This window comes from Acidovorax facilis (assembly GCF_050626955.1).
Taxonomy (GTDB): Bacteria; Pseudomonadota; Gammaproteobacteria; order Burkholderiales; family Burkholderiaceae_C; genus Acidovorax; species Acidovorax facilis.
This window is the reverse complement of record NZ_CP192460.1, coordinates 1,692,922-1,750,592: the sequence shown is the minus strand read 5'-3', so window position 1 is coordinate 1,750,592 and position 57,671 is coordinate 1,692,922. Positions and strand designations below refer to the sequence as shown.

Sequence of the window (57,671 nt, the reverse complement as noted above, 5' to 3'; positions counted from 1 at the left end):
AGTTTCCGCAGTTCACCATCGCCATCAACGGCGGCATCACCACCGATGCGGTGGTGCAAGAGCAGCTCACGCACCTGGACGGCGTGATGATCGGTCGCGAGGCCTACCACAACCCCTGGTGGCTGGCCCGCTGGGACCAGCTCTACTACGGCGAACAAGGTGGTATGCCCTGCCCCCTGACGCGCGAAGAGGTCGAAATCAAGATGGTCGAGTACATGGAGCGCGAGGCTGCCCAGTACGGCACCCCCTGGCCCCACATCGCCCGCCACATGCTGGGCCTGCGCCACAGCCTGCCCGGTGCCCGCATCTGGCGCCAGGTGTGGAGCAACCATCTGCTCAAGGACCGCCCTGCGCGCGAGGTGCATGCGCTGGCGATGCAGGCGTATGCCAACGCGCCTGAATCTTCTGCAGACCCAGCAGCCCAGGCCCTGGCTGCCTGACGCCGCACAGCGGGGTGATGGCTTGCGGGCAGAACCAAAGCGTGTGCAAGTGCGCGTAAAAACCCAAGCCACCGCGTCCGTCGCCTTGCGCGCACCCGTGGCAGCGGATGCAGAGCGCTTTGTCACTTTGGCCCAGCACAGCCAAGCTCTGCATACACCCTGGACCTCGGCGCCATCGACCCCCGAGTCGTTTGCAGCCTATCTGGCGCAGCTGGACACGCCTGCGAACCAGGGTTTTCTGGTGTGCCGGCCGCCCAAAGCGGGCGAAGGCGAACAGATCGCGGGCGTCTTCAATCTCTCACAGATCGTGATGGGCAACTTTCGCAGCGCTTACCTGGGCTACTACGTCTTCGCCGGTTACGAGCGCCAGGGCCTGATGCGTGCGGGCATGCAACAGCTGCTGCGCCACGCCTTTGGGCCACTGAAGCTGCACCGGCTGGAGGCGAACATCCAGCCCGGCAACGCAGCGTCCATTGCGCTGGTGCGGGCCTGTGGCTTCCGGCAAGAAGGCTTTTCGCCCCGCTACCTCAAGATCAATGGCCGCTGGCGGGACCATGAACGCTGGGCGTTCGTGGCCCATTGAGCCACCTTCGGCTCCTGATCGGGCTGCGCAGCACTTTCCCCAAGCGCGCAGCGCATCATTGCGTTGAAGTCAGCCTACCCAGCCACGCCGCCAGCGGCTCCGGCCGCCCGAACAGGTAGCCCTGCAGGCAGTCACACTGGCTCGCCACCAGAAAATCTGCTTGTGCACGGGTTTCCACACCCTCGGCCACCACGCGCAGGTTCAGGTGGCTGGCGACCGAGATGATGGACTGCACGATGGCGGTGTCGCTGGGGTCGTCAGGGGTGTCGTCCACAAAACTTTTGTCGATCTTGAGCTCATACAGCGGCAGCCGCTTGAGGTAGGCCAGGCTCGAATATCCGGTGCCGAAGTCGTCGATGGAAAAGCGCACGCCCAGGCCCACGATTTCGGTCATGCGGGCGATGGTGTCGTCCAGGTCTTCGATGAGCAGGCTCTCGGTCACTTCGAGGATCAGGTTGGCTGGATGGGCGCCGGTGTGGGCCAGCATGTGGCGCACGCGCTCGACAAAATCGTCCTGGCGAAACTGCCGCTCGCTCACGTTGACCGACAGCGACAGCTCGTGCCCCGTAGCCTGCAGGCGCGCCAGGGTTTCGCAGGCCTGCTGGATCATCCAGTCGCCCATGCGCAGGATCAGGCCCGAGGCTTCGGCGATGGGGATGAAGCGGCCGGGCGGCACATTGCCGCGCACGGGGTGGTCCCAGCGCATCAGCAACTCGCCGCCCACCACAGTGCCGGATGCGTCCACCTGGCTCTGCACGAATGCAGCCAACTGGCCCAGGGCGTGGGCTTTCTTCAGGTCCTGCTCCAGCGCCAGGCGTTCCTGCACATCGGCCTGCATGGCCGCCTCATAAAAGCGGATGCGGTTGCGGCCCAGGTCCTTGGCGCGGTACATGGCGGTGTCGGCCTCGCGCAGCAGATCTTCCACGCCTTCGCCGCGCTTGGGGAACAGCGTAATGCCGATGCTGCCCGTGGTGCTGTAGAGGTGCGTGTCGATGGTGTATGGCGCTTCCAGCGCAGTGCGAATTTCTTCGGCCACCAGCAGGGCCTGGCGCCCGGCGGCCTCCATGTCGGTCGCCACGTTGTGCGCCAGCACCACAAACTCGTCCCCGCCCAGGCGGGCCACGGTGTCGCCGGGGCGCAGCTGCTGCGTGAGGCGCTGCGCTACCTGCATGAGCAGCGTGTCGCCCAGCGTGTGCCCCCGCGCGTCGTTGATCTGCTTGAAGTTGTCGAGGTCGATGTACAGCACGGCGCCCACCTGCGCCGTTTGCTGGGCGCTGCGCAAGGCGTGCTCCATGCGGTCCAGGAGCATGCGCCGGTTGGGCAGGCCGGTGAGCGCGTCGAAATAGGCCAGCTGGTGCGTGCGCGCCTCGGCCTGCTTGCGCTCGGTGATGTCGCGCGAGAGCGCGATGAACCGGGGTTCATCGCCCGAAGTGGCGCTTTCCTTGCGGGCAATGGACAGCTCAAACCAGTGCGTAGCGCCCTGGAGTTCCAGGCGGTACTGGTGGCCCGCCGAATAGCCCGTGCGGTGCGCGGCCTCCAGCGCTGCATGGCAGCCTGCGGCGGCCTCGGGCGGGACCACGTCGCGCAGCAAGCGACCCAGAAACATCTCGGGCGGCACGGCCAGTGCTTCGGACCGCGCCGACCGGTAGTGGTAGATGCAGCCATCCAGCCCCACCTCGAACAACAGGTCGGGGATGGCGTTGAGCGTGCTCTCCAGGTCATCGCGCGTGGCGCGCAGCTCCGCCGTCATGTCGCGTGCCAGTGCCACGGCCCGCTCGCGCCCCGTAGCCAAGAGCCAGGTGAACCAGGCGAGCAACAGGCTCAGCACCGTACCCATCAGGGCCACAGGGTGGTGCCCCTCATCCTGAAAACGCGCCGCAAACGCAGGCAGTGGCGACATTTGCAACACCCAGCGGCGGCCACCCAGTTCCAGCACACGCCGTGCCTGCAGACCCGAGGGGGCATCCCCCTGCACAGCGGCCTGGTGCACAACGTTGCTAAATAGCAGGGTTTGAGCGCCTGCTTGGGTGTCGTCGGTGATCCGAAAGCCGATGTCGGCATCAAACTCGCGCGACATGCCTTGGACGACGTCTTCCAGGCGAAACGGCGCGGACACCCAGCCGGCAAGGCCCGCGCGCCGACCATGCACCGCGCGCGTATCGACGCCCGCGCCATACAGCGGCATGTACATGACCAGCCCCGGGCTGCTGTTTTGCAGCAGCGTCAACTGGCCGGACAAGGCGAGCTCTCCGGTGTCACGGGCCCGGTCCAGTGCTTCCTTTGCTGGGGGAAGTGTCAGCACATCGAATCCCAGCGCCTTGAGGTTGTTGCCCTCCAAGGGCTCGATGTGGGTGATGGGCGCCAGCACCTCGCGCGCACCTTCGGGGCGCACGGTGTATTGGGCAAAACCGCGCTGGCGCATGTCATCCAGGTGTGCCGCCAGTGCCGAAGCAGGTAGCTGCATGACGAGCGAAACCCCCTGCAAGCCAGGGCGCGTTTCACGCAGCTGGAGCGCCCCCACATAGGCCTGAAACTCGGCCCGATCGATGCGCTCGGACCCTTCAAAATACCCCTTGACTCCGCGAAGCACCACCTCGTAGGTGGCCATCCGGTCCTTGAGGTTGTAGGCGATCTGGTCGGCCGCGACCTGAAAGTTCTGCTCCTGCTTGGCGCGGGCACCGCTCTCGGCGCTCTGCCAGTACAAGAACGTCAGCCCCAGGGTCAGCAGCCCCACCAGAGGTGGCAGCACGACGGGAACCCACCGGTGGCTGGTGGTCCCCTTCCCTCCTCCAGAGGAAGGCGCCAAGGGTGTGGACCCAGCGGCTGCATCGACGATCCCTGCCGGAGAATGTTGGGTCATGGCGTTCTGGGTGATTTACCCGCCACGGTCGGCAAAAGCCACCGCCGTGGCGATCTGCACCATTATGGGCATCTGTCCGGCACAAGAAAGCTGTATTTGCGCAAACACTTTGCACACAGGGCAACGCCGGGCGGGCATTGTTGGATATGCTCCCTGCGCGCCATCCTCAACACCGCACCAGGGGCTTGAGCACGCCCCCACCCACCACCCTCGCACACCAAAGAACCAGCATGCCATCGCTTGATTTCGACCTGGAGGAATCCCATTTCCGCGCGTTCTACGCAGAGCAATCCGCTGCGCTGGAAACCGCCTGCGCCGCCTTCACCGCCATGGTGGCCGCTGTGGTCACGCAGTCGGGTGGGGTAGAGATCGCCAAGGTGGAGGGCCGCGTCAAGGATGTGGATGAATGCATCCGCAAGTTCGTGCGCAAATACCGCCCAGCGCTGGAGGAAAACAACACGCCCTATGAGATCCAGCACTACATCACCGACCTGGTCGGCGTGCGTGTGGTGTGCCTGTACGAGGACGAGCTGGAGAAAATCGCGGCCATCGTGCGCGGGCACTTTGCCGTGATCGATGTCACCGACAAGGTGACGGCGGTGGAAAGCACCGAGGCCTCATTTGGCTACAAAGGCCTGCATCTGGACCTCAAGCTCAGTCATGCCGAACGCACGCAGCCTGAGCATGCAGCCTATGCCCACCTGCCGTTCGAGCTGCAGGTGCGCACCATCATCCAGGACTCCTGGAGCGTGCTGGACCACCGGATCAAGTACAAGAAATCGATCCCAGGCGAACTCAAGCGCCGCATCAATGTGCTGTCAGCCCTGTTCGAGCTGGCCGACCGCGAGTTCCGCCAGATCCGCGACGCCACGGCCGCCGAACTGCTGCAAGCCCCCGACGAAACCGCCGAGCCGCTGCCCGACCCTGCCACCGCCGACAACCCGCAGGCCCCCAGCAAGGCCCAAGCCCCCAGCAGCGAGCTCAACGCGTTCACCTTCCTCAAGATTGCAACGCACTTCTTCAAGGACTTCGAGTTCGAGCCTTCCAAGGTAGACGGTTTTGTGGACGACATTCAGGCGTGGTCCCGGGGCATGACGCGGGCCCGCTTCAATGCGCTGATGCGCGAGACCGTGGGCGTGGTCAAGCGCTACAAGCAGCACTTCGAAGAACAAAACCCCCAGGCCAGCTTCAATCCGTATACCGTGATCCGGCATTGCCTGTACTTGAGTAACAAGACCGCGTTCCGCCCCGCCCTGCGCAACTCGGCCCGGGAGTCGTTCGAGGCGTGGTTGCAGGAGCAGGCTGAGCCAAAGCCGCAATAATTTGAGAAAAATTGGGCCCTACCGCTCGTCCAGATTAAATTTACAGCTATCTATTCAATAGCAATTTGACTGGCATCGGCTTATTGGACAAGCTCTAAGTGAGACGCCCTGATCTGTCGCATAGGTGACTTGGCATTGGTGGTTTTCCTCCATGCGCTTGTTACGAAGTGCTGTTATATTGCACTGCAACATAACGGAGTTTCGCCCATGCTGTATCACATCTACGAAACCCAGCGCTCCCTGATGGAGCCCTTTACCGATTTCGCGCAGGCTGCTGCCAAGCTGTTCAGCAACCCCATGTCCCCCTTCAGCGAAAGCCCGCTGGCGCAGCGCATGTCTGCGGGCTACGAACTGCTGTATCGCCTGGGCAAGGACTACGAAAAGCCCGCTTTCGAGATCCATTCGGTGGATGTGGACGGCGTCGGTGTAGCGGTGCACGAACGCATCGAGATGGACAAGCCGTTCTGCGAACTGCGCCGCTTCAAGCGTTTCTCGGACGACACCGCCACCTTGACCAAGCTCAAGGCCCAGCCTGTGGTGCTGATCGTGGCGCCCTTGTCGGGGCACTACGCCACTTTGCTGCGCGACACCGTGCGCACCATGCTCAAGGACCACAAGGTCTACATCACCGACTGGAAGAATGCCCGGCTGGTCCCCCTGGCCGAGGGTGAGTTCCACCTCGACGACTACGTGAATTACGTGCAGGAGTTCATCCGCCACCTGCAGGGCATCTATGGCAACTGCCATGTCATCAGCGTGTGCCAGCCCACCGTGCCCGTGCTGGCAGCCGTGTCCCTGATGGCCAGCCGTGGCGAAACCACGCCGCTGACGATGACCATGATGGGCGGCCCCATCGACGCCCGCAAATCCCCGACTTCGGTGAACAACCTGGCGACGAACCGTAGCTTTGAGTGGTTCGAGAACAACGTGATCTACCGCGTGCCCGAGAACTTCCCCGGCGCAGGGCGGCGCGTGTACCCTGGTTTTCTGCAGTACACCGGCTTCGTGGCCATGAACCCGGACCGCCACGCCAGCAGCCACTATGACTACTTCAAGGACCTGATCAAGGGCGACGACGCCAGCGCCGAGGCCCACCGCAAGTTCTACGACGAGTACAACGCCGTGCTCGACATGGACGCCGACTACTACCTGGAAACCATCCAGACCGTTTTCCAGGACTACAAACTGGTGCACGGCACCTGGGATGTGCGCTCCCCCGACGGCAAGATCGAGCGCGTGCGCCCGCAGGACATCACCACCACCGCCCTGTTCACGGTGGAAGGCGAGCTTGACGACATCTCCGGCTCGGGCCAGACCGAAGCCGCGCACGATTTGTGCAGCGGCATCGTGCGCAAGGAACAACGCCATCTGGAGGCCAAGGGCGCGGGCCACTATGGCATCTTCAGCGGCCGGCGCTGGCGCGAAGTGGTCTACCCCCAGGTGCACGCTTTCATCCTGGAGCACGAAAAGCCCCAGGCGAAAATCGCAGCACCCGTCACGGAAACGCCGGACGACAACCCCCCCCCACCGCGCAGCAGCAACAACAAAAGCCGCAGCGCCCGCCCCCAAGGCAGCCGCCAAGCCACCCGTCAAACCCGTCGCCACAGCGGCTGTAAAAACGCCCGTCAAAGCAGCCGCCAAAACGCCAACCAAGCCCACGGCCAAGGCGCCTGCGGCGGTGGCCACCCGCTGGGTGGCACCAGCACCCGCAGCCACCACCAGCAAGCCCACCGGCGCTGCCGCACCCGCTGATGTGGGCGTTGCCACGCCAGCGAAGACTACGGTGACCGCCGCGGCATCTGCCCGCACCCGCCGCAATGCGGCACGCAAGGCTTGAGCCCCCCCCGGCCAGCTTCTGCATCAACTGCCGCCGCCCTCACGCTTGCGGCGCGGATCGACGCGGCCTTGCCCCAGACACAGTGCACACGCTGCGGCTATCCCGACTGCGCCACATACGCCCGGGCCATTGCCGAAGAGGGCGTGCCCATCAACCTGTGCCCCCCTGGGGGCGCTGAGGGCATCGCCCGCCTCGCAGCCATCACGGGGCAAGCACCGCTGCCGCTGAGTGCGGAGCATGGTGTGGAAGCCCCACGCACCGTGGCGTACATCGACGAAGCCTGGTGTATCGGCTGCACGCTGTGCATCAAGGCCTGCCCCACCGATGCCATCGTGGGCTCCCACAAGAAAATGCACACCGTTGTCGAGCCCTATTGCACCGGGTGCGAGCTGTGCATTCCGGTGTGCCCCGTGGATTGCATCCAGCTCGAAAACGCCAGCGGGAATGCCACCGGCTGGGCCGCATGGTCGGGTCCTTTGGCGCAACAGGCGCGCCTGCGCTACCAGGCACACCGTGAACGCCTGCCCTTGGAAGCAGTACCGGACGCGGATGATGAAACCCCTCCGTCCTCCGTTGACAACGGCCCTGTCCCTGCCTCCCTCGCAGATACCGCCACGGCGCAGGTTGCCCGCCAGGCCACCATTGCAGCAGCCCTGGAGCGAGCCCGCCAGCGGCGGTCACAAGCTCCGCGCTAGGTTGGGGGCTCTGAGCAAGAGCCCTCTTCATCCGCCCAGGTCGACAAGGACCGGGAAATCTTCAGGCCCAGCCCTCCGTGGCACTTTGAGGGAAGACAAAACCCGCAAAATCGAGCACATTGGAGCAAATTTCACGTTCAGACGGCGCATCGAACAGCCCCCCCCCGCTGCAGGGCAACCTTCAATGATTCAATAAGAGCGTCCCCACCCGCCCGCCTAGCACAGATCTTCTCGACAATGCACATCGCGCAATATTAGGCTGGGATTAATGACTATACCAACCAAATCAATACAGCCGCGATTTCAAATGGAATGTGCAATCCATGCAATCTAGCCTTCCCACCACATTGTGGCGGCACCGCAGTTTGGTCCTTGAACTCGTCAAGCGTGAATTTTCCAGCCAATATCGCGGCTCCTTTGGCGGAATATTTTGGTCGCTGGTGCAACCCCTCTTTTTACTGACCATTTACATTATCGCATTTGGAGTAATTCTCAAATCTCGCTGGAACAATGCAGGCAGCGCGGCTGACTATGCATTCATGTTATTCGCCGGGTTGATTATTTTCAATGCATTTTCAGAAGTCCTGAATAAATCACCTCTTCTGATAGCAAGGAACCCCAACTTCGTGAAGAAGGTGGTTTTCCCACTAGAGCTATTGCCCGTCGTTACAGTAGGAGTAGCCTACCTTCAGGCATTACTGGGTACAGCGATTTTACTGGCGGGATATATAGTTTTCATGGGGAAGCCTTCACCCACGGTGCTTCTTTTTCCCTTTATCCTGCTGTGCTTTTCACCCATGCTGCTGGGGTTGGCATGGCTTCTCTCCGCTGTGGGCGTTGCGGTGAAGGACATCGGCCAGCTGACAGGCATGCTCAGCCACTGCCTTCTCTTCCTAACCCCGATTTTCTACAGCATGGATTCTGCCCCTGAATTGCTGAAGAATTTGCTGATGCTCAATCCTCTGACCTTTATCGTCGAGCAGTTTCGCCTCGTGCTTCTGACAGGGGGACTGCCCTCCTTCTTGGGGCTTGCGGTCTATACCGGCCTTGCCAGTGCTTTTTCGTGGGCCTCGTTGATACTGTTCAGACGGCTGCGCACAACGTTTGCGGACATGGTTTGAGCGATGTCGGACATTGTCATTTCCGTACAGGATGTCAGCAAGTGCTATCGGGTATTCGACAATCAGCGCTCACGCCTTCTGCATGCATTGTCTCCTAGGCACACAGAAGGAATGCAGGAAATATGGGCACTGAAAGACATCAACCTCGAGGTCAGGCGGGGTGAATCGCTGGGGGTCATCGGCCGCAACGGCAGTGGCAAAAGTACCTTGCTGGAAATAGTGACCCAGACCCTGACTCCAACGACCGGCAAGGTACAGGTGAATGGGCGAGTTGCCGCATTGCTGGAATTGGGCAGCGGGTTCAACCCGGAATACACAGGCCGGGAAAACGTCCTGCTGAATGGCTTGTTGATGGGATTGACGCGATCAGATGTGGAGCGCCAATTCGACGACATCGCCGCATTTGCTGATATTGGCGATGTGCTGGACCGACAGGTCAAAACCTATTCGAGCGGCATGCTTGTTCGCCTGGCTTTTGCCGTACAGGTAGCATTGACGCCAGATATATTGATTGTTGATGAAGCACTGAGCGTAGGAGATTATTTTTTCCAGCAGAAATGTTTTGGACGCCTTCGAAAAATGCGGGAAGACGGTTTGACCCTGCTTTTCGTCTCACACGACATGGGGACGGTACGTGATCTTTGCAAAACAGCCCTCTATTTGCGCCATGGCATGGCTCAATTCATGGGCGACAGCGGATCCGCGATACGGCACTATTTCAATGAGGATGCGCCGATACTGCCTGCACACACCACGAAAACACCCACCTCACACCTTGTTGCAGTCACTGCGGATGCTCAAAACCCCATGATTTTCAACAATGCGTTCTGGACCAAACCTCAAAACCTTCGCAACAGGTTGATGGCAGTTAGCATCCAGGATCACAATGAGAACGAAATTGGGCATGCCAGGATGGGTTCTGATGTATATATAAAGGTACATTACCAAAGCCATCTGGATGATGTCGGCACGACAGTGGCATTGGCAATAAAAAACCGCTTTGATCAGGTTATTTTTGTCACCAATGCCCGGCGCTTGGGCGTGGAAGACTGCGAAACAGAAACAGGGAGCAGCGCAGTTTTTGTGTTCAAGGTGACGCTGGCCATGGAAGCGGGACTTTATTCCTTGAAAATTGGTATTCACCAACCAACCGGCATCAACAAGGGCAGAGAAATCGACAGTACTGGCTGGTTTGGGCCATTCAGGATTGACTGGGACTACGAGACAGAATCAGCACCATTTCTTGGGATGTTTGGACTCCCGGCAAGCGGAGAATTTATGGCAATAACCTCTGTGCAAAATTGACACTCAAAAATTTCCCACTAATGTACAAATTTTGCCATAGCGTCTCGCCGTGCAGCTTCAATGGAGATTGAATTGCAGGAATATAAAAAAATTCCAAAAAAATGGCTTGCAAAGTTCTTTGCGATCATCAATAGACCGTACCAACTACTTGGTACTTTTAGAATAATTTTGCATATCGCTTTTTCAGCATTTCGCCCATTGTGTCCTATTTTCCGACATGTTGCAGCCCCCTTCAAGCCGCGGCTAGGCAATCTCAATCAGTATGCGCCAAGGCCCATGGTGCCGCCTAGAGTGATACCAAAGACGCAATCATCTACAATTTTCCCCAAAATTTCACTGATCACACCTTCATTTAAGCAGGGTAATTTCATTGAAAATACAATAACAAGCGTTCTGGACCAAGAATATCCCAATCTGGAATATTTCATTCAGGATGGCGGCTCCCAGGACGAAACTATCTCCATTCTGAAAAAATTCGAAGCAAAATTAACCGGATGGGTATCCGAAAAGGATACGGGGCAATCGCAAGCGATCAACCGGGGTTTCGCACGAACGACGGGTGAAATCATGGCGTGGCTCAATTCAGACGACCTGCTCTTGCCGGGCGCCTTGAGCACCGTCGCAGACTACTTTGCCCGCCATCCCGATGTTGACGTGGTCTATGGAGACCGCTTGCTCATCGATCGAAATGGAATGGAGATTGGTCGCTGGATCATGCCAGGGCATGACAACACCGTATTGTCTTGGGCAGACTATATTCCGCAGGAAACACTCTTCTGGCGGCGACGCATCTGGGACAAGACCGGTGCCCAAGTCGACGAATCATTCAGGTTTGCCATGGACTGGGATTTGCTGATCCGTTTCCGGGACGCCGGTGCAAATTTTTCCCACATCCCCCGCTTCCTGGGCGCATTCCGGGTTCATGAACACCAAAAGACTTCTGCCAATATCAATGGCATTGGCCAGCAGGAAATGAGCCGGATACGCGAGAAAATCCTCGGCAGAGTCCCTGACTATAAAGAGATACGGAATGCCGTGCTTCCCTATCTCTCAAGGCACATGCTTCGCGATTTGGCATTCCGGATGCGGCAACCACTCAAGCGTGCACATTGAGCTGGGTGGAGCGTGCTCTTCAAGCTGGCTGCAGCCACTATATCGACCAATACGCCGCCAAAAGCAAACTGGCTGGATTCGAGACAAAGGAATTGGAAATGAGAAGAGCAGAAAATGGGAAGGCCGCCCGGTGGTACCGGCCTGGCGACGAGGTGTGGGGGCCGCGCCCATGACCGCGACCAATAACGGCTCAGCAGTCCGGGCACCGAGGGTTTATGTGGCCGGCCACAGCGGCATGGTCGGTTCGGCCATCGTGCGTGTGCTTGAGCAACAAGGTGGTGTCCAGATCATTGCACGCACCCACGCCGAACTCGATCTGACCTGCCAGGCGGATGTGCGTTCGTTTTTCAAGGATGAAGCTCCAACCCACGTCTACCTAGCCGCAGCCATGGTGGGGGGTATACACGCCAACAATACGTATCCCGCAGAGTTCATTTACCAAAACCTGATGATCGAGGCGAATGTCGTGCATGAAGCCTGGCGAGCCGGTGTTCAGCGCCTGATGTTCCTGGGTTCCAGCTGCATCTACCCCAGACTCGCGCCACAGCCCATGGGTGAAGACGCACTGCTGACCGGCACCTTGGAGCCCACCAACGAGCCCTATGCCGTTGCCAAAATTGCGGGCATCAAGCTGTGCGAGTCTTACAACCGGCAATATGGCACCGACTATCGCAGCGTGATGCCCACCAACCTGTATGGCCCGGGCGACAACTATCACCCAGAAAACAGCCATGTCATTCCGGCACTGATACGGCGTTTCCACGAGGCAAAGCTCGCCCATGCGCCCAATGTCGTGATCTGGGGAACCGGTGCACCGCGCCGCGAATTTCTATATGTCGATGACATGGCGGCAGCCTGCGTCCATGTCATGAATCTCGAAAAATCAATTTACAACGCCTGCACGCAGCCTCGGTTATCACATATCAATCTGGGGACTGGCGAAGACCTGTCCATTCGGGAGCTCGCACAATTGATCAGCGACGTGGTGGGATATCCCGGCCATATCGAGTTTGACGCCTCCAAGCCGGATGGTCCTCCACGAAAACTCCTGAATGTGAGTCGCCTGGAGGGACTGGGCTGGCGCGCCCAGACTGAACTTAGGCAGGGGTTGGCCATGGTCTACGGGAATTACATGTCAACACTGCAGCAGCGTGCCAATGGATGATGCGCTGGACATGCCGTTGGTGACAGTGGCAGTGCCTTCCTATAACCAGGGGCGCTATCTGAATGCTGCACTCGAGTCCATATTTGCACAGGACATCCCCGTCGAAGTCTATGTCGCGGACGGTGGTTCCACCGACGGCACGATAGAGGTCATCCGCCGCTGGGAAGAACGGCTTGCAGGCTGGCGCAGTTCCAAAGACATGGGCCAATCGTCGGCCATCAACGAGGCGATAGCAAATGGACGTGCGCCTTTTGTCTGCTGGCTCAATAGCGACGATTGGTTGTTGCCAGGTGCGCTGAAAAGCCTGGTGGCAGCACTGCAGCACAATCCAGCAGCCCCCATGGCCTACGGACGGGTATGGAACTATGTGGAAAGCACAAAAAGAACCAATCCCGTCTTTGTCCGCCCTTTCAGCGAGTGGTGGATGGCGCAATTCTGCATCGTTTCTCAGCCCGGAACGCTGATTCGCCGCACTGCCTGGGAAGCCGTTGGAGGCGTGGACGAAACATTGCACATGACCATGGACTACGATCTTTGGTGGCGCCTTTACAAGGCTCTGGGACCTCTGGAATTTGTGGATACCTTTCTGGCAACCAACCGGGAGCACCCCGAAACGAAGACGAGCACCCGGCGCAAAGCGCATTATCAGGAGGCGATAGATGTGGTGCGCCGGCATTATGGCCGGGTGCCATTAAAGTGGTGGCTCGCCCAACCATACTCGGTTTGGTATCGTTCCATGATGAGGCATTGACCACCTATTACTTCTGACATCCGCAAATGGCACCGCACCGAATTCTGGTCGATTCAGGAAACTATTTCTCCAACAACGACAATCTGGGAGACAGGGCGATTTACCAGGTCATTTTTCGCCGGTTACGGCATCTCTGGCCAGATTGTCAAATACATTGGATAACCCGCAATGCAGCCCTGCTCAGAAAGGATTGTCCCGAAGTCATTGCGCTTGAGCTCACCGAAGAACGCCTCCCCCTGCCGCTGATCGCCCTTGGTGCTGATACCCGGAACCTGATAACCCAAGCATCAGCAGACTGTGCGCGCATCGTGTCGGCGCTGATGGATTGCGATATGGTGATGGCGACCGGCGGCGGATATTTCAGCGACGATTTCTCTGGTCAATCGGAAGTCATCTTGCAGACGCTGGAAGCGGGTATCAGGCTCGGCAAACCGGCAATCATTCTGAGCTGTGGATTTGAACCCGTCAGCGTTCGCAGCCTTTCGCAGAAGATGCTGGGGGTATTTCCTCTTTTGAGCCTGGTGGTCTGCAGAGAATCGCAGCAAAGCCCGATGGTGGCGAGATCCTTTGGGGTGCCAGAACAACGCCTGGTCGTGGCAGCAGACGAGGCGATTGAACTGGCGTTTGACTTGCGCCCCACAGTTCTGGGCCAAAGCCTGGGCATCAACGTCCGCCAAGCGGACTACGCCGGCGTAGATGCCAACACCCTGTCGCGCCTGCGGGAAGGGTTGGGAAGTGCCATTTCACGGCTGGGTGCACCTCTTGTTGCCGGTGTGCCCATTTCGCTTGCCGGTCCTTCCGATCCTGACGCCATTGCCTCGCTGCTCCATGGCATCCCGGGCATCAGCTGCACCTCCTACCCGGTTGCAACGCCACAGGACGTCGTGCAGCAGATCGGTGCATGCCGTGTGGTCATCACCGGCAGCTACCACGCGGCAGTGTTCGCACTGTCGCAAGGGGTGTCGGTGATCGCCTTGGTGGCATCGCCCCACTACCGGTCGAAAATGCAAGGGCTTCAAGCCCAGTTTGGCGCCGCCTGCCACATCGTGTTTCTGGACCGTGAGGAAACGGCCACGCACTTGGCGACCGCCATACAGGATGCGTGGCATGCAGCAGGGACTGAACGGCAGCGGTTGCTGCAAGTGGCACGACAGCAGGTCAGCGTGGGCCGGGCTGCCTACGAGCGCCTGGCCGCGCTAGTGGAGGACGTTCCAGCCAACCCGCGTGCCAGCGCAACCTCGGAATTGACAGGTATTTCTACGCAGGCACCCATGAACAAAGACACCTCCGAACTCCCCTTCTGCTTGTCTCCGGAGGAAATTGAGCAATTTCGGACACAGGGCTACGCAGGGCCATTCACGGCATTCTCGCCCCATGAAATGGAAAAATTCCGCACAACGGTATGTGAGCGGGTGCTGCCCACGCCTACGCCTTATTGCCCATTCGGCCTGCGCGTGCGGCACCTAGACAGCCAAGCGGTCCATGCGATGTGCTCGGCCCCGGCCATCGTGGAACGCATGGCTTCTCTCTATGGGCCGGATCTCGTTCTGTGGAATTCCAATCTTTTCAACAAACCGCCTGCCCGGCCTGAACAGCAAGAGGAATACCCCTGGCACCAAGATCATTACAACTGGAACATGGAACCCATCCTGAACATTTCAGCTTGGCTGGCGATTACGCCGGCAACGCTGGAAAATGGATGCGTGGAAATCATTCCAGGCTCGCACCGGCAAATCATCCCTCCGGCCATCGATACAGATCCAGCCAAGAGCCTTCGGTTCGGCGGCATCGCTTCAGACCCCGCCTACGTGGATGAAACCCGCAAGGTATCCATGGTGCTGGAGCCCGGCCAGTTCTTTCTCTTCAATGAACGGCTGCTGCATCACTCCAACCCCAACCGCACCACGGAGCACAGGCTGGGACTGGCCGTCCGAGTGACGGTCCCCATCGCAAAGGTCAGCGAACCTTTCCCCTGCGTCATGTTGCGGGGTGAAGACCGCATGGGCTTCAACCGGTACATTGAAGCGCCCTTAGACGAGCCCGATTCGCACTGGCTCGCCTCCCTGCCGCCTGGGCACGACTACCTCTTTGACCGCCCCATCCCGGGACGGGGCTGGCATGTCCGGGAGACCGAAGGTCCACATCACTTTGCATGGACAGGCCTGGAGCCTGAGACATGGATCGACTTCCGCCCGGTAGGCGTTGGCGATCACCTGCTGCGGATGGAAGTGGTCCACCTGTTGACGATGGCAGCTGTCAGCGAGCTTCAAATGCAGGTGAATGGGCAAGCGATTGCGGTGCGCCAGGAACAAGTGGGCGACACGCTCGTCCTGGAGGCCCGTGTTCCCGACGCGGTCTTGCGAAGCCGTGCGGACCGGGTCAGAGTGGCGCTCCAGGGCTCCCCCCTCGTGCGGCCCTGCGATCTGAATCCGGAGAGCACGGACAAGCGCTCTCTGGGGTTGGGTATTCGCCGGATTGCGCTCTTGCCCATGAATGCATCCGGAACTGAGGTCGAAGCTGAGGCGGCCAACGCAAAAGCACCTGCACCACAACCACCCACTGCCTGGTACCGCCGGCTGCTGGGGTGAGCCCGCCGCTGGCCGAGGGCCGACAACTCAGCGGGCAGCGAGTGCCTTGTAAACCCCACACCCCACATACAGATCGCCCGCGCGGCTGACGTAAGACATTTTCGTCTGCACCGCACCCGTGGCAGGGTTGGTGATGTCGTACTCCACCCAGCCCGGCTCACGGTCCGCCTGGGAAACGATGTCGTTCACCAGCCGGTCGCCCGCAATGCCAGGAATGTCCTGCACCCGCGTGCCCACCTTGGCGGTGTTGCCTCCAAAGGCCAGGTAGGTGCCTGCGGAGTCGAGGACAAACACATACATGTCGCGGTCGTGGTAGGGCTGATTCTTGTCAGTGATGCTGCGCAGGAACTGGTCGCGCGAGGTACTCTTGTGCAGCGCCATGGCCTTGCCCACCAGCGCCACAGCCTCCTCGGCCGTGCCCTGCTGCAGGCGGAATGCAGAGACCGCACGCGACAGGGTGGATGCGCGGCTTTCCAGGGCCTCTGCCTGTTGCACGGCATGGCCCACCATCTGGGCGTTGTGCTGGGTGATCTGGTCCAGTTGTTGCACGGCGGCGCTCACCTCGCGCAGGCCGGTGCTTTGCTCGGCGCTCGATCCGGAGATTTCGCTCATGCTGGATGCCACGCTGCGAATGCCCCCCGCCATGTCCGAGATCCCCTCCCCGGCCGACCGAATCAGGCCCGCACTGGTTTCGACCTGACTGACCGAGGCACCGATCAGTTCACGAATTTCGTGCGCGGCATCGCTGGACCGCTTGGCCAGCGTGCGCACCTCTGCTGCCACCACGGCAAACCCACGGCCCTGCTCTCCGGCGCGAGCAGCCTCAACGGCTGCGTTCAGGGCAAGGATATTGGTCTGAAATGCAATGCTGTCGATCACACCGATGATTTCGGTCATGCGCCGCGCACCTTGCTGGATGGCCTCGACCGACTGCACGGCACGTGCCATGGCCTGGGCGCCCACATCGGCTGCGTCACGCACCTGCGCCGCCCGGGTATCGGCACTGTGCGCGGTCTGAGCGTTGTTCTGCACCGCTGAAGACAGTTGCTCCACACTGGCGGCCGTCTGCTCCAGGTTGGCGGCCTGCTGCTCGGTGCGGTCGGCCAGCGAGCGATTGCCCTCGGCCAGGCTCTGCCCAGCATGGGCGACCAGCGCCGCATTGCTACGAATGTCTGCCACCATGGAGGAGAGCGTGATCACCATGCGGTCGAGCGACTGCGCCATCTCGGCCACTTCGTCTTGTCCGTAGTCGCGACGGGGCTGGGCCCGGAGATCCCCGGCCTGGGTCAGCTCTATGGTTTGCGCCAGACCCGCAAGGTCGGTGGCCAGACTGCGGTAAAGCACGAGCAGAGCGTACAACACCACCGCTACGGCCAAGGCAAGCGCCCACCAAGGCGCCCCAAACGCAGCAATGGCAAGTGCCGCCCCCACCAGAAGACTCAGCGAGAGCAGCTTGCCAGGCAAATGCCACCTGCGCATCCACCAGAGCCCCGGACGCAGCGGTAGGAATCCTGACATCGTGTCTCCTCTATTGTTCTGATCAAATGGCCTGAATACTAGGTACACGCACTTACGGCGGATTGACAGACCACGGGCCCATCGACGCATTGAGGTCAGCTCCGGTCACGATCCGCCAAACCCTGGCCGATCCAGCGCCGACTGATCTGAGGTGATCGCCCATAATGGCGCCCCATGAATCCCCTGCTTTCCCATCTCCAGCCCTACCCCTTCGAGCGGCTGCGGCAGCTCTTTGCGGGGGTGGTGCCCCCGGCAGCCTACAGCCCCATCAGCCTGGGCATGGGTGAGCCACGCCATCCTACACCGCAGTTCATCAAAGATGCACTCAGTAACAACCTCAGTGGCCTGGCGAGTTACCCCGCCACCGCTGGCGAGTTGGGCTTGCGCGAGGCCTTCACCCGCTGGCTGAATTTGCGCTATGCCATCACGCTGGATCCGGCCACCCAGGTCCTTCCCGTGAATGGTTCTCGGGAAGCACTTTTTTCGTTTGCCCAAACCATCATCGATCCTTCAAAAGGCCAGCCGCTGGTAGTCTGCCCCAATCCGTTCTACCAGATCTATGAAGGTGCAGCCCTGCTGGCGGGCGCGGCCCCTTATTACGCGGCCAGCGACCCGGCACGCAATTTCGCCGTGAATTGGGACGCGGTGCCGGACTCCGTGTGGCAGCGGACGCAGTTGCTTTTTGTTTGCTCCCCTGGCAACCCCACCGGCGCCGTCATGCCGCTGACGGAGTGGAAGAAGTTGTTTGAACTGAGCGACCGGTATGGTTTTGTGATTGCCTCGGACGAGTGCTACAGCGAAATCTACTTCCGCGACGAACCGCCGTTGGGCGGCCTGCAGGCTGCAGACAAGCTCGGCCGCAGCGACTACAAGAACCTGATCTCCTTCACCAGTCTCTCCAAGCGCAGCAACGTGCCCGGCATGCGCAGTGGTTTTGTGGCGGGAGATGCGGCCCTGATCAAGGCCTTCCTGCTGTACCGCACGTACCACGGCAGCGCCATGAGCCCCATCGTGCAGGCCGCCAGCATTGCAGCCTGGGGAGACGAGCAGCATGTGGTGGAAAACCGCACGCGCTACCGCAAGAAGTTCGCCCAAGTCACGCCGCTGCTGGCGGGTGTCATGGAAGTAGCCCTTCCCGATGCAGGTTTCTACCTCTGGGCCAAAGTCCCCGAGCAGCTTGCCATGGACGACGCCGAGTTCGCGCGGGCCCTTCTGGCTCAATACAATGTTACGGTGCTCCCTGGCAGCTACCTGGCCCGCGAGGCCCAGGGCAGCAACCCCGGTGCCCAGCGCGTGCGCATGGCCCTGGTGGCCGAAACCGAAGAGTGCGTGGAGGCTGCGTTGCGCATCGTGCAATTCATCCAGTCCCGCACTGCCTGATTTCTGATTCCTGATCCACAGACTGACAGACAACAACATGACCCAACAACTGCAAACCCTCATCGACAACGCCTGGGACAACCGCGCCAGCCTTTCGCCCTCCGCCGCCCCCAAGGAAATCCAGGACGCTGTCGAGCATGTGATCGCCGAGCTGAACAACGGCACGCTGCGCGTGGCCACGCGCGAAGGTGTGGGCCAGTGGACCGTGCACCAGTGGATCAAGAAGGCGGTGCTGCTGTCGTTCCGCCTGAAGGACAACGAAGTGGTCAAGGCCGGTGACCTGGGTTTTTACGACAAGGTGCAGACCAAGTTTGCCCACTTGTCTGAAGAAGAAATGAAGGCCACCGGGGTGCGTGTGGTGCCACCCGCCGTCGCCCGCCGTGGCAGCTTCATCGCCAAGGGCGCGATCCTGATGCCGTCGTACGTGAACATTGGCGCCTATGTGGGCGAAGGCACCATGGTCGACACCTGGGCCACCGTGGGTTCGTGCGCACAGATCGGCGCCAACGTGCACCTGTCGGGCGGCGTGGGCATTGGTGGCGTGCTGGAGCCGCTGCAGGCCGGCCCCACCATCATCGAAGACAACTGCTTCATCGGCGCCCGCTCCGAGGTAGTTGAAGGCGTGGTGGTGGAAGAAAACTCCGTGCTGGGCATGGGCGTGTACCTGGGCCAGAGCACCCCCATCTTCAACCGCGCTACGGGCGAGATCAGCTATGGCCGCGTGCCCTCGGGCTCGGTGGTGGTCAGCGGCAACCTGCCCAAGACGGCCGCCAACGGCACGCCCTACAGCATGTACGCCGCCATCATCGTCAAGCAGGTGGACGCGCAGACCCGCTCCAAGACCAGCATCAACGACCTGCTGCGCGACTGATCGCACTCAAGGCCGGGGCAGGCCATCCCGCCTGCCCGCCGACAGACACCGACAACAAGAGGGAAACACCATGAGCACGATGGAGCGGATTCTTCGCCTGATGAGCGAAAAGAAGGCATCAGACGTCTACCTGTCGGCCAATGCCCCGGCACTGATCAAGATCAACGGCGAATGCATCCCGATCAACAACCAGATCCTGCCGCCCGATGCGCCGCGCAACCTGCTCTCCGAAGTGGTTCCTCCAGATCGCATCGAAGAACTGGAGGAAACCGGCGAGCTGAACATGGGCGTGCCGCTCAGCGGTGTGGGCCGCTTCCGTATCAGTGCCATGCGCCAGCGCGGCAGCTACGCGGTGGTGATCCGTTTCATCTCGCAGCAGATTCCCGAATTCGACTCGCTGGGCCTTCCACCCGTGATGCGCGAACTCATCATGGAAAAGCGGGGCCTGATCCTGATGGTCGGCGCCACGGGCTCGGGCAAGAGCACATCCCTGGCGTCGATGATCGACACCCGCAATGAAGCACTCACCGGCCACATCCTCACCATTGAAGACCCGGTCGAGTACCAGTTCAAGAACAAGAAATCCATCGTCAACCAGCGCGAGATCGGCAGTGATACCCAATCGCTGCAGACCGCCCTCAAGAACGCGCTGCGCCAGGCGCCGGATGTGATCCTGATCGGCGAAATCCGCGACCGCGAAACCATGTCGGCCGCCATTGCCTACGCCCAGTCCGGCCACTTGTGTCTGGCCACGCTGCACGGCAACAACAGCTACCACGCGCTCAATCGCATCTTGTCGTTCTATCCCGTCGAAGTGCGTCCCACCATGCTGGGCGACCTGGCATCCGCCCTGAAGGCCATCATCTCCCAACGCCTGGTGCGCACCATCGACGGCAGCCGTGCTCCGGCGGTGGAAGTCATGCTCAACACCAAGCTGGTGTCCGACCTGATCGAAAAAGGCGATTTCTCAGGCGTCAAAGAAGCGATGGAGAAGTCCATGGCCGAAGGTTCGCTGACCTTTGAGGAAGCCCTCGCCCGGTTGATCATGGACTCCAAGATCGACCGCAAGGAAGGCATGGCCTACGCTGACTCGCCTACCAACCTCATGTGGCGCTTGCAGAACGATTTCTCCCTGGCCGCCAATGCCGCCAAGGCGCAGAAGGAAGCGCGGGATGCACCCGACGACGCGCCTTCCTTCACCGAGATCGTGCTGGACGTCAAACCAGCGGCATGAAATGTCTCCGCCCTGAGTCGCCTGCGGCGCCTTCCCCCTGGGGGACGACGCCCTCGCTGCGGGGCGGTCCTTGGCTTGCCGTCTCTCGCCTAGGCCGCGCTGATGCTTACGCTTCGCTCTCTAACTACAGCTGACTGCACGGCCCCATCCCACCGAATCCCCAATGTCCCGTACCCTGCACCTCGCCGAACAGCTCATTTCCCTGCCCTCCATCACCCCCGAGGATGCGGGCTGCCTGGACCTGCTGGCCGCGCGGCTGGCTCCGCTCGGGTTTGTGTGTGAGCGCCTGGACAGCGGCCCGGCGGACTTTCGTGTCAGCAACTTGTGGGCAAAAAGGCCTGTAGCGCTTGATGGAAAGGCGCAAGCAGCTATTAAAACCATAGTGTTTGCCGGCCACACCGATGTCGTACCCACAGGCCCGCTGGCACAGTGGAGCAGCGACCCGTTTGTGCCTACCCACAAGGACGGCAAGCTCTATGGCCGTGGTGCCAGCGACATGAAAACCTCCATCGCCGCCTTTGTCGTGGCGGTGGAAGAGTTCCTGGCCGCCACGCCCGATCCGCAGATCGCGCTGGCATTTCTTCTGACCAGCGACGAGGAAGGCCCCTCGGTGGATGGCACCAAGGTCGTGGTCGAGAAACTCAAAGCACGTGGTGAAAAGCTCGATTACTGCATCGTGGGAGAACCCACATCCGTCGAAAAAACGGGCGACATGATCAAGAACGGGCGGCGCGGCACGCTCAGTGGCAAGCTCTCTGTGCGCGGTATTCAGGGGCACATTGCCTACCCGCAACTGGCCCGCAACCCCATTCACCAGGCCCTGCCCGCACTCACGGAGCTGGCGGCCACGGTGTGGGACGAGGGCAACGCGTTTTTCCCGCCCACCAGCTGGCAGATCAGCAACATGCACGGCGGCACGGGTGCCACCAATGTGATTCCGGGAGAGGTCGTGATCGACTTCAACTTCCGCTTCTCGACTGAATCCACTGCCGAAGGCCTGCAGCAGCGTGTGCACGCCGTGCTGGACCGCCATGGCCTGGAATACGACCTGCGCTGGACGCTGGGCGGCCAGCCGTTTTTGACAACCCCCGGTGAACTGGTGGGCGCCGTGCAGCAGGCCATCACTGCAGAGACCGGGCTGACCACCGAACTCTCCACCACGGGCGGAACCAGCGACGGCCGTTTCATTGCCCAGGTGTGCCCCCAGGTGATCGAACTCGGCCCCCCCAACGCCAGCATCCACAAGATCGACGAGCACATCGTCGTGGCCGACATTGACCCCCTCAAGAACATCTACCGCCGCACGCTGGAAAACCTGCATGCGCAGGCCCTGGCCGCCAATGGAGTGCCAGCATGAACACTCCACAACAGCACCCCACCGTCGCGGGCGATACCGTGGGTGCCCTGGTCGAATCGGGTGCGCAGTGCCTTGCCGCAGCAGGCGTCTCCTTTGGCCACGGTACCACCAATGCCCACGACGAAGCCGCTTGGCTGGTGCTCTGGCGTCTAGGGCTGCCGCTGGACAGTGATCTGTCGGAAGCCCCCGATTCCATGAAGAATCAGCCCGTAGCGCCCGCCGATCAAGCGCTGGTAGCTACTCTTTTTGAAGAGCGCATCCGCACCCGCAAGCCCGCCGCCTATCTCACACAAGAGGCCTGGCTGCAGGGTGTACCGTTCTATGTGGACGAACGCACCATCGTGCCGCGCAGCTTCATTGCCGAACTGCTGGTCGACGGGGGGGCTGACGAGTACCTGAGCGACCACACCCGCCAGGTGCTGGACCTGTGCACGGGTAACGGCAGCCTGGCCGTGCTGGCGGCCATGGCCTGGCCCGAGGTGCAAGTGACGGGCGCCGACATATCGCCCGATGCGCTGGCGGTAGCCCGCATCAACGTGGACAAACATGGCCTGCAAGACCGCATCCAGCTGCAGCTGTCCGATGGCCTGGCTGCACTGCCCGGCCCCTGGGACCTGATCCTGTGCAATCCGCCCTACGTGAATGCGGCCAGCATGGCCGCCTTGCCCGCCGAATACCGTGCCGAGCCCGAGCTGGCCCTGGCCGGAGGCAACGATGGCATGGACTTTGTGCGCCAGCTGTTTGCCGCTGCTCCCGCCTGCATGAGTGAGGATGCAGTGATCATTCTGGAGATTGGCAACGAACGCGCTTACTTCGAGGCCGCTTTCCCCCAACTGCCTGTTTTCTGGCTCGATACCAGTGCAGGTGAAGACCAGGTTTTGCTGGTGACTCGGCAGGCCTTGGCCGCCCAAAGCCGGCTCACGGCACAATAGAGGGTTGCGCGCCACCGGCTTGTTGCATCCCTTGGATGGTTTGCAACAGCCTTGGCCCCCTGCTTTTTCACGCCACCCGCCCAGTGCGGGTGCGCTTTTTTCTGAGTTCCGGATGATCACCCTCAAGAACGTTACCCTGCGACGCGGCGCCAAAGTCGTGCTCGACAGCGTTTCCGCCACCATCAACCCCGGCGAAAGCGTAGGCCTTGTGGGCCGCAATGGCGCGGGCAAGTCGAGCCTGTTTGCCTTGCTCAGCGGCAAACTGCACGAAGACGGGGGAGATTTCTACATCCCCACCAGCTGGCGCATGGCGGAGGTCGCGCAGAACATGCCCGAAACCGACCAGTCGGCCACTGACTTTGTGTTGGAGGGTGACACGCGTCTGGCCGAGGTCCAGCAACAGTTGCTGGATGCAGAGGCCAGCGACGACGGCATGGCCATCGCCCATGCTTATTCGGACCTGCACGACGCCGGCGCCCATGATGCGGTGGCACGCGCGCAGGCACTCATTCTGGGCCTGGGCTTTCGCGTGAGCGAGCTCGACCACCCCGTCAACAGCTTTTCGGGCGGCTGGCGCATGCGCCTGCAACTGGCGCGCGCGCTGATGTGCCCCAGCGATTTGCTGCTTCTGGACGAGCCCACCAACCACTTGGACTTGGACGCCCTCGTCTGGCTCGAAGCTTGGCTCAAGCGCTACGCGGGCACCATGATCGTGATCAGCCATGATCGCGAGTTTCTGGACGCCATCACCAACGTCACCCTGCAAATCCAGCAAGGCGAGTTGAACCGCTACGGTGGCAACTACAGCAAGTTCGAAGAGCTGCGCGCCCAGCAGCTTGAACTGCAACAGGCCAGCTTCTCCAAACAGCAGGAGAAGATGGCCCATCTGCAGAAGTTCATCGACCGCTTCAAGGCCAAGGCCAGCAAGGCCAAGCAGGCGCAAAGCCGCGTCAAGCAGCTCGAACGCATGGAAAAGATTGGCCCCGTGCTGGCCGAGGCGGACTTCACCTTCGAGTTCAAGGAACCCGCCAATCTGCCAAACCCGATGCTGGCCATCAGCGATGCATCATTTGGCTATGTGGACGACGAGGGCACGCCCACCACCATCCTCACCGGCGTCAATCGCTCGGTGCTGGCGGGCCAGCGCATCGGCATCCTGGGTGCCAACGGCCAGGGCAAGTCCACGCTGGTCAAAACCATTGCCCGCACCATGAAGCCCCTGGGCGGCAGCGTGACCGAAGGCAAGGGCCTGAACATCGGCTACTTTGCCCAGCAGGAATTGGACGTGTTGCGCCCCAGCGAGAACCCGCTGGAGCACATGATCCGCCTGGCCAAGGAACTGGGCCCCGACATCAAGCAACCCAGCCGCGAGCAAGACCTGCGCAGCTATCTGGGCACGTTCAACTTCACGGGCGACATGGTCAAGCAGGCCGTGGGCACCATGAGCGGTGGCGAAAAAGCCCGCTTGGTGCTGGCCATGATCGTCTGGCAGCGTCCCAACCTGCTGCTACTGGACGAACCTACCAACCACCTCGACTTGGCGACCCGCGAGGCCCTGGCCATGGCGCTCAACGACTTCGATGGCACCGTCATGCTGGTCAGCCACGACCGTTCGCTGCTGCGCTCGGTCTGCGAAGACTTCTGGATGGTGGGCCGGGGCGTTGTGGGGCCCTTCGATGGCGATCTGGACGACTACCAGCGCTACCTGCTCGAAGAGTCCAAACGCCTTCGCGAAGAGGCACGCCTGGCCGAGCAGGCACAGGTCTCGGTGGCAAGCTCCACGGCCCCCAAGGCCAACGCACCTTCAGCGGCAGCAAATCCCGCTCCTGTCGCGGCCCCGGTGCCCACACCGACCTCCGCCACAACCCCTTCAAGGGACGGGCGAGAACAACGCAAACTGGATGCCCAGGCGCGCCAGCAACAAGCCGAAAAAACACGGCCGCTCAAAAAAGAGCTGGAGCAGATCGACAAGCGCCTGGCGACGCTGGCTGGCGAACGGGCTGCGCTCGAGCACAAGCTCACGCAGGCCCTGCCCCCGGCCGAGATCGCCGAGTGTGGCCGCGCCCTGAAGGCAGGCAATGATGAGACGGCCCAACTGGAAGAACGCTGGCTGGAAATTTCTTCCGAATTGGAAGAAATTTCGGCAGCAGCATAGGCCAAAAATGTAAATTCATGTAATCACAAAGTGATCGTTATTCGACCTTTGCGCTTATCCAGCAATCATTTTTAGCTATTATTTTTGATAGCGGTGTAGAGGTAAACCTGCGGGCACTTACGGTTGCATTTTTTTGCGAGACGCTGTCAACGGACAGTAGATGGGCCGCGTTGTTGGTACATCACAGGAGTTTTCCAGCATGAATACCACCGCAATCTTGTCCGCTTGGCCCGAAGACGAACGCGATCGCAAGCGCGCTCCCGCCCGCTTCTGAAGGCTGGCAGCCAGCTTCCCGCTTCAAGCGCCCATGCAATGCCAGCCTCAAAATCGAAGTACAAAACGTACCAAGGTACCGGTTGTGTTTCTGCCGAACGGCCCATTTCATAGGCTCCTCGAAGCAAGATAACCGGTAGCCCCTTCCCTCTTGCTCCTCCAACAAAAAACCCCGCATTGCGGGGTTTTTTGTTTTTCCAAGCCTTCGGGTATCAACCCATGTGCAGGCCACCGTTGACCGAGAAATCGGCACCGGTCGCGTAGCCACCCTCATCCGAAGCCAGCCACGCGATGATGGAAGCGATTTCGCTGGGTTCACCGAGGCGCTTGACGGGAACCGTGGCCACGATCTTTTCGAGCACATCAGGGCGGATCGCCTTGACCATGTCGGTGCCGATGTAGCCGGGGCTCACCGTATTGACCGTCACGCCCTTGGTGGCCAGCTCCTGCGCCAGGGCCATCGAAAAGCCATGCATGCCCGCCTTGGCAGCAGAGTAGTTGGTCTGGCCCGCCTGGCCCTTTTCACCGTTCACCGAGCTGATGTTGATGATGCGGCCCCAGCCCTTTTCCACCATGTCGGCCACCACCTGCTTGGTGACGTTGAACATGCTGTTGAGGTTGGTTTCAATCACCGCATCCCAGTCTTCGCGCGACATCTTGAGGAACATGCGGTCGCGGGTGATGCCGGCGTTGTTCACCAGCACGTCGATGGTGCCGTGCTCGGCCTTGGTCTTGCCAAAGGCTTCTACCGTGGAATCCCAGTCGCCCACATTGCCCACCGACGCATAGAAGGTGTAGCCCAGGGCTTTCTGCTCGGCCAGCCACTTGGCATGGTCACGGGTAGGGCCACAACCTGCGATGACCTTGAAGCCCTCCTTGTGCAGGCGCTGGCAAATGGCAGTCCCGATGCCGCCCATGCCGCCGGTGACGTATGCAACTTTCTGGCTCATGTGATTTCTCCTTGTTAGTGATTTGCTCAACAGCCACTCTACCGAAGAAATCTACCGCCGCCGTGAAGGAAAACACTGAAGCCCTTTTCTTTTTGGCATATCGGCATGCGTCATGCGCCTTACGCGCTATGTGTCTCGGCAGAGTCACAGTTTTGGTGCAGGCCACAGCCTTCCAACGATCCCATAGAAACATCTTGCAACCACCTGCGCACGCCGAAGTGGGGCCACGGCGGCCATACGTTCACCCTGAAGCCAGAAATAGAAAAAGCCGCGTCGTAACGCGGCTTCGATTTTTGGCTTTGCACCTGAGAAACGGCTGAACCGCAGGTGCAAACAGGCGCAGGGGCTCCTATTAGCGCTCCAAGGCCAGGGACACACCCATGCCGCCACCAATACACAGCGCTGCCAAGCCCTTCTTGGCATCGCGACGCTGCATTTCGTGCAGCAGGGTCACCAGGATGCGGCAGCCGGAAGCGCCGATGGGGTGGCCGATGGCGATGGCACCGCCGTTCACGTTCACCTTGGCAGGGTCAATCCCCAATTCCTTGTTCACCGCGCAGGCTTGTGCGGCAAAGGCTTCGTTCAACTCGAACAGATCCACATCGGCAGCGTTCCAGCCTGCGCGCTGCAGGGCCTTGCGTGACGCTGGCACCGGGCCCATGCCCATGGTGGCGGGATCGAGTCCGCTGGTGCCGAATGCAGCGATGCGTGCCAGGGGCTTGAGGCCCAGGGCTGCAGCTTTCTTAGCGGTCATCACCACCACAGCGGCTGCGCCGTCGTTCAGGCCCGATGCGTTGCCCGCCGTCACGCTGCCGGCCTTGTCGAATGCGGGGCGCAGGCCTGCCAGCGCTTCGGCGTTGGTCTTGCGGTTGAGGTATTCGTCGGCGTTGAACAGGATGGGGTCGCCCTTCTTCTGCGCCAGGCTCACACCCACGATTTCGTCCACAAACTTGCCTGCGTCTTGTGCAGCTGCTGCCTTTTGCTGACTGCCCAATGCCAGGGCATCCTGCATATCGCGCGTGATGCCATAGGCCTTGGCCACGTTTTCAGCGGTGATACCCATGTGGTACTGGTTGTACACGTCCCACAGACCGTCCACGATCATGGTGTCGATGAGCTTCCAGTCGCCCATGCGCTGGCCATCGCGGGAGCCGGGCAATACGTGGGGCGCCATGCTCATGCTCTCTTGGCCGCCAGCCACGACGATCTCGCTGTCACCCCAGGCCACAGCCTGCGCAGCAAGCATCACGGCCTTCAAGCCTGAGCCGCACACCGCATTGATCGTGAGCGCAGGAGTTTCCTTGGCCACACCGGCCTTCATGGAAGCCTGCCGGGCGGGGTTCTGGCCCACGCCAGCGGCCAGCACCTGGCCCATGATGACTTCACCAATCTGGTCGGACGACAGGCCCGCGCGCGCGATGGCTTCGCGGATCACGATGGCGCCCAGTTCGGTCGCAGGCGTCTTGGCCAGCGCACCACCAAACTTGCCCACAGCAGTGCGGGCGGCCGAAACGATGACGATGTCTTCCATGGAATGTCCTTGTGGTTGGAGGTTGTTGGTTGCTTGGTAATTCTCGCAGTGCTGAAAGTCAGGACTTTTGCGTATCAGGCTTTCTGCTTCACGTAGCTGCCAGGTGCGGGCTCGATGGCCTTGAACTTGGTGCCCTTGCCATAGCTCTTGGGCGCTGCAATCTGCTTGCCTGCATGGCCTTTGATCCAGCCGGCCCAGTCGGTCCACCAGCTGCCGGGGTGCTCGGTAGCGCCGTCCAGCCATTGGTCGAGCGTGGCGGGCAGCTTGCCGTCGGCGCGGATCCAGTGGCTGCGCTTGCCTTTGGCGGGCGGGTTGATGACGCCCGCAATGTGGCCCGAGGCACCCATCACAAAGCGCTTCTTGCCGGGTAGCACCTGGGTGGACGCATAGGCGGCGTTGATGGGCACGATGTGGTCTTCGCGCGAGCCATAGATGTAGACGGGCAGCGTGAGGTTTCCCAGGTCCATCTTCTCGCCACACACGGTGAGCTTGCCCGGTTGGACGAGGTTGTTTTCAAGGTAGAAATTGCGAAGGTACCAAGCGTAAAACGGGCCTGGCAGGTTGGTGCTGTCGCTGTTCCAGTACAGCAGGTCGAACGGGGGCGGTGTTTCGCCCTTGAGGTAGTTGCCCACCACGTAGTTCCACACGAGGTCATTGGGGCGCAGAAAGCTGAAGGTCGAGGCCAGGTCCTGCCCCTTCATGAGGCCGCCCTTGCCCATCTGCATCTCGCGGAACTTCACGAAAGCCTCGTCGATGAAAACGTCGAGGATGCCGGTGTCCGTGAAGTCGATCAGTGTGGTGAGGAAAGTGGCGCTGGCCACGGGCTCATCGCCGCGTGCTGCCAGCACGGCCAGCGCGTTGCTCAGGATGGTGCCGCCTACGCAAAAACCCAGCGCATTGATCTGGTCGGCGCCCGTGATGTTCTGCACCACGTCGATGGCGGCCATGGCGCCGTCTTCCACGTAATCGTCCCAGGTCTTGTGGGCGAGGCTGTCGTCAGGGTTGCGCCAGCTGACCACAAAGGTCCGGTGGCCTTGCTCCACGGCGTAGCGGATCAGAGAGTTCTCGGGCTGCAGGTCGAGGATGTAGAACTTGTTGATGCACGGCGGCACGAGCAGGAAGGGCCGCTCGTACACCTTGGCGGTCAGCGGCTTGTATTCGAGCAACTGGAACAGTTCGTTCTCGTACACCACCGCGCCTTCGGTAGTGGCCACGTTGCGCCCCACCTCGAACAGGCTTTCGTCGGTCATCGACACATGGCCCTGCGTGATGTCGTGCAGCAGGTTCTGCATGCCCTTGGCAATGCTCTCGCCCTTGGTCTCGATGGCTTTTTTCTGTGCTTCGGCGTTGAAGGCCAGGAAGTTGCTGGGCGCCATGGCAGCCATCCACTGCTCCACGCCAAAGCGGATGCGGGCCTTGGTCTTTTCGTCAGCCTCGACCGCGTCGGCCAGCCCCATGAGGGTGCGGGCATTGAGCAGGTAGGCTGCGGCTGAGAACGCAGCAACGGGGTTGCTGGCCCAGCCCTCGCCGGAGAAGCGGCGGTCCTTGACTTCGGGGGTTCCCTGCAGGCCCTGGGCCCAGAGTTCCTGCGCGTCTTTCAGGTACTGCTGCTGCAGGGACTGCAGCTTGGTGGGCGAAAATTTCAGGGGTGGTGCTGCAGGAACCTGGCTGCCCATGTCCAGCTTCTGGAACGACTGCAGCGCCTGCGACCAGCTTTGCCCGAAAATCTTCTGGAACTGCTCGGCACTCTCGGCCCAGGGTGATTCAGAATTCATGCTCTTTCCTCAGTGATTGGTCGCTCGCAGCGGCAAAGCTTCTGGTTTTTTATCTCTCGGGTTCATTGTTGCCGAGCCCTTTGCACATGGCAACGGATTCAACGCTTGCACTGAACACAAACCAATGTACCTCATCGTCATCGCCTGGACCTACGTCACCCTCATGATGGCGGTGGCCGAAGCCACCAGCCCCAACGGCACCGTGCTCGGCGCCGTGATCACCTTTGCGCTGTATGGCATGCTGCCCATGGGCATTCTGGTGTACATCCTTGGCACACCTTCGCGCAAGCGGGCGATCAAGGCACGCGAGGCCGCAGAGCAGGCGGCCTACGATGCGGAGCAAGCCGCAGCCGCAACCACTGCCACGGCGTCAGCTGCGCCAGATGCAGGCGGCGAAGCGCCCGCTAGCGCCGAGGGCCCCACTGTCGCGGCGGTGCGAAAAGAACCGTGAAGCGTTGGTTACGGTGCACCAAGGCGATGTGCCATCGTTGCCGTGGATGTGGGTGATCCCCAGCGCCTGCAGCCGCAGCCGAGCCAGTCCAGCCAGGTCGCACAGGTATTTTCCTTTGGCACTGCCGCTGGGCACAAAACACGCCTCTGAAGCCGGGTTCGCCTCGCAAAATGCCGCGCGCACCTCGGCCCCCACTTCAAAGGCCTGCGGGCCAATACAGGGACCCAGCCAGACCAGGGTGTCCTGGGCGAACGTTTGGGCAGGATCGTTTGCTTCTATTTTGATAGCGTTTAGCGCTTTGCCATCCAGCGCCAGGGCCTCAAAACGCTTGAAGACCGATTCCAGTACTCCCTGCCCGCCCACTCCGGCCAGCCCGCGCCAGCCCGCATGCGCCGCCGCCACCACACGGCCTGAACGGTGTGCGAGCAGCACCGGCAGGCAGTCCGCCACCATGATGGTGCAGGCCACACCGGGCGCGGTGGCCACGCAGGCATCGGCGTCGATGCCATCGGGTGTGCTGCTGTCCAGGTGCACCACGCCATCGCCGTGTACTTGGTTCAGAAACACCGCCCGTGTGCCATTCGCCACCGCAGCGACCGTGGATTGCAGCCGCATGCGGTTGGTGTGCACGGCGGCCGCGACATCACCCACATGGGTCCCCAGATTCAGGCTGTCATAGGGTGGCAGGCTCACGCCCCCCGTGCGTGTGGTGCACAGTGCAAACACGCCCTCGGGCGCGGGCCAGTCGGGCATCAGACAGTCGGCCGCCGCCAGAGGGCCTTCGTGCGAGGTCAAGCTTCGTGGTCCGGGCAGGCGGACGGCTGGGCCTTCTGGAATGCGGGCAACGCCATGCAGGCGTCGAATGCCCCCATCGTGAGTGGCAGGCCACCCAGGTCCACGTTGAAACGCTGGCCGTTGAAGATTTGCGGCACCAGGCAGCAGTCGGCCAGCGTGGGGGTGTCGCCCCAGCACAGCACGGAGGGAGGCAGGCCCTGGGTTTCGCGCTCTTGCGCCAACAGTGCCAGCTGGCGCTCAAAGGCCTCCAGCCCGCTGCGCACCCAGTGGTGGTACCACGCTTTCTTGGCCCCCTCGTCCACCTTCAGCTCGCGCACCAGGTACTTGAGAACGCGCAGGTTGTTGATGGGATGGATTTCGCACGCCACCATCTGCGCCAGCGCACGCACGTGTGCCCGCGCCAGGGGCGTGGCAGGCAGCAGCGCGGGCGTAGGGTGGGTTTCCTCCAGGTATTCGATGATGGCCATCGACTGGGACAACGCCGCTCCGTCATCGGTCACGAGCGTGGGTACCAGCGCATCGCCGATGCGGCTCGCGTACGCCGGGACCTGGTGCTCACCCTTGACGAGGTGCACGGGGATGTAGTCGTAAGGCAAGCCCTTGATCTGCAGCGCGATGCGCACACGGAACGAGGCGGAGGAACGGAAGTAGTTGTAGAGCTGCATGCAGAAAATACGTTGTGAAAGGGGACGTTTCAAAGCGTGACAGTGGGGCCCCACACTACCGCGGGCGCTGAATGGGCAAGCCTCGGGGCCGCCCGGGTCCGTCAGGCGCCCGAGGCCCCTGCCGGGTCCTGGTGGTTGTAGACAACCTTGGACAGGATGGCCATCAGATCGGCGCGCTCCTGCGCGTTGAGTGGCGCCATCAGCCGCTCCTGCACACGCTGGGCGGCATCACGCATCTGCAGCGCGGCCACCTCGCCCTCGGGGGTGATCCACAGCAGTTTGCGGCGGCGGTCGCGGGTGTCGGGCTCGCGGCGGATCCAGCCGCGTTTTTCGAGCCGCCCAATTACCGAGCCCGATGTGGCAGCGTCGAACGCCACGCGGGACGCCAGCGTGACCTGGTCTTCACCGGGCCGCGCCAGCAGCTCGTGCAGGATGGCGAACTGCACCGGCGTCACGTCAAACCCCGCAGTCTCTTCCATGAAAAGCGCCACGGTTCGCTGGTGGGCACGGCGCACCAGGTGGCCTGGCGTGTTGTGGAAATCGAAGCTCTTTGCCATGGGCGCGAGTGTAGCGCCCCCCAGCAGTCGGCCCGCGCCCATGGCACACTGCCACACCGAGGGCGCGCAGGGTCCACCCCGGGGTTTTTGCGACACAGTCCTTGCCCTGGCATCCGCGCCGTCCGGCAACCATTCATTTCCATTGAACCCAGAAATTCGAGAGGCTGACATGAGCTACGTGTTTTCTCCCGCCCCCGTGGCCAGCGTGCCCGTGGTGGGCAGCGGCGACCGCTTTCCCGTACACCGCATTTATTGCGTGGGCCGCAACTATGAAGAGCATGCCAAGGAAATGGGCTTCACCGGCCGCGAGCCACCCTTCTTCTTCATGAAGCCCGCCGATGCCATCGTGGTGGTCAACGCGGGCGAAACGGGCCAGCTGCCCTACCCCAGCCTCACCGCCAACCTGCACCACGAGATCGAACTGGTCGTGGCCATCGGCAAGGGTGGCAAAAACATCAAGGCCGCCGACGCATTGGCACACATCTACGGCTATGCCGTGGGCCTGGACATGACACGCCGCGACCTGCAGAACGACATGAAAAAACAGGGCCGCCCCTGGTGCATCGGCAAGGGCTTTGATGCCAGCGCGCCCATTGGCCCCATCACCCCGGCCGCCCAGGCGGGCGACGTTGCCAAGGCGGCCATCTGGCTGCAGGTCAACGGAGCGGACAAGCAGCGCAGCAGTGTGGCGCAGCTGATCTGGAACATTGCCGAAACCATCGAACACCTTTCGGCCGCGTGGGAGCTGCAGCCCGGCGACCTGATCTACACCGGTACCCCCGAAGGCGTGGGCGCCGTAGTGCGCGGCGATGTGCTGGAGGGTGGTGTCGAAGGCCTGGGCACGCTGCGGCTGAGCGTGGTGTAACGCCCCTGGCCTGGGCGCCGCGCGGCCCCAACCCGGACGCACAGCCTCCGCACTATGCTTTTCATAGCTGCTTGCGCTTATTGATAAAGCGCTGGCAGCCGATCTGATTCGAAAAATTCTCCGATGACCTTCCGCAGCCCCATCAAACACTGCCGCGCCTGTGGCACCGCCGTGGTCTACCGCCTGCCGGACGACGGCGACACCAAACAGCGCGCGGTGTGCCCCATGTGCAACACGGTGCACTACGAAAATCCACTCAACGTGGTGGGCACCGTGCCCGCGTTGCCCGATGGCCGCGTCCTGCTGTGCAAGCGCAACATCGAACCCCGCTGGGGCAAGTGGACCCTGCCCGCAGGCTTCATGGAGCTGGACGAAACCACGGCCCAGGGCGCCGCGCGAGAAACAGACGAAGAGGCTGGCGCCCAGATTGAAATGGGCCCGCTGTTCAGCCTGCTGAATGTGCGCCGAGTGGGCCAGGTACACCTGTTTTACCGCGCCACGCTGCTGAGCGACCAGTTCAACCCCGGCTACGAGACCATCGAGGCACGTCTGTTTGCCGAAGACGAGGTGCCCTGGGACGAGCTGGCCTTCCGCACCGTGAAGGAAACCCTGCAATGCTACTTTGCCGACCGCAAGGCGGGCGCCATGGGTATGCACTTCATTGACATCGAATAGGCCGTGGGATGACTGCCACTACCACCTCCACGTCCCCTGCCCCGGCCAGCACACCTCCCGAAGGCCTGCCAGCCTACCGCTTGCTCACAGGTCCTGATGACGCCAGCTTTTGCCGCCGTGTCAGCGACGCGCTGGCACCGGGCTACCGGTTGTACGGATCCCCCGCCGCCACGTTCAACGGCCAGAACGTGATCGTGGCGCAGGCCATTGTGTGGCCTGGCACAGTGGTCTGACCTCCGCCCGTCCGACGCATCGCCGGTCGCGGGCCGTCAGCCGCCGAGCGCGCCGTGTCACGGCTTGGCGGGTATGACGATGACGGTACTGCCATCGCCCGAGGTTCCGGTATTACCGGTGTTGCCCTTGCTACCAGTGTTGCCGGTGTTGCCCTTGGCACCCGTGGCACCTGTATCCCCCTGGTAGCCCGTGGCGCCTTGCATGCCGGTAGCACCCGTGCTGCCCTGCCCGCCTGTGGCCCCTGTGGACCCCATGCTGCCCGTAGCCCCTGTGTAACCCGTGTTTCCCTGGTTGCCCGTGGCTCCGGTGGCTCCGGTATAGCCGGTGTCACCGGTCTTGCCGGTATATCCCGTATTGCCGGTATTGCCCTGCGCTCCCGGGGGGCCCATGGGGCCGGTGCAGGCGCCGAGGGTGAGGGTGGCCAGCACAAGCAAGGTGGTGGTAATCGTTTTCATGGTGAGTCCTTTGGCGTTGCATGCAGTCCAACAACGACTGCATGGGCCAATGTGCGGGCCCCACCATGAAAGGTCTGTTCGTTTACGCGCATAAGCCAGGCGCCAGCCGCACCATGGAGTGACTGGCGACGCCGTCCTACAACGTCAAAGTTGGCAGCGTTGTGCAACGCTTCGGTGGCTTGGGGTGCGCAGGCCCACCCCGCCGCTTCGCACCTACCCGCCCACCCGCTCCTCGGCTGGCACAGGCGGCCGGGACGAACCAGCAGGGTCCGTGGTGACCGGTGGCAGCCCATCACCGCTGGGCCGTGGCGGAGTGCCGGGCCAGGGGGCCGGTGCAGGGGGGGATTGCGCATCCCCTCCGAACAGGCCCCGGATCCATTCCCGCATCGCGCCCAGTGATCCATCCGCCGGTGGCGGGGGGGTATCCACAAACTCGTCTACAAAGCGGTCATTCCCGTTGATCGCCCTGGTGCGAATGGCCTGCTGCATGAACTCGCCCACCATGGGCAACGCGCTGCGCGCCCCCTGCCCCCACGCATCGCTGCGCAGCGTGATGCGGCCGTCGTTGAAACCCGCCCAGGCACCCGCCACAACGCGCGCGTGCATCAGGATGAACCAGCCGTCGGTGTTGTCCTGCGTGGTGCCGGTCTTGCCCGCCACATCGGCCTGGATGCCATAGCGGGTGCGGATTGCGGTGGCCGTGCCCCGGTCGATGGCGCCGCGCATGGTGTTTCGCAAGGTCTGCGCGGCGCGTGGCTCGAAAACCGTTTCGGGGGCAGACGGCGCAAAAGTCTCCAGCACCTTGCCGTGGCGGTCCTCGATGCGGGTAATCAGCACGGGCTCCACATAGCGGCCCAGATTGGCGATGGAGCTGTAGGCCGTCACCATTTCCTTCAGGGTGACCGGGCTGGTGCCGAGCGCCAGGGATGGCACCTCTTCCAGCGGCGACTGGCGCACCCCCAGGGCCCGGGCCACCTCGGCCACGCGGGCCGCGCCCACCTGCTGCATGACCTGTGCGGTGATGGTGTTCTTGGAAAACGCCAGGCCATCGGCCAGCGTCATGGGCTGGTCGCTGGGCGGGCCGCCATCGGTGGGGCGCCAGACGCGGCCTCCGCCCAGGGGGATTTCTACGGGCCCGTCCATCAGCGTATCGCTGGGCGACGCGCCACTGGCAAACGCCGCGCCATACACAAAGGGCTTGAACGTGGAGCCGGGCTGGCGCCGCGCCGCCTGCACATGGTCGAACGGGTCTTGCGCAAAGTCGCGGCTGCCCACCCACGCCAGCACATGACCGGTGACCGGGTCCTGCGCCAGAAAACCAGCCTGCACGCGCGTCTTCTCGGCGCGCAGTTTCTGCAGGAAGGCGGTGTCATCCAGCAGCGCCTGCAAGGCCTCTTCCGGGGCCTGGCCCTTGTCCACGGCGTTGCGGTATTCGGGGCTTTCGCGCACCAGCGTCTGCACCAGCTCGCTCTTCGGGCCCCAGCCATTGCGCTGGGACCAGGCGGTGTCGGCCACGCCCTGCAACTGGCGCCCTTGGCGCGCCACGGCCTGGTTGGCAATGGCCTGCAGGCGCGAGTCGATGGTGGTGCGGATCACCAGGCCATCGGCATACAGGTTGTAGCCATGGCTGTCGGCCCACTCGATGAGCTGCTTGCGCAGCTGCATCGCAAAGTGGGGCGCGGGGCCCATGACCTCGGTCTGGCGCTCGAAATTGACGCGCAGCGGGCGTTTTTGCAGGGCCTCCAGCTGCTTTTCTTCGAGCTTGCCGCGCTTGACCATTTGCGACAGCACGGTGTTGCGCCGTGCCTGGGCACGCTCGGGGTTGAGCACGGGGTTGTAGTAGGCCGTGCCCTTGAGCATGCCGATCAGCGTGGCGCTTTCCAGCACGTTGAGCTTGTCGGCCGACTTGTCGAAATACGTGCGCGCGGCCATCTCGATACCGTAGGCGTTGTAGAGGAACGGCACGGTGTTGAGGTAAGTCTCCAGGATCTCGTCCTTGGTATACGACGCCTCGATCTTGAGCGCGGTGATCGCCTCCTTGAGCTTGCGCGTGAGGGCCTGTGGGAACACGCGCGAGCGCCCGATCTCCTCCGGAAACAGGTTGCGTGCCAGCTGCTGCGTGATGGTGGAGCCACCCTGAGGGTCCCCGCGCAGCGTGTGCACCACCGACGATGCCGTGCGCCGCCAGTCCAGACCAAAGTGGTCGTAAAAACGGTGGTCTTCGGTGGCGATGAGGGCGTTCACCACGTTGGGCGATATCTGGCTCAACTCCACCCATTCGCGGTTGGCCCAGCGGTATTCGGCCAGCAGCTTGCCGTCCACCGACATGAGCTGCGCGGGCAGCTCGCTTTTGGCCTTGCGGATGTCACTGATGGAGGGGGTGAACGGGATCAGCACCAGCGTGTAGACCAGCACGGCGGCAGGCACGGCCAGGGCTCCCCACATCAGCGCGCGGCGCAGCGGGCGGGGTATCCAGGCGAACAGGCCGGCCAGCCAGCGGAACAGGGCCGCCGCGCGGGCCTGAAAGGAAAGCAGCAATGTGCGCATCAAAAACTCAGAGAAAGGGGAGATTGCTTCAGGCGCCTGTGCCCGACAGCAGGGCCAGCATGCCGGCTTCGTCCAGCACGGGCACGCCAAGCTCTTCGGCCTTGGCCAATTTGCTGCCGGCCTCGGCGCCCGCCACCACATAGCTGGTCTTCTTGCTGACCGAACCGGCCACCTTGGCGCCAGCGGCTTCCAGCATGTCCTTGGCCGCGTCGCGGCTCAGGGTGGGCAAGGTGCCGGTCAGCACCACGGTTTTACCCGCCAGGATCTGCGGGGCACGCTCGGCCACCGGGCCTTCGGGCCAGGTCACGCCGCAGGCGCGCAGTTGCTCGACCACCTCACGGTTGTGCGGCTGCTGGAAGAAGGTGTGCAGGCTCTGTGCCACCACGGGGCCCACATCGTTCACCTCCAGCAACTGCTCCACGCTCGCATCCATGATGGCGTCCAGCGTGCCAAAGTGCCGAGCGAGGTCCTTGGCCGTGGCCTCGCCCACATGGCGCAGCCCCAGGCCGAACAGGAAGCGCGGCAAGGTGGTCTGCTTGGATTTTTCGAGCGCAGCCAGCACGTTCTGGGCCGATTTCTCGGCCATGCGCTCCAGCGCGATGAGCGACGTGAGGCCCAGCCGGTACAGGTCGGGCAGCGTACGGATCACGTTGGCGTCCACCAGCTGGTCCACCAGCTTGTCGCCCAGGCCTTCGATGTCCATGGCGCGGCGCGCGGCAAAGTGCAGTATGGCCTCCTTGCGCTGCGCGGCGCAGAACAGGCCACCCGTGCAGCGGTGGTTGGCTTCACCCTTTTCGCGGACCACATCGCTACCGCACACGGGGCAGACCTTGGGCATGCGAAAGTTGGGGACGTATACCTCGCGAGGAGGATTTCCGTGACGTTGCTTGATAGGGACACCATCAACAGAAATGACTTCCGTTGCATCGGTGAGTGGGGGCATGACTCCCACGACTTCGGGAATCACATCACCGGCTCGGCGCACGATCACCTGATCGCCCACCCGCACGCCTTTTTTGCGAATCTCGAACAGGTTGTGCAGCGTGGCATTGGTGACGGTAACCCCACCGACAAACACAGGAGTAAGACGCGCTACCGGCGTGATCTTGCCCGTACGCCCCACCTGCACGTCGATGCCCTCGACCTTGGTGGCCATCTCCTGGGCCGGGTACTTGTGCGCCACGGCCCAGCGCGGCTCGCGGGTCTTGAAGCCCAGGTCGCGCTGCAACTGCAGGGAATTGACCTTGTAGACCACACCGTCGATGTCGTACGGCAGCGCATCGCGGCTGGCGCCCACCTGCTGGTGAAATGCTACCAATTCAGTAGCGCCTACCGCAATCTGCACCTGCGCTGCAACTGGAAAACCCCAGGACTTCAGCGTCTGCAGCATCTCGTAGTGCGTGCGGAACACCGGCCCGCCATCGCCGGGCGGCGTGATGGCGCCCAGGCCATAGGCAAAAAAGCTCAAGGGGCGCTGGGCGGTGATGCCAGAGTCGAGCTGGCGCACAGCACCCGCTGCGGCGTTGCGTGGGTTCACAAAGGTCTTGCCGCCCTGCTCCCGCTGGCGCTCGTTGAGAGCATCAAAGTCTGCGCGGCGCATGTAGACCTCGCCACGTACTTCGAGCAGCGGCGGTACACCGCCAGGCAGCGTGAGGGGTATCTGCCGGATCGTGCGGATGTTGTGCGTCACGTCCTCGCCCACCTCGCCATCACCGCGCGTAGCGGCCTGCACCAGGCGGCCGTTTTCATAGCGCAGGCTCATGGCCAGGCCGTCAAACTTGGGCTCGGCCACGTATTCGATGGCAGGGTCCGATTCCAACAGGCCCAGCTCGCGCCGCACGCGGGCATCAAACGCCTGCGCGCCGGTGGCCTCGGTGTCGGTTTCGGTGTGGATGCTGAGCATGGGCACCGCGTGGCGCACCGATGCCAAGCCCTCCATCACCGCACCAATCACGCGCTGCGTGGGCGAATCGGGGGTGACGAGGTCGGGGTGCGCGGCCTCCAGCGCCTGCAACTCGCGGAACACACGGTCGTATTCGGCATCGGGCACCGTGGGTTCGTCCAGCACGTAGTACTGGTGCGCCCAGTGGTTGAGCTGGTTGCGCAGTGCTTTGATTTTGATAGCTGGTTGCGCTTGATCTGCGGGCGCTGGAGCCGAAAAAAGGTCCAAATTGTCGGTCATGACCGTACCAACGCTCAACTGAAGAGGCGCCGGGCCAATACAGAACCTGCCGACAGGTCGCGTCCATCCAACTGGTCGTACAGCAGCTCCAGGTCCGCAGCAATCGGATCCATGGCCATCGCGGGCAGCGGCTGGCCGTTCTGGTCGCAGAGCACCCCATCCATCGCGTCGCACAGCGCGGCCCCTACGTCGCGCAGGCGCGCAAAGGGTTGTTCGGTACGGTGGACTTGCGCCACGTCCAGGCTCAGAGTGATGTCACGGATGGCGGACTGGTCGGGGTCTTCGGCCAGCGCAGCCTGGGTGTCGTAGCCCAGCGTGAGCAGGGGCGGCAAGCCCTGTGCGCTGGCAGGCAGCACTAGGCGGCCGGGCATGGCACCGGGCACAAAGCCCAGGCGGGCGGCGTTCTGCTGCACGTAGCCGGGGCTCCAGGCGGCCTGGCGGGCGCGCAGCATGAACATGAGCTGGGCATCGTGGTCGCTGGCGAACTGGTCCAGCTCGCGGGCGCGGGCCACTTCCTGCAGCATGTCGGGGAAGTCAGGGGCGGCATTGATCGCGTCGGCAAACGCCTGGGCCTTGACGACGAACTCGGAAAACTCGATCTCGTTGAGCGCGCCCATGCGGTTGGCCAGCTGCACGCCGGCCTGGAAGCTGTGGTAGCGCTGGCCCGGTGCAGGGGTTTCCCACTGCTGGTTCGCTTCGTTGAGGCCTTCGATGGCAAACGGCTTGCTGCCTGCGCGGCGGGTCGGCGGCAGCGCGGCCAGGGCAGCATCGCCCGACACCACATGCTCGGGCTGCAGCGATGCAATGACATCGATGAGCGGATCGAGCCCGGGGCGACGCTCCAGCGAAAACGGTGGCACGGGCAGCTGCAGGGCCTCATCGGCATCGACCGCATGCTCCGAGGGATCGGGGCCCCGGTCGAGGCCGTGAAACTCACCCGGCGGTACGGCCACGGCAGCCCCCGCATCGAAGCCGGGCTCCTGGCGCTGGACCGGCTCACCGGCGGGATCCACGGGCTCTTGCGGCAGCGCGCGCTTGGGCGCATTGCGGCGCGAGGTCCAGGTGTTGTAGGCCACGATGAGGGCCAGCACCAGACCGCCGATGATGGCCAGACTCAGTTGCAATGTGCTCATGGGTTCAGAGAATTTGAGTTTTTCAGGCGTCGGCCATCGAAAGCGCGGACTCCATGTCCACCGCCACGATGCGCGACACGCCCTGCTCCTGCATGGTCACGCCGATCAGTTGCTCGGCCATTTCCATCGCGATTTTGTTGTGGCTGATGAACAAAAACTGCGTGCCCTTGCTCATGCTGGACACGAGCTTGGCATAACGCTCGGTGTTGGCGTCGTCCAGCGGCGCGTCCACCTCGTCCAGCAGGCAGAACGGCGCGGGGTTGAGCTGGAAGATGGCAAACACCAGCGCGATGGCCGTGAGGGCCTTTTCGCCCCCCGACAGCAGGTGAATGGTCTGGTTCTTCTTGCCGGGTGGCTGGGCCATCACCTGCACGCCGGAATCAAGGATTTCGTCGCCCGTGATGATGAGCTTGGCCTGGCCGCCGCCAAACAGCTCGGGGAACATGCGCCCGAAGTGGCCGTTGACCGTATCGAAAGTGCCTGAGAGCAGCTGGCGTGTTTCGCCATCGATCTTGCGGATCGCGTCTTCCAGCGTGTTCATGGCCTCGGTCAGGTCGGCGGTTTGCGCATCGAGGAAGATCTTGCGTTCGCTGGCCAGCTTCAGTTCGTCCAGCGCTGCCAGGTTCACGGCGCCCAGGGCGGCAATCTCGCGGTGCAGGCGGTCGATTTCGCTTTGCAGGCCACCCACGCGCACATTGCCTTCGGTGATCGACTGGGCCACGGCTTCGAGGTCGGCCTGGGCGTCGGTCAGCAAGGTGGTGTACTGCTCCAGGCCCAGGCGCGCGGCCTGCTCCTTGAGCTGGAATTCGGTGATGCGCGCGCGCAGCGGGTCGAGCGCACGTTCGAGCTGCATGCGGCGTTCATCGCTGGCGCGCAGCTTGGTCGTCAGATCGTCGTATTCGCTGCGCTGGGCACCAAGGGCCTTTTCGCGCTCCATCTTCACTTCCAGCGCGGCCTGCAGGCCGCCTTGGGCGGCGGCGTCAGAGAGACGGGCGAGTTCATCGCGCGCACGCTGCTCTTCGTCAGCCAGGGCCTTGGCCTGCTGGGTGGCGGTTTCGATGGAGCGGTTGAGTTCGCCCCGGCGCGCCTCCAGGCTGCGCTGCGAAAACGTGGCCTCCTGCGCCTGGCGCTCCAGCGTGCGCTGCTGCTCGCGGCAGGCGGTGAGTTTGCGCTCGGCTTCGATGACCTTGTCGCCCAGCTGGGCCTCGCGCTCCTGGCTGTCGGCCAGCTGCATGTCCAGTTCTTCAAAGCGTGCCTCGGCGGCCACGCGGCGCTCCTGCAGGTCGGCCAGCTGGGCTTCCACCTCGGCCAGATCGCCGTCGATTTGCTGGCTGCGTGCGCGGGTCTGCTCGGCCAGCTGGGTCAGGCGCAGGGTTTCGACTTGCAGCTCGTGGGCACGACTTTGTGTTTCGGTGGCTTCGCGGCGTGCGGCCACGAGGCGCTGGGAAGCATCGGCATACGCAGCCTCTGCGCGGACCAGGGCCGTGCGCGATTCTTCCGCGATCAGGGCCTGCGCGCGCAGCTCTTTTTCGAGGTGCTCTATTTCCTGCGCGCGGGCCAGCATGCCGGACTGCTCGGAGTCCTGCGCATAGAAGCTCACGCTGTGCGCGCTGACAGCATGGCCCGTGGGCACAAACACCACTTCGCCTGGCTGCAGCTGGCTGCGGCGGGCCAAAGCGTCGTCCAGCGTGGGAGCGGTGTAGCACCCCTGCAGCCAGTCCACCAACACCGCACGCAGGCCCGCATCGTTCAGGCGCAGCAGGTCCGACAGGCGGGCGTGGGGGGACGATGTTTCGGGGTGGCCCGCAGCGGGGGCGCTGTAGAAAGCCAGGCGTGCGGGCGGCGCATCGTTACCGCCGGAACCCAGGAAGCCGCGCACCATGTCCAGGCGCCCTACTTCCAGCGCGGCCAGTCGCTCGCGCAGGGCCGCCTCGAGCGCGTTTTCCCAGCCGGGCTCGATGTGGATGCGGCTCCACAGTCCTTGCAGGCCGTCGAGCCCATGTTTGGCAAGCCAGGGACGCAGCTTGCCGTCGGTCTTGACCTTTTCCTGCAGCGCCTTCAGGGCCTCCATGCGGGCCGACAGGTCGGCCTGGCGAGCGCTTTCGGTGTTGACGGCCTGCTGGCGCGCGCGGCGGTCGTCGTCGAGCTGGGGTACGGACTCCTGCAGCTCGTGCAGGCGGGCTTCGGTCGTTTCTGCGATCTCTTGCGCTTCTTCGAGCTGCTCGCGCAGGTTGGTCAGGCGGGCTTCGTCGGGCGCGGCCAGCGCGTTGCGGTCGGTGCGCAGGCGCTCGAAACGGGCGTCGAGCTGGCGGCTTTGCTCGTCAAAGCTGCGCTGCTCGGCAGCGAGCACGCCAATCTGCTGCTGCACCTGCACCACGGCAGTCCGTTGCTCGGCCGTGCGGCTTTGCGCTTGGCGCAGGGCCTCTTCCAGGTCGGGCAGCTGCATGGCCTGCTCTTCGACCTGGGCGGCCAGCATCTCGGCGCGTTCTTCGGCGTCCACACCGGCACCGGCCAGGTTTTCGAGTTCGATGTCGGCCTCTTCCTTGCGGGCCTGCCACTGGGCGATCTGCTCAGCCAGCGTGACCAGGCGCTGCTCCACGCGCTGGCGGCCTTCTATCACGTAGCGGATCTCGGCTTCGAGCTTGCCGACTTCGGCCGTGGCTTCATAAAGCTTGCCCTGGGCCTGGTTCACCTGGTCGCCAGCGGCGTAGTGGGCCTGGCGGATGGTTTCGAGGTCAGACTCCACCGCGCGCAGATCGGCCATGCGCGATTCCAGGTCGTTCACGGCCTGCAGGCCGTCCAGGCGCACCTTGTTCTGCTGCTCCTCGGCCTCGGCCCGCTTCAAAAACCACAGCTGGTGCTGCTTGAGCGTTGCGTCGGCCTGCAGGGTGTTGTACTTGGCGGCCACCTCCGCCTGCTTTTCGAGCTTTTCGAGGTTGGCGTTCAGCTCGCGCAGGATGTCTTCAACCCGCGTGAGGTTCTCGCGCGTATCCGACAGGCGGTTTTCGGTCTCGCGGCGACGCTCCTTGTATTTGGAGACGCCCGCAGCCTCTTCGAGGAACAGGCGCAGTTCCTCAGGGCGGCTTTCGATGATGCGGCTGATGGTGCCCTGGCCGATGATGGCGTAGGCACGGGGCCCCAGGCCCGTACCCAGGAACACGTCCTGCACGTCGCGGCGGCGCACGGGCTGGTTGTTGAGGTAGTAGCTGCTGGTGCCGTCACGCGTGAGCACGCGGCGCACGGCCACCTCGCCGTACTGGCCCCACTGCCCGCCCGCGCGGTGGTCGGAGTTGTCGAAGACCAGCTCCACACTGGCGCGGCTGGCCTGCTTGCGGGTAGTGGTGCCGCTGAAGATCACGTCCTGCATGGACTCGCCACGCAGCTCGCTGGCCTTGCTCTCGCCCAGCACCCAGCGCACCGCATCCATGATGTTGGACTTGCCGCAGCCGTTCGGGCCCACCACGCCGACCAGTTGCCCGGGCAGCATGAAGTTGGTGGGTTCAGCGAACGACTTGAAACCGGAAAGTTTGATCGAGGTGAGACGCACGGGTCAGGGGGCGGGCAAAAAGAGGAAGAAGGCTGGGGTGCAAAAAGTGGCGCCAGACGGACGTTCCGGGCCGGAACACGCAGGCCGCAGCAAGGGCGGAATGATACCGCGCCGCCCGATGACCACGGGCCCTTGGCAGCATGCCCAGACGCCAGAGCGAGGGTGCGACAGAAACATTTGGAAAAAACAGGCCCTACCGCTTATCCAGCAACGATTTCACGCTATGAATATTGATATTCTGCAGCAGTGCCAGCAAGGCCCGGGGCCGGATGGGGGCAGCGTTCCTGGGTTACGCGCCGTGTGCGTCCTGCGGGTCCTGCGCATCCACCCCATTGGTTTTGCGCACCAGTGCCTCAAACTCGGCCACGGGCACGGGCGGGCTGAAGAGGTAGCCCTGCCAGGCGTGGCAGTTGTGGCGCTCCAGAAACTCGCGCTGGGCCTCGGTTTCCACCCCTTCGGCGATCACGCGCAGGCCCAGGCTGGTGCCCAGGGCTACCACGGTGCGTGCGATAGCGGCGTCGTTGGGGTCGGTGAGCACGTCGCGCACAAAACTTTGGTCGATCTTGAGCTGGTCCAGCGGCAGGCGCTTGAGGTAGGCCAGCGACGAGTACCCGGTACCAAAGTCGTCCAGCGAGAAGCCCACGCCATATCCCTTGAGCTGGCCCATCTTCTCGATCGTGTCTTCCACGTCCTGCAGCAGCAGGCCTTCGGTCAGTTCCAGCTTGAGCTGCGGCCCCTGCGCGCCTGAGCTGGCCAGTGCTGCCAGCACCTGGGCCACAAAACCGGCTTGGTGAAACTGGCGCGGGCTCACGTTCACGGCCAGCCCCAAACCCGCAAGGTCGGCGTGCCGCGCCCAGCGGGCCAGTTGCGCGCAGGCCGCCTGGAGCACCCATTCACCCAGCGGAAGGATGAGGCCGGTCTCTTCCGCCAGCGGAATGAAATGCGCAGGCGAGACAAACCCATCGCGGGGATGGCGCCAGCGCAGCAGCGCCTCGGCCCCCGTGATGCGGCCCCGGTCGATCTGCGGCTGGTAGTACAGCTCGAACTGGCCCTGCGCCAGGCCGATGCGCATGTCCAGCTCCAGCGCGGCGCGCGCGCTGACAGCAGCCTGCATCTGGGGGTCGTAAAAGCGCAGGGTGTCGCGGCCCGCATTTTTGGCCTGGTAGAGCGCCAGGTCGGCCCGCTTGAGCAGCTCGTCGACCGTCTCGCGCATGCCGCTGAAAATGGTGACCCCCATGCTCAGCGAGCTGTGGTGCGCCGCGCCGTTGAGCACGTAGGGCTCGCGCAGGGCGGTCAGGATGCGCTGACCCACTTCTTCGCTGCGGGCCGCAGCCTCCTCAGGGTTGTCGCCCAGGTCTTCCAGCACCACCACAAACTCGTCGCCCCCCTGGCGGGCCACGGTGTCGTCCTCGTGCACGCAATTGCGCAGCCGGTGGGCCACCTGCAGCAGCAGGTTGTCGCCGCTGTCGTGGCCCCGGGTTTCGTTCAGTGTCTTGAAATTGTCCAGATCCAGCAGCAGCAAGGCGCCGCTGCGCTGGTGGCGGGCACTGGTGGCCAACGCCTGCTGCAACCGGTCCATGAGCAGGCGGCGGTTGGGCAAGCGGGTGAGCGGGTCGTAGTAGGCCAGGTTGTTGATCTCTTCCTCGGCCGCCTTGCGCTGACTCAGGTCCTGCATGGTGACAAGGTGCCCGCCCTCCACCACCACCCCCGACACCTCGACGGGCCGCCGTGTGCCATCGGCACAGCGAATGGTGTACTCGCGGGCGGGTATCACCCCGTCGCCCGCCACGGCCTGCTTTGCGGCCTGGCGCCAGGCATCGTGGACAGCGGTGCGTTCAGATTCGTCGGGGTAAGCGCGCTGCCACCAGGTTTCCACGTCCGGTACGTCTTGCGCCGTGTAGCCGCAGATCTGCACGTAGCGGTCGTTGCGAAAACTGATGCGGCCGTCGGTCTGGACCAGGCACAGGCCCATGGGCAGGCGTTCCAGGATGCCGCGCAGCCGGTGCTCGTTGCTGCGCAGGGTGTCTTCCATGCGCTTGCGCGCGGTGATGTCCTGCACCACCGCGATGTGGTGGTCAGGCCGGGCCCCGGGTACCCACATGGGCGACACCGTGAGGTCCACCCACACGATGTGCCCGCTCTTGTGGAGGTAGCGCTTTTCGAGCCGGTACTCGGGCACTTCGCCTTTCTTGAGGCGTTCCAGGTGCTGCGTGTCGGCCTCCAGGTCGTCAGGATGGATGAGGGCCTGGACATGGAGCGCAGCCATCTCGTCAGGGCTGTAGCCCACGATGTCGCAATAGCGCTGGTTGGCGCGCAGAAATCGGCCGGTGGTGGTGTCCAGCAGCGCCACGCCCACGCTGGCCTGGTTGAACAGGGCATGAAACCGTTCTTCGCTTTCGCGCCGGGCATCTTCGGACACCTGGGCCCGTGCGAGGGCCAGCGTGCGCTGGCGCACCAGCAGGCCCACGGTAGACGCGAGCAGCAAGGAGACCAGCGCACCGCCCAGCCCCACCAGCACAGGCAGCCGCGCCTCGGAGGGCGACAGGAACGAGCGCGCCGGGTAGAAGGTCAGTCGCCAGCGCCGGTCATGCACCTGCAGGTCGCGCACAAACGGCTGCGCGCCCGGCAATGCCGCCGATGACTGTGCCAGCAAGGGCCGCACCGTGGAGTCGGCAGAGCCTGCCCGCACCGAACCATGGTCGGCCATGGAAACGACGATCCCGTTGAGCAGGCCCTGGCTGCCCAGCGCCTGCACCAGGTCATACACCCGGATGGTGGATGCCACAGCCCCCAGAAAACGAGGCTCCGGCGTGCCCGCCGTGTAGTCGAAAACCGGCACGCGGATCACGAATCCCTGGCGGTGTGTTTCTTCCTGCAGCAAATCAAACGGGGCAGAGACCACGGTGTGGCCGCTGTCCCGGCTGTACTGCATGGCGGCCAGGTTGGTGGGCTGGCTGCTGATGTCAAAGCCCAGCACACCTTCGTTGCCTGCCATGGGCCACAGGTATTCGGCCACAAAGTATTCCGCCCGTTCGCCCGGCGGCCGGATGGTGAAGTTGGGGTAGCCCTGGGAGGTCAGCGAAGTGTCGGCACGCACGCGGGCTTCGTAGGCGGCCCGCTCGGCGCCAGGCACCCAGCGGGTGAAGGACAGGTTGCGCACACCGGGGTAGCGCTGGCCCACCTCCAGGTCGCTGGCCGCGCGCTCAAACTCCAGGCGCGTGAGGTGGGGATTCGCCGTGAACAGGCCGCGCAGGCCGTTGACGACTTCGGTATGCCCTTCGATGCGCTGGCTCAGCGCATCGGCAAACCCGCGCGCCTCCTGCATGAATCGCGCGCGCCCGACCTGGGCCACAGAGTCGGCCTGCTGCCAGGCCAGCCAAAGGCTTACCGTCACGCCGAGCACAGCCACGCCCAACCCGGCCATCCAGTGCCGGTATCGACCGTTTTGCGTCAGTGGGGCCATGGCGTGGGGCGGGTGGTCGTTGGCATTCGGTATCAGAGCAGAGCCTGGACAAAGGTACCTGCGTTATGGGCATGTGCCATGGCAGCCGCACCAAGGATTCGGGCAAAGCGCAGGATAGCGGCAATCTGCCATCCGTTGGAGCAAGCGGTGGCACAACAACTGGTTACCAATCAGTTATTTGGTAGAAAGTGCCGTCAGCGCAACACCCTCATGCGTCGACAGCTATGAATTGATGAGCGGTTTTCATAACCCAGGTCAAGAGAGTGTCTGCCCCGGGCGGCCCGCCACCGGGTACGGCGCAAAGCGGCTTCGATTCTCGTTCACATCCAGCGCGCGCCCTATGGGGGGAAACGCCCGCTGCGGGCAGGCGTCGCGCTCACACACCTTGCAGCCCATGCCGATCGGCACGGCGGCCTCGGGGTTGGCGAGGTCCAGCCCACGGGAATACACCAGTTGCGGCGCATGGCGGATGTCACAACCCAGGGCTACGGAGAACTCCTTGCCGGGCACACCCCAGCCGCCGCCGCTGCGCGACACCACGCGCGCCACCCACAGGTAGGCGCGACCATCGGGCATGCGTGCCACCTGCGGCACGATGCGGCCCGGCTGTGCGAAGGCCTCGTACACATTCCACAGCGGGCAGGTGCCGCCGATCTTGCTGAAGTGAAAGTGTGTGGCCGACTGCCGCTTGCTGATGTTGCCCGCGCGGTCCACGCGGATGAAGAAGAACGGCACGCCGCGCGCGCTGGGCCGCTGCAAGGTGGACAGGCGGTGGCACACCGTCTCGAAACCCACGCCAAACTGGTGGCCGAGCCGGTCGATGTCGTAGTGCGCCGCCTCGGCCGCCCGCAAGAAGGCTGTGTAGGGCAGCACCAGCGCCCCCGCAAAGTAGTTGGCCAGACCGATGCGCGCCAGCGCCCGGGCCTGGTCGCTGGACAGCCCGGCGCTGTCGGCCAAGCGCTGCAGCTCCGCGCCCTGCTCCAGAAACGCCAGCTGCGTCGCCATCTGAAACGCGCGCTGCCCGCGCTCCAACCCCGCCGCCAGCTGCAGCAGCCCGGCCTCGGCCTGGAACACGCGCTGCGCCTGGCCAGGCAGGTCGGCCACATCCACCACGCGCACCCCGTGGGCCACGAGCAGGCGTTGGGCCAGCGCCTCATCGGCCCGGCCGGGCAGCAGGCCCCAGTCGGCGGCACATCGCTCGGCCGCGTCGTCCAGCTGGGCAATGTGGTTCTGGCGCGCAAAGAAGAAGTCGCGTACTTCTTCATAGGCCATGGGTGGGTGCGGGGCCAACACGCCCTCGCCGCTGCGGTCGTTGCCCAGGGCCGCCAGCCGCTCCAGGGCCTGCCGGTGCCGCTGGTGCAACGCAAGCAGCGTGCGGGCCACCGCGGGCATGCCGGCGGCCAGCTCGCGGATCTCGGCCAGAGACACGGCGTCGCCAGCGCCGTCTCCGGCCAGGCCCGCAGGCAGGTCCGCCAGCACCTCGCGCAGGCCGGTGATCAGGCGCGCCTCGTCGTCGTCCGAAAAGCGCTGCACATCCACACCGAACACGGCGTTGATCTTGAGCAAAACAGGCACCGTGAGCGGGCGCTGGTTCTGCTCGAGCTGGTTCAGGTAACTGGCCGACAGGTCCAGCGCCCGCGCCAGCGCAATCTGGGTCATGCCGCGCTCTTCGCGCAGGCGGCGCAAGCGCACACCCATGAAGGTTTTTTTCATTCCATCTTTCTCAGCGGCGCCTGGTAGCACCTTCACCATCATTCGCAATATTTGCAAATTGACGGTTTTTATTCGCAATCATTCGCCAATTCAGGACTTACAGAGGGATGTCATTGTGCGTAAATTGCGAAGCATGACAACCCCCACTGGCACCGTCGAGCTGACGGAAATCGTGTTCCCCGCCGAAGCCAACCACTACGGCACGCTGTTTGGCGGCAACGCCCTGCAGCTCATGGCCAAGGCGGCGTTTCTGGCAGCGCGCGGCGCCGCACAGCGCGATGTGGTGATGGCGGGCGTGACCGACGTGCGTTTTCTGGCCCCCGTGCCCGTGGGTCATGTGCTCACGCTGCGCGCCTGGGTCAGCCGCATCGGGCGCAGCTCGCTCACCGTGTGTGTGACGGGCCTGGCCGCCACGCTGGGCTCTCCCCCAGAAGAGGTGCTGAAGGGGATTTTTGAAATGGTGGCGGTGGATGCCAAAGGCCGTCCCGTTGCCATCACCAATTCGTATCTGAACCAGGAGACCGCATGACCACCACCACCGCAGACACCCCGGGCTTCAAGCCCAAGAAATCCGTGGCCCTGTCGGGCGTGACGGCAGGCAACACCGCCCTGTGCACCGTAGGCCGCACGGGCAACGACCTGCACTACCGGGGCTACGACATCCTGGACATCGCCGAGGTCTGCGAGTTTGAAGAGATTGCCCACCTGCTGGTGCACGGCAAGCTGCCCACGCGCGCCGAGCTCCGGGCCTACAAGGCCAAACTCAAGGCCCTGCGCGGCCTGCCGTTGTCGGTCAAGCAGGCACTGGAGCAACTGCCCGCCGCCAGCCACCCCATGGACGTGATGCGAACGGGCGTCTCGGCCCTGGGCTGCGCGCTGCCTGAGAAGGACGACCACAACCTGCCAGGCAGCAGAGACATTGCCGACCGGTTGATGGCATCACTCGGCTCCATGCTGCTGTACTGGTACCACTGGGCCAGCTCGGGCCGCCGCATCGAGGTGGAGACCGATGACGATTCCATAGGTGCGCACTTCTTGCACCTGCTGCATGGCACCCCACCCAGCGCAGCGTGGGAGCGTGCCATGCACACCTCGCTCAACCTGTACGCCGAGCACGAGTTCAACGCCAGCACCTTCACCGCCCGCGTGGTGGCGGGCACGGGCAGCGACATGTATTCGGCCATCACCGGCGCCATCGGCGCGCTGCGGGGCCCCAAGCATGGTGGTGCCAACGAGGTGGCTTTCGAGATCCAGAAACGCTACGACAGCCCGGACGAAGCCGAGGCCGACATCCGCCGCCGCGTGGAGGCCAAGGAGGTGGTCATTGGTTTTGGTCACCCGGTCTACACCGTGAGCGACCCGCGCAATGTCGTCATCAAGGGCGTGGCGCGCGGTTTGTCGGAAGAGGCCGGTAGCACCAAGATGTTCGACATTGCCGAACGGCTGGAATCGGTGATGTGGGAGGTGAAAAAGATGTTCCCCAACCTCGACTGGTTCAGCGCCGTGAGCTACCACATGATGGGTGTGCCCACCGCCATGTTCACTCCGCTGTTCGTCATCGCACGCACCAGCGGCTGGGCGGCACACATCATCGAGCAGCGGCAGGACAACAAGATCATCCGGCCGAGTGCGAACTACACCGGGCCGGAAGACCTGGTGTTTGTGCCCATAGAACACCGCGCGTGAGTTTCACCCGCCCCTTTCTTCCTCCCTCTCCCCTCGCGGGAGAGGGCCGGGGAGAGGGGGTGAAAAAGCACTGCGCCCCCTTGCAGGCGCCCCCTCTCCCCCAACCCCTCTCCCGCGAGGGGAGAGGGAAGTGCAGAGCCGGGCGCCAAAATATTCCGCCAGCCCACCCCATGATGAACACTCAATACCGCCGCCCCTTGCCCGGCACCGCTCTGGACTACTTTGACGCCCGCGCCGCCGTCGAAGCCCTGCAACCCGCCGCCTGGGCCACCCTGCCCTACACCGCCCGCGTGTTTGCCGAGAACATCGTGCGCCGCGCCGATCCGGCCACCGTCAACGACTGCCTGCGCCAGCTCGTCGAGCGCCGCAGCGACCGCGACTTCCCCTGGTACCCGGCGCGCGTCGTGTGCCACGACATCCTGGGCCAGACGGCGCTTGTGGATCTGGCAGGCCTGCGCGATGCGATTGCCAAGGAGGGCGGCGACCCGGCCCAGGTGAACCCCGTGGTGCCAGTGCAGCTGATCGTGGACCACTCGCTGGCCGTGGAATGTGGCGGGTTCGACCCCGACGCCTTCGCCAAGAACCGCGCCATCGAAGACCGCCGCAACGAGGACCGCTTCCACTTCATCGAGTGGACGAAAAAAGCTTTCGCCAACGTGGATGTGATCCCGGCGGGGAACGGGATCATGCACCAGATCAATCTGGAAAAAATGTCGCCCGTGGTCCATGCCGACCGGGGCGTGGCATACCCCGACACCTGCGTGGGCACCGACAGCCACACACCGCATGTGGACGCCCTGGGCGTGATCGCCATCGGCGTGGGCGGCCTGGAGGCCGAGAGTGTGATGCTGGGCCGCGCATCGATGATGCGGCTGCCCGAGATCGTGGGCGTGCAGCTGACCGGCCAGCGCCAGGACGGCATCACCGCCACCGATGTGGTGCTGGCGCTCACCGAGTTTTTGCGCAAGGCCAAGGTGGTGGGCGCCTACCTGGAATTCTTTGGCACCGGCGCGTCCAAGCTCACGATTGGCGACCGCGCCACCATCTCGAACATGGCGCCCGAATACGGCGCCACGGCGGCCCTGTTCAGCATCGACGAACAGACGCTGGAGTATCTGACGCTGACGGGCCGCGAGGCGGAACAAGTGAAGCTGGTCGCGACCTATGCCAAGGCAGCGGGATTGTGGTCCGACACCCTCAAAGATGCGGTGTACGCGCGCAACCTGGTGTTCGATCTATCGAGCGTGGTGCGCAACCTGGCCGGCCCCTCCAACCCGCATGCGCGCGTTGCCACGTCCGACTTGGCCGCCCAAGGCATCGCGGGCCCCTGGGCCATGCCCGCACCGCAGGACGGCACGATGCCCGATGGCGCCGTGGTCATCGCCGCCATCACCAGCTGCACCAACACCAGCAACCCGCGCAACGTGATCGCCGCCGCGCTGCTGGCGCGCAACGCCAACCGGCTGGGTCTCACGCGCAAGCCCTGGGTCAAGACCTCGCTGGCGCCCGGCTCCAAGGCGGTGGAGCTGTATCTGAAGGAAGCGGGCTTGCTGGCCGACCTGGAAAAGCTCGGCTTTGGCATCGTGGCCTTTGCCTGCACCACCTGCAACGGCATGTCGGGCGCGCTCGCCCCTGCCATCCAGCAGGAGATCATTGACCGCGACCTGTACGCGACGGCGGTGCTCTCGGGCAACCGCAACTTTGACGGGCGCATCCACCCCTATGCCAAGCAGGCCTTCTTGGCCTCGCCACCGCTGGTCGTGGCCTATGCGATTGCGGGCACGGTGCGGTTTGACATTGAAAAAGACGTGCTGGCGGTGGTGCACGGGAGGGAAGTTCGCCTCAAAGACCTGTGGCCCAGCGATGAAGAAATCGACGCCGTGGTGAAAACTGCCGTGAAGCCCGCGCAGTACCGCGCCGTGTACGAACCCATGTTCGCCATCCGACCGGGCGATGGCGAGCGCGTCTCGCCGCAGTACGGCTGGCGAACGCAGTCCACCTACATCCGCCGCCCGCCCTACTGGGACACCGAGGGCATCGGCGCGCTGGCCGCCCACCCGCGGACTTTGACGGGCATGCGTCCGCTGGCCATCCTGCCCGACAACATCACCACCGACCACCTGTCGCCATCGAACGCCATCCTGCCGGACAGCGCAGCGGGCGAATACCTGGCCCACATGGGCGTGCCCGAGGAGGACTTCAACTCCTACGCCACGCACCGGGGTGACCACCTCACCGCCATGCGCGCCACGTTTGCCAACCCGCAACTGTTCAACGAGATGGCCGTGGTCGATGGCAAGGTCCAAAAAGGATCGCTGGCCCGCGTGGAGCCCGAAGGCCAGGTGATGCGCATGTGGGAGGCGATTGAAACCTATCTGCACCGCCGCCAGCCGCTCATCATCATTGCGGGCGCCGACTACGGCCAGGGCTCCAGCCGCGACTGGGCCGCCAAGGGCGTGCGCCTGGCGGGCGTGGAGGTGGTGGTGGCCGAGGGGTTTGAGCGTATTCACCGCACCAACCTGATCGGGATGGGGGTGTTGCCGCTGGAGTTTGAGGTGGGGGTCAATCGCATCACGCTGGGGCTGGATGGGAGGGAGGTGTATGACGTGGAGGGTGATCTGATGCCCGGTGCGACGGTGATGCTTGTTGTTCAACACAAGCTGGGTGAGGTGGTGAGAGTGCCCATGCGCTGTCGGCTAGACACTGCAGAGGAGGTTTCGGTGTACGCGGCGGGTGGTGTGCTGCAGCGTTTTGCGCAGGATTTTTTGGCGGCGCGGGCTGGGGTCGCCCCCTCTCCCCAACCCCTCTCCCGCGAGGGGAGAGGGGCTCGCGCAAGATGACAATCGCTGCTATTTATCTTGCTCCCCTCGCCCCTTGTGGGAGAGGGGCCGGGGGAGAGGGGGCCTACCCATGGACCAACGCCAATTCACCAAAACCCTGCGCCAGAACATGTCCGACGCCGAACAGCTGCTCTGGAGGCACCTGCGCGCCCACCGCATGGACGGCCAGAAGTTCCGCCGCCAACAACCCATCGGCCCCTATATCGTGGACTTTGTGCATTTCGGTCTGCGGCTGATCGTGGAAGCCGATGGCGGGCAGCATGTGGATTCGGAGCACGACGCTGCCCGCGACGCCTGGCTGCACAGCCAGGGCTTCACCCTGCTGCGGTTTTGGAACAACGACATCCTGCACAACACGGATGCGGTGCTGGAAAGCATCTGGAATGCTGTGCGTGCGGGCACCCCCTCTCCCCCGGCCCCTCTCCCACAAGGGGCGAGGGGAGGAACACCATGAACAACCATCCTTCTCAAATCAAAACCCCTGCCACTTACATGCGTGGCGGCACTAGCAAAGGTGTCTTCTTCAAGTTGGAAGACCTGCCCGCCCCCGCGCAACAACCGGGCCCCGCCCGCGACGCCCTGCTGCTGCGCGTGCTGGGCAGCCCTGACCCGTACGGCAAGCAGATCGACGGCATGGGCAATGCGTCGTCGAGCACCAGCAAGGCCGTGATCCTGTCGCGCAGCACGCGGCCGGGCCACGACGTGGACTACCTGTTTGGCCAGGTATCCATCGACCAGCCCTTCGTGGACTGGAGCGGCAACTGCGGCAACCTCTCGGCCGCGGTGGGGCCTTGCGCCATCCACATGGGGCTGATCGATGCGGCGCGGATTCCGCAGGACGGCACCATCCCCATCCGCATCTGGCAGGCCAACATCGGCAAGACCATCGTGGCGCATGTGCCAATTGCCCATGGGCAGGTGCAGGAGACGGGTGACTTCGAGCTGGACGGCGTGACCTTTGCAGCCGCCGAGGTGGCGCTGGAGTTCATGGACCCGGCGGAGGATGGCGATGACGGGGGAGCCATCTCGACAGCGCCGGGCCGCCCCAAGCTGGCGAGGGCCCCCTCGGGGGGCAGCGAACCACACGCAGTGGGGAGCGTGGGGGCGTTATTCCCGACGGGCAACGTGGTGGACACCTTGGAGGTGCCCGGGGTCGGCAGCTTCGCCGCCACGCTGATCAACGCGGGCATCCCCACCATTTTTCTCAACGCGCAAGAGCTGGGTTACACCGGCACCGAGTTGCAGCAGGCCATCAACGGCGATGCGGCGGCACTGGCGCGCTTCGAGACGATCCGTGCATACGGCGCCCTGCGCATGGGCTTGATCCAGCAGCTGAGCGAGGCCGCCACCCGCCAGCACACCCCCAAGATCGCCTTCGTCGCGCCGCCTGCCAGCTACACGGCCTCCAGCGGAAAAGCCATTGACGCCAAGGACATCGACCTGCTGGTGCGCGCGCTCTCCATGGGCCAGCTGCACCACGCCATGATGGGCACGGCGGCCGTGGCCATTGGCACGGCCGCAGCCATCCCCGGCACGCTGGTCAACCTGGCAGCGGGCGGGGGCGTGCGCAGCAGCGTGCGGTTTGGCCACCCCTCAGGCACCCTGCGTGTGGGGGCCGATGCAGCGCAGGTCAACGGCCAGTGGAAGGTGACCAAGGCCCTGATGAGCCGCAGCGCCCGCATCCTGATGGAAGGCTGGGTGCGTGTGCCTGGCGGTATTTTTTGAGTTTTTTGGCCTCTTCCGCCCGTCCGTCAAGCCTTTATAGCTACAAAAACAATAGCAAATCAAATCCCTTGCAATTCATGAACACCAAACAACAACTCAAGGCCCTGGCCCACGCCCGCCGTGGCGTCATCGTGCCTGGCGCCTTCAACGCCCTCTCCGCCCGCGTGGTGGCCGACCTGGGGTTTGAAGCCATTTACATCACCGGCGCAGGCGTCACCAACATGTGGTTCGGCCTTCCGGATCAGGCCTTCATGGGGCTGACCGACATTGCCGACCACACGGCCCGCATACGCGACGCGGTGGAGCTGCCGCTCATCGTGGATGCTGACACGGGCTTTGGCAACGCCCTCAACACCTACCACGCGGTGCGCACGCTGGAGCGCGCCGGGGCCGACTGCATCCAGCTCGAAGACCAGGTCAGCCCCAAGCGCTGCGGGCATTTCAGCGGCAAGGAGGTGATCGGCACCGACGAGATGCTGGGCAAGATCAAGGCCGCCGTGGACGCGCGCCGCGACGCAGGCACACTCATCCTGGCGCGCACCGATGCCTGCGCCACCCAGGGCTTCGAGGCCGCCGTGGAGCGCGCCCAGCGGTTTGAGGAGGCCGGTGCCGACATCCTGTTTGTCGAAGCCGTCACCACGCTGGACGAGATCCGCGCCCTGCCCCAGCGGCTGGCAGCGCCGCAGCTCATGAACATGGTGATCGGCGGCAAGACGCCCATCACCAGCGCCGAAGAACTGGCCGCCCTGGGCTACGGTCTGGTGCTGTACGCCAACGCCGCGCTGCAGGGCGCGGTGGCGGGCATGCAGAAGGCGCTGACCGTGCTGCGCGACACCCAGCGCATTGATGAAGACCCCTCCCTGGTGGCGCCGTTTGCCGAGCGCCAGCGGCTGGTGCAAAAAATGACCTGGGATGCTCTGGAAGAAAAATACACATAAAAAATGCATACAGCGCTTTAACCACAAGCGTCAAAAGCTATTAATTTGATAGCATTCGGCACTCGTTTAATGGATATCCCTTGGGTTGCGGGCTGCATCCATGCCGCACAACAAGGGGGCGCACGGCACAATGGGTCTTCTTGGCACCTTGTGCGCGCTACCCTTCATGCAAAGCATCCCTTCTGAGAACGTGGTGGACCTGCTGCTCGACGCGGTCTGCGTCGTCCATGTGGACAGCACCATTGAGTTTGTAAGCCCGGCGTTCGAGCGCATCTTTGGCTACGCCCCCGAGGAAGTCATTGGCAAGCGCATGTTCGACCTGGTGCACCCCGAAGACCTGGCCGTCACCCAAAGCCAGGCGCGGCGTGTGATGGACGGCCATCTGCAGTTGCAGTTTGAAAACCGTTATGTGCGCAAGGATGGCTCCATCGCGCACGTCCGCTGGACTGCGCGCTGGTTGCCTGACAAGCAGCGGCGACTGGCGGTGGCGCACGACATCACCGAGCGCAAGTTCACCGAGTCCATGCAGGCGGTGATCTATGCCATCTCCGAAGCCGCTCACACCACACACAACCTGCAGGCGCTGTTCCAGCACATTCACCAGATCATCGGGCGCCTGCTGCCTGCGACCAACTTCGCGGTCGCGCTCTACGACGCCTGCAGTGATTCATTGAGTTTTCCGTACCACGTCAACGAACCGGGCGCCGCCCCCACGCCCCCGGCGCCAGTGCAGGATGCGCTGTGTGCCGAGGTGATCCACAGCGGCAGCACCCTTCTGTTGACGCCCGATACCCCCGACAACGCCGACCCCCGCGCCGCGCAACTGCGCCGGCAGCTACCCCAGGAACACGCACCGCTCTACTGGCTGGGCGTGCCGCTACAAACCCAGAAAGGCGCCATCGGTGCGCTGGTGCTGCAAAGCTACACCGAGCAGGCCCGCTACACCGAAAAAGACAAGGAGCTGCTGCAGTTTGTCTCCACCCAGGTCGCAGCCGCCATCGAGCGCAAGCAGATGCACGAACGCCTGGAGCACATGGCGCAGTACGACCAGCTCACGCACCTGCCCAACCGCCAGCTGTTTCTGGACCGACTCAAGACCGCACTGGCCCGCGCGCGGCGCGACCAAAGCCTGCTGTCGCTGCTGTTCCTCGACCTGGACGACTTCAAGCAGGTCAACGACAGCCTGGGCCATGCCATGGGCGACCTGCTGCTGCAGCGGGTGGCCCAGCGGCTGCTGGAGTGCGTGCGCGGCTCGGACACCGTCGCGCGCCTGGGGGGCGACGAATTTGTGGTGCTGCTGGAAGGCGGCCATGCCCGCGAACACGCCGCCGCAGCGGCCGACAAGATCCTGGCAGCCTTCGGCCAGCCGTTTGACCTGGAAGGTATCCGCCTGAGCATCCAGCCGAGCATCGGCGTGGCCATCTACCCCGAGCACGGGGGCGAA

At 63.4% G+C, this 57,671-nt stretch carries 43 protein-coding genes (2 of these 43 only partly in view); 28 read left to right on the top strand and 15 right to left on the bottom strand.

Going from position 1 to position 57,671, the window contains the following annotated elements; all coding sequences use genetic code 11:
* Both dusA and ACQ4MJ_RS07850 read left to right on the top strand, forming a co-directional pair.
* A protein-coding gene (gene dusA / locus ACQ4MJ_RS07855; RefSeq protein ID WP_233573426.1) for a tRNA dihydrouridine(20/20a) synthase DusA crosses the window boundary here: on the top strand, window positions 1-440 show its end. Its footprint begins 568 nt before the window's first position; only the last 440 of its 1,008 coding nucleotides appear in the window; its start codon lies off the left edge, out of view; the stop codon is at window positions 438-440.
* Window positions 441-489: 49 nt separating this feature from the next.
* A complete protein-coding gene (locus ACQ4MJ_RS07850; RefSeq protein WP_431149304.1) occupies window positions 490-1,023 on the top strand; it encodes a GNAT family N-acetyltransferase in 534 nt (177 codons plus the stop codon).
* Window positions 1,024-1,078: 55 nt separating this feature from the next.
* Here the strand turns inward: ACQ4MJ_RS07850 and ACQ4MJ_RS07845 are convergent, their stop codons facing one another.
* Window positions 1,079-3,883, bottom strand: coding sequence for a bifunctional diguanylate cyclase/phosphodiesterase (locus ACQ4MJ_RS07845; RefSeq protein ID WP_431149305.1), 2,805 nt, complete (start codon window positions 3,881-3,883; stop codon window positions 1,079-1,081).
* Between the two features lie 230 nt (window positions 3,884-4,113).
* On the opposite strand from ACQ4MJ_RS07845, the gene ACQ4MJ_RS07840 reads away from it, so the two are divergent.
* From ACQ4MJ_RS07840 to ACQ4MJ_RS07800, 9 genes are all read left to right on the top strand, one after another.
* Window positions 4,114-5,205: a GTP pyrophosphokinase gene (locus ACQ4MJ_RS07840; RefSeq protein ID WP_431149306.1), complete on the top strand. Its 1,092-nt coding sequence runs from the start codon at window positions 4,114-4,116 to the stop codon at window positions 5,203-5,205.
* A 207-nt stretch (window positions 5,206-5,412) separates the two neighbouring features.
* Window positions 5,413-6,957, top strand: coding sequence for a polyhydroxyalkanoate depolymerase (locus ACQ4MJ_RS07835; protein WP_431173698.1), 1,545 nt, complete (start codon window positions 5,413-5,415; stop codon window positions 6,955-6,957).
* A gap of 153 nt (window positions 6,958-7,110) precedes the next feature.
* Window positions 7,111-7,737 (top strand): RnfABCDGE type electron transport complex subunit B, encoded by a 627-nt coding sequence (locus ACQ4MJ_RS07830; RefSeq protein ID WP_431149308.1) that lies wholly within the window; start codon window positions 7,111-7,113, stop codon window positions 7,735-7,737.
* Window positions 7,738-8,060: 323 nt separating this feature from the next.
* Complete coding sequence (locus ACQ4MJ_RS07825; protein ID WP_431149310.1) at window positions 8,061-8,858, top strand: ABC transporter permease; 798 nt, start codon at window positions 8,061-8,063, stop codon at window positions 8,856-8,858.
* A 3-nt stretch (window positions 8,859-8,861) separates the two neighbouring features.
* Window positions 8,862-10,163, top strand: coding sequence for an ABC transporter ATP-binding protein (locus tag ACQ4MJ_RS07820; protein WP_431149311.1), 1,302 nt, complete (start codon window positions 8,862-8,864; stop codon window positions 10,161-10,163).
* A gap of 60 nt (window positions 10,164-10,223) precedes the next feature.
* Window positions 10,224-11,276 (top strand): glycosyltransferase family 2 protein, encoded by a 1,053-nt coding sequence (locus ACQ4MJ_RS07815; RefSeq protein ID WP_431149312.1) that lies wholly within the window; start codon window positions 10,224-10,226, stop codon window positions 11,274-11,276.
* Window positions 11,277-11,445: 169 nt separating this feature from the next.
* Entirely contained in the window at window positions 11,446-12,441 is a 996-nt protein-coding gene (gene fcl / locus ACQ4MJ_RS07810; RefSeq protein WP_431149313.1) for a GDP-L-fucose synthase, read from the top strand.
* A complete protein-coding gene (locus ACQ4MJ_RS07805; protein ID WP_431149314.1) occupies window positions 12,434-13,192 on the top strand; it encodes a glycosyltransferase family 2 protein in 759 nt (252 codons plus the stop codon). The genes fcl and ACQ4MJ_RS07805 overlap by 8 nt, the downstream gene beginning before the upstream one ends.
* A 26-nt stretch (window positions 13,193-13,218) precedes the next feature.
* The gene (locus ACQ4MJ_RS07800; protein ID WP_431149315.1) at window positions 13,219-15,780 is read left to right on the top strand and encodes a phytanoyl-CoA dioxygenase family protein; all 2,562 of its coding nucleotides are present in this window, start codon (window positions 13,219-13,221) and stop codon (window positions 15,778-15,780) included.
* Window positions 15,781-15,807: 27 nt separating this feature from the next.
* Here ACQ4MJ_RS07800 and ACQ4MJ_RS07795 read toward each other — a convergent pair whose 3' ends face one another.
* Window positions 15,808-17,298, bottom strand: a complete 1,491-nt coding sequence (locus ACQ4MJ_RS07795) for a methyl-accepting chemotaxis protein (protein ID WP_431149316.1) — start codon at window positions 17,296-17,298, stop codon at window positions 15,808-15,810.
* A 174-nt stretch (window positions 17,299-17,472) separates the two neighbouring features.
* Between ACQ4MJ_RS07795 and dapC the strand changes: the two genes are divergently transcribed.
* The 6 genes from dapC to ACQ4MJ_RS07765 all read left to right on the top strand — a co-directional run bounded on the left by dapC (window position 17,473) and on the right by ACQ4MJ_RS07765 (window position 25,227).
* Complete coding sequence (dapC, locus tag ACQ4MJ_RS07790; RefSeq protein WP_218301135.1) at window positions 17,473-18,678, top strand: succinyldiaminopimelate transaminase; 1,206 nt, start codon at window positions 17,473-17,475, stop codon at window positions 18,676-18,678.
* Window positions 18,679-18,715: 37 nt separating this feature from the next.
* Window positions 18,716-19,549, top strand: a complete 834-nt coding sequence (gene dapD, locus ACQ4MJ_RS07785; protein ID WP_121506304.1) for a 2,3,4,5-tetrahydropyridine-2,6-dicarboxylate N-succinyltransferase — start codon at window positions 18,716-18,718, stop codon at window positions 19,547-19,549.
* 70 nt (window positions 19,550-19,619) lie between these two features.
* Window positions 19,620-20,783, top strand: coding sequence for a PilT/PilU family type 4a pilus ATPase (locus ACQ4MJ_RS07780; RefSeq protein ID WP_055397852.1), 1,164 nt, complete (start codon window positions 19,620-19,622; stop codon window positions 20,781-20,783).
* Between the two features lie 163 nt (window positions 20,784-20,946).
* A complete protein-coding gene (gene dapE, locus ACQ4MJ_RS07775) occupies window positions 20,947-22,140 on the top strand; it encodes a succinyl-diaminopimelate desuccinylase (protein WP_431149318.1) in 1,194 nt (397 codons plus the stop codon).
* On the top strand, window positions 22,137-23,072 hold the full coding sequence (gene prmB / locus ACQ4MJ_RS07770; RefSeq protein ID WP_228895455.1) for a 50S ribosomal protein L3 N(5)-glutamine methyltransferase: 936 nt from the start codon (window positions 22,137-22,139) through the stop codon (window positions 23,070-23,072). Before dapE ends, prmB begins: the two co-directional genes overlap by 4 nt.
* Before the next feature lie 112 nt (window positions 23,073-23,184).
* Complete coding sequence (locus tag ACQ4MJ_RS07765; protein WP_431149320.1) at window positions 23,185-25,227, top strand: ABC-F family ATP-binding cassette domain-containing protein; 2,043 nt, start codon at window positions 23,185-23,187, stop codon at window positions 25,225-25,227.
* A 485-nt stretch (window positions 25,228-25,712) separates the two neighbouring features.
* Here ACQ4MJ_RS07765 and phbB read toward each other — a convergent pair whose 3' ends face one another.
* The 3 genes from phbB to ACQ4MJ_RS07750 all read right to left on the bottom strand — a co-directional run bounded on the left by phbB (window position 25,713) and on the right by ACQ4MJ_RS07750 (window position 29,756).
* Window positions 25,713-26,450, bottom strand: a complete 738-nt coding sequence (gene phbB / locus ACQ4MJ_RS07760; protein ID WP_121420225.1) for an acetoacetyl-CoA reductase — start codon at window positions 26,448-26,450, stop codon at window positions 25,713-25,715.
* A 352-nt stretch (window positions 26,451-26,802) separates the two neighbouring features.
* Window positions 26,803-27,981, bottom strand: coding sequence for an acetyl-CoA C-acetyltransferase (locus tag ACQ4MJ_RS07755; protein ID WP_121420226.1), 1,179 nt, complete (start codon window positions 27,979-27,981; stop codon window positions 26,803-26,805).
* Between the two features lie 74 nt (window positions 27,982-28,055).
* Window positions 28,056-29,756, bottom strand: a complete 1,701-nt coding sequence (locus ACQ4MJ_RS07750; RefSeq protein ID WP_431149321.1) for a PHA/PHB synthase family protein — start codon at window positions 29,754-29,756, stop codon at window positions 28,056-28,058.
* Window positions 29,757-29,880: 124 nt separating this feature from the next.
* Here ACQ4MJ_RS07750 and ACQ4MJ_RS07745 point away from each other — a divergent pair, with 124 nt between their 5' ends.
* Entirely contained in the window at window positions 29,881-30,207 is a 327-nt protein-coding gene (locus ACQ4MJ_RS07745; RefSeq protein WP_121420228.1) for a hypothetical protein, read from the top strand.
* Here ACQ4MJ_RS07745 and ACQ4MJ_RS07740 read toward each other — a convergent pair.
* The 3 genes from ACQ4MJ_RS07740 to ACQ4MJ_RS07730 form a co-directional block, all read right to left on the bottom strand.
* Window positions 30,127-30,960: a polyphenol oxidase family protein gene (locus tag ACQ4MJ_RS07740; protein ID WP_431153099.1), complete on the bottom strand. Its 834-nt coding sequence runs from the start codon at window positions 30,958-30,960 to the stop codon at window positions 30,127-30,129. The two genes, ACQ4MJ_RS07745 and ACQ4MJ_RS07740, sit on opposite strands and share 81 nt — an antisense overlap.
* Before the next feature lie 38 nt (window positions 30,961-30,998).
* On the bottom strand, window positions 30,999-31,667 hold the full coding sequence (gene maiA / locus ACQ4MJ_RS07735) for a maleylacetoacetate isomerase (protein ID WP_431149322.1): 669 nt from the start codon (window positions 31,665-31,667) through the stop codon (window positions 30,999-31,001).
* A gap of 101 nt (window positions 31,668-31,768) precedes the next feature.
* Window positions 31,769-32,224: a MarR family winged helix-turn-helix transcriptional regulator gene (locus tag ACQ4MJ_RS07730; RefSeq protein WP_426304089.1), complete on the bottom strand. Its 456-nt coding sequence runs from the start codon at window positions 32,222-32,224 to the stop codon at window positions 31,769-31,771.
* Between the two features lie 169 nt (window positions 32,225-32,393).
* On the opposite strand from ACQ4MJ_RS07730, the gene ACQ4MJ_RS07725 reads away from it, so the two are divergent.
* The 3 genes from ACQ4MJ_RS07725 to ACQ4MJ_RS07715 all read left to right on the top strand — a co-directional run bounded on the left by ACQ4MJ_RS07725 (window position 32,394) and on the right by ACQ4MJ_RS07715 (window position 33,997).
* A complete protein-coding gene (locus tag ACQ4MJ_RS07725) occupies window positions 32,394-33,089 on the top strand; it encodes a fumarylacetoacetate hydrolase family protein (protein WP_055397839.1) in 696 nt (231 codons plus the stop codon).
* 123 nt (window positions 33,090-33,212) lie between these two features.
* Complete coding sequence (locus tag ACQ4MJ_RS07720; RefSeq protein WP_431149325.1) at window positions 33,213-33,764, top strand: NUDIX hydrolase; 552 nt, start codon at window positions 33,213-33,215, stop codon at window positions 33,762-33,764.
* Window positions 33,765-33,772: 8 nt separating this feature from the next.
* Window positions 33,773-33,997 carry a DUF1737 domain-containing protein gene (locus ACQ4MJ_RS07715; protein ID WP_431149326.1) on the top strand — a complete coding sequence of 75 codons (225 nt, stop codon included), beginning with the start codon at window positions 33,773-33,775 and terminating at the stop codon, window positions 33,995-33,997.
* A gap of 57 nt (window positions 33,998-34,054) precedes the next feature.
* On the opposite strand, the gene ACQ4MJ_RS07710 is transcribed toward ACQ4MJ_RS07715, so the two are convergent.
* From ACQ4MJ_RS07710 to ACQ4MJ_RS07680, 7 genes are all read right to left on the bottom strand, one after another.
* Window positions 34,055-34,453 (bottom strand): hypothetical protein, encoded by a 399-nt coding sequence (locus ACQ4MJ_RS07710; protein ID WP_055397836.1) that lies wholly within the window; start codon window positions 34,451-34,453, stop codon window positions 34,055-34,057.
* Between the two features lie 213 nt (window positions 34,454-34,666).
* Window positions 34,667-37,000 (bottom strand): penicillin-binding protein 1A, encoded by a 2,334-nt coding sequence (locus tag ACQ4MJ_RS07705; protein ID WP_431149328.1) that lies wholly within the window; start codon window positions 36,998-37,000, stop codon window positions 34,667-34,669.
* 28 nt (window positions 37,001-37,028) lie between these two features.
* Complete coding sequence (gene ligA / locus ACQ4MJ_RS07700; protein ID WP_431149329.1) at window positions 37,029-39,182, bottom strand: NAD-dependent DNA ligase LigA; 2,154 nt, start codon at window positions 39,180-39,182, stop codon at window positions 37,029-37,031.
* 14 nt (window positions 39,183-39,196) lie between these two features.
* Window positions 39,197-40,315: a cell division protein FtsZ gene (locus ACQ4MJ_RS07695; RefSeq protein ID WP_431149331.1), complete on the bottom strand. Its 1,119-nt coding sequence runs from the start codon at window positions 40,313-40,315 to the stop codon at window positions 39,197-39,199.
* Between the two features lie 22 nt (window positions 40,316-40,337).
* Window positions 40,338-43,862, bottom strand: a complete 3,525-nt coding sequence (gene smc, locus ACQ4MJ_RS07690) for a chromosome segregation protein SMC (RefSeq protein WP_431149332.1) — start codon at window positions 43,860-43,862, stop codon at window positions 40,338-40,340.
* Window positions 43,863-44,151: 289 nt separating this feature from the next.
* Window positions 44,152-47,325, bottom strand: coding sequence for a bifunctional diguanylate cyclase/phosphodiesterase (locus tag ACQ4MJ_RS07685; protein ID WP_431149333.1), 3,174 nt, complete (start codon window positions 47,323-47,325; stop codon window positions 44,152-44,154).
* Window positions 47,326-47,580: 255 nt separating this feature from the next.
* Window positions 47,581-49,038 carry a short-chain fatty acyl-CoA regulator family protein gene (locus ACQ4MJ_RS07680; protein ID WP_431149335.1) on the bottom strand — a complete coding sequence of 486 codons (1,458 nt, stop codon included), beginning with the start codon at window positions 49,036-49,038 and terminating at the stop codon, window positions 47,581-47,583.
* 133 nt (window positions 49,039-49,171) lie between these two features.
* Here ACQ4MJ_RS07680 and ACQ4MJ_RS07675 point away from each other — a divergent pair, with 133 nt between their 5' ends.
* The 7 genes from ACQ4MJ_RS07675 to ACQ4MJ_RS07645 all read left to right on the top strand — a co-directional run.
* Window positions 49,172-49,567, top strand: coding sequence for an acyl-CoA thioesterase (locus ACQ4MJ_RS07675; protein ID WP_056062575.1), 396 nt, complete (start codon window positions 49,172-49,174; stop codon window positions 49,565-49,567).
* Window positions 49,564-50,724 carry a bifunctional 2-methylcitrate synthase/citrate synthase gene (prpC, locus tag ACQ4MJ_RS07670; protein WP_431149336.1) on the top strand — a complete coding sequence of 387 codons (1,161 nt, stop codon included), beginning with the start codon at window positions 49,564-49,566 and terminating at the stop codon, window positions 50,722-50,724. The genes ACQ4MJ_RS07675 and prpC overlap by 4 nt, the downstream gene beginning before the upstream one ends.
* Window positions 50,725-50,897: 173 nt before the next feature.
* The gene (gene acnD, locus ACQ4MJ_RS07665; RefSeq protein ID WP_431153100.1) at window positions 50,898-53,564 is read left to right on the top strand and encodes a Fe/S-dependent 2-methylisocitrate dehydratase AcnD; all 2,667 of its coding nucleotides are present in this window, start codon (window positions 50,898-50,900) and stop codon (window positions 53,562-53,564) included.
* Window positions 53,565-53,634: 70 nt separating this feature from the next.
* Window positions 53,635-54,018 carry an endonuclease domain-containing protein gene (locus ACQ4MJ_RS07660; protein WP_431149337.1) on the top strand — a complete coding sequence of 128 codons (384 nt, stop codon included), beginning with the start codon at window positions 53,635-53,637 and terminating at the stop codon, window positions 54,016-54,018.
* Window positions 54,015-55,289, top strand: a complete 1,275-nt coding sequence (locus ACQ4MJ_RS07655; RefSeq protein ID WP_431149339.1) for a PrpF domain-containing protein — start codon at window positions 54,015-54,017, stop codon at window positions 55,287-55,289. The genes ACQ4MJ_RS07660 and ACQ4MJ_RS07655 overlap by 4 nt, the downstream gene beginning before the upstream one ends.
* Window positions 55,290-55,366: 77 nt before the next feature.
* Entirely contained in the window at window positions 55,367-56,227 is an 861-nt protein-coding gene (locus ACQ4MJ_RS07650) for an isocitrate lyase/PEP mutase family protein (RefSeq protein WP_431149340.1), read from the top strand.
* A 166-nt stretch (window positions 56,228-56,393) separates the two neighbouring features.
* Window positions 56,394-57,671: the 5' portion of a diguanylate cyclase domain-containing protein gene (locus tag ACQ4MJ_RS07645; protein WP_431149341.1), read on the top strand. The gene runs 105 nt beyond the window's last position; the window shows 1,278 of its 1,383 coding nt (coding positions 1-1,278); it begins with the start codon at window positions 56,394-56,396; its stop codon lies off the right edge, out of view.

Coding starts and splice junctions, on each gene's coding strand:
- ACQ4MJ_RS07655 (WP_431149339.1), top strand. CDS start 54,015: ATGAACAACCATCCTTCTCAAATCAAAACCCCTGCCACTTACATGCGT.
- ACQ4MJ_RS07765 (WP_431149320.1), top strand. CDS start 23,185: ATGATCACCCTCAAGAACGTTACCCTGCGACGCGGCGCCAAAGTCGTG.
- ACQ4MJ_RS07745 (WP_121420228.1), top strand. CDS start 29,881: ATGTACCTCATCGTCATCGCCTGGACCTACGTCACCCTCATGATGGCG.
- ACQ4MJ_RS07755 (WP_121420226.1), bottom strand. CDS start 27,981: ATGGAAGACATCGTCATCGTTTCGGCCGCCCGCACTGCTGTGGGCAAG.
- ACQ4MJ_RS07845 (WP_431149305.1), bottom strand. CDS start 3,883: ATGACCCAACATTCTCCGGCAGGGATCGTCGATGCAGCCGCTGGGTCC.
- ACQ4MJ_RS07650 (WP_431149340.1), top strand. CDS start 55,367: ATGAACACCAAACAACAACTCAAGGCCCTGGCCCACGCCCGCCGTGGC.
- ACQ4MJ_RS07795 (WP_431149316.1), bottom strand. CDS start 17,298: ATGTCAGGATTCCTACCGCTGCGTCCGGGGCTCTGGTGGATGCGCAGG.
- prpC (WP_431149336.1), top strand. CDS start 49,564: ATGACCACCACCACCGCAGACACCCCGGGCTTCAAGCCCAAGAAATCC.
- ACQ4MJ_RS07725 (WP_055397839.1), top strand. CDS start 32,394: ATGAGCTACGTGTTTTCTCCCGCCCCCGTGGCCAGCGTGCCCGTGGTG.
- ACQ4MJ_RS07675 (WP_056062575.1), top strand. CDS start 49,172: ATGACAACCCCCACTGGCACCGTCGAGCTGACGGAAATCGTGTTCCCC.
- ACQ4MJ_RS07715 (WP_431149326.1), top strand. CDS start 33,773: ATGACTGCCACTACCACCTCCACGTCCCCTGCCCCGGCCAGCACACCT.
- acnD (WP_431153100.1), top strand. CDS start 50,898: ATGAACACTCAATACCGCCGCCCCTTGCCCGGCACCGCTCTGGACTAC.
- ACQ4MJ_RS07680 (WP_431149335.1), bottom strand. CDS start 49,038: ATGAAAAAAACCTTCATGGGTGTGCGCTTGCGCCGCCTGCGCGAAGAG.
- ACQ4MJ_RS07730 (WP_426304089.1), bottom strand. CDS start 32,224: ATGGCAAAGAGCTTCGATTTCCACAACACGCCAGGCCACCTGGTGCGC.
- ligA (WP_431149329.1), bottom strand. CDS start 39,182: ATGACCGACAATTTGGACCTTTTTTCGGCTCCAGCGCCCGCAGATCAA.
- ACQ4MJ_RS07805 (WP_431149314.1), top strand. CDS start 12,434: ATGGATGATGCGCTGGACATGCCGTTGGTGACAGTGGCAGTGCCTTCC.
- ACQ4MJ_RS07710 (WP_055397836.1), bottom strand. CDS start 34,453: ATGAAAACGATTACCACCACCTTGCTTGTGCTGGCCACCCTCACCCTC.
- dapC (WP_218301135.1), top strand. CDS start 17,473: ATGAATCCCCTGCTTTCCCATCTCCAGCCCTACCCCTTCGAGCGGCTG.
- dapE (WP_431149318.1), top strand. CDS start 20,947: ATGTCCCGTACCCTGCACCTCGCCGAACAGCTCATTTCCCTGCCCTCC.
- ACQ4MJ_RS07825 (WP_431149310.1), top strand. CDS start 8,061: ATGCAATCTAGCCTTCCCACCACATTGTGGCGGCACCGCAGTTTGGTC.
- ACQ4MJ_RS07800 (WP_431149315.1), top strand. CDS start 13,219: ATGGCACCGCACCGAATTCTGGTCGATTCAGGAAACTATTTCTCCAAC.
- maiA (WP_431149322.1), bottom strand. CDS start 31,667: ATGCAGCTCTACAACTACTTCCGTTCCTCCGCCTCGTTCCGTGTGCGC.
- ACQ4MJ_RS07695 (WP_431149331.1), bottom strand. CDS start 40,315: ATGAGCACATTGCAACTGAGTCTGGCCATCATCGGCGGTCTGGTGCTG.
- ACQ4MJ_RS07820 (WP_431149311.1), top strand. CDS start 8,862: ATGTCGGACATTGTCATTTCCGTACAGGATGTCAGCAAGTGCTATCGG.
- ACQ4MJ_RS07705 (WP_431149328.1), bottom strand. CDS start 37,000: ATGCGCACATTGCTGCTTTCCTTTCAGGCCCGCGCGGCGGCCCTGTTC.
- ACQ4MJ_RS07815 (WP_431149312.1), top strand. CDS start 10,224: ATGGAGATTGAATTGCAGGAATATAAAAAAATTCCAAAAAAATGGCTT.
- fcl (WP_431149313.1), top strand. CDS start 11,446: ATGACCGCGACCAATAACGGCTCAGCAGTCCGGGCACCGAGGGTTTAT.
- ACQ4MJ_RS07740 (WP_431153099.1), bottom strand. CDS start 30,960: ATGCCCGACTGGCCCGCGCCCGAGGGCGTGTTTGCACTGTGCACCACA.
- ACQ4MJ_RS07685 (WP_431149333.1), bottom strand. CDS start 47,325: ATGGCCCCACTGACGCAAAACGGTCGATACCGGCACTGGATGGCCGGG.
- dapD (WP_121506304.1), top strand. CDS start 18,716: ATGACCCAACAACTGCAAACCCTCATCGACAACGCCTGGGACAACCGC.
- ACQ4MJ_RS07660 (WP_431149337.1), top strand. CDS start 53,635: ATGGACCAACGCCAATTCACCAAAACCCTGCGCCAGAACATGTCCGAC.
- prmB (WP_228895455.1), top strand. CDS start 22,137: ATGAACACTCCACAACAGCACCCCACCGTCGCGGGCGATACCGTGGGT.
- ACQ4MJ_RS07780 (WP_055397852.1), top strand. CDS start 19,620: ATGAGCACGATGGAGCGGATTCTTCGCCTGATGAGCGAAAAGAAGGCA.
- ACQ4MJ_RS07840 (WP_431149306.1), top strand. CDS start 4,114: ATGCCATCGCTTGATTTCGACCTGGAGGAATCCCATTTCCGCGCGTTC.
- phbB (WP_121420225.1), bottom strand. CDS start 26,450: ATGAGCCAGAAAGTTGCATACGTCACCGGCGGCATGGGCGGCATCGGG.
- ACQ4MJ_RS07835 (WP_431173698.1), top strand. CDS start 5,413: ATGCTGTATCACATCTACGAAACCCAGCGCTCCCTGATGGAGCCCTTT.
- ACQ4MJ_RS07750 (WP_431149321.1), bottom strand. CDS start 29,756: ATGAATTCTGAATCACCCTGGGCCGAGAGTGCCGAGCAGTTCCAGAAG.
- ACQ4MJ_RS07720 (WP_431149325.1), top strand. CDS start 33,213: ATGACCTTCCGCAGCCCCATCAAACACTGCCGCGCCTGTGGCACCGCC.